Origin of the sequence: Pseudoalteromonas sp. HM-SA03 (assembly GCF_002289345.1) — a bacterium.
In the GTDB taxonomy this organism is placed as follows: domain Bacteria; phylum Pseudomonadota; class Gammaproteobacteria; order Enterobacterales; family Alteromonadaceae; genus Pseudoalteromonas.
The window spans coordinates 65,059-122,729 of sequence record NZ_NSDG01000004.1; the positions used below are offsets into that span (position 1 = coordinate 65,059).

At 46.3% G+C, this 57,671-nt stretch carries 32 protein-coding genes and 4 tRNA genes (2 of these 36 only partly in view); 30 read left to right on the forward strand and 6 right to left on the reverse strand.

All coding sequences use genetic code 11. From position 1 onward, the window contains the following. The 6 genes in view from thiC to CKO50_RS00970 are tightly spaced (at most 58 nt apart) and all read left to right on the forward strand, a layout consistent with a single transcriptional unit that may run on beyond the window. Nucleotides 1–558, forward strand: partial view of a phosphomethylpyrimidine synthase ThiC gene (gene thiC / locus CKO50_RS00945; protein ID WP_095726647.1) — the 3' end only. Its footprint begins 1,395 nt before the window's first position; the window shows 558 of its 1,953 coding nt (coding positions 1,396–1,953); the start codon falls outside the window, past its left edge; its stop codon occupies nt 556–558. Nucleotides 559–616: 58 nt separating this feature from the next. Next, the gene (locus CKO50_RS00950) at nt 617–1,630 is read left to right on the forward strand and encodes an FAD-dependent oxidoreductase (RefSeq protein ID WP_095726648.1); all 1,014 of its coding nucleotides are present in this window, start codon (nt 617–619) and stop codon (nt 1,628–1,630) included. Then, the gene (gene thiS, locus CKO50_RS00955; RefSeq protein WP_010368823.1) at nt 1,627–1,824 is read left to right on the forward strand and encodes a sulfur carrier protein ThiS; all 198 of its coding nucleotides are present in this window, start codon (nt 1,627–1,629) and stop codon (nt 1,822–1,824) included. The genes CKO50_RS00950 and thiS overlap by 4 nt, the downstream gene beginning before the upstream one ends. A gap of 2 nt (nt 1,825–1,826) precedes the next feature. Next, nucleotides 1,827–2,624, forward strand: a complete 798-nt coding sequence (locus tag CKO50_RS00960; RefSeq protein WP_095726649.1) for a thiazole synthase — start codon at nt 1,827–1,829, stop codon at nt 2,622–2,624. Between the two features lie 34 nt (nt 2,625–2,658). Further along, on the forward strand, nt 2,659–4,182 hold the full coding sequence (thiE, locus tag CKO50_RS00965) for a thiamine phosphate synthase (RefSeq protein WP_095726650.1): 1,524 nt from the start codon (nt 2,659–2,661) through the stop codon (nt 4,180–4,182). After that, nucleotides 4,175–4,924 (forward strand): HesA/MoeB/ThiF family protein, encoded by a 750-nt coding sequence (locus CKO50_RS00970; protein ID WP_095726651.1) that lies wholly within the window; start codon nt 4,175–4,177, stop codon nt 4,922–4,924. The genes thiE and CKO50_RS00970 overlap by 8 nt, the downstream gene beginning before the upstream one ends. 23 nt (nt 4,925–4,947) lie before the next feature. On the opposite strand, the gene asd is transcribed toward CKO50_RS00970, so the two are convergent. Further along, nucleotides 4,948–5,814: an archaetidylserine decarboxylase gene (gene asd, locus CKO50_RS00975; protein ID WP_095726652.1), complete on the reverse strand. Its 867-nt coding sequence runs from the start codon at nt 5,812–5,814 to the stop codon at nt 4,948–4,950. Nucleotides 5,815–5,912: 98 nt separating this feature from the next. Continuing rightward, complete coding sequence (gene rsgA / locus CKO50_RS00980; protein WP_095726653.1) at nt 5,913–6,962, reverse strand: small ribosomal subunit biogenesis GTPase RsgA; 1,050 nt, start codon at nt 6,960–6,962, stop codon at nt 5,913–5,915. A 161-nt stretch (nt 6,963–7,123) separates the two neighbouring features. Between rsgA and orn the strand changes: the two genes are divergently transcribed. The 19 genes from orn to alr all read left to right on the forward strand — a co-directional run bounded on the left by orn (nt 7,124) and on the right by alr (nt 19,213). Further along, nucleotides 7,124–7,669: an oligoribonuclease gene (gene orn / locus CKO50_RS00985; RefSeq protein WP_010607090.1), complete on the forward strand. Its 546-nt coding sequence runs from the start codon at nt 7,124–7,126 to the stop codon at nt 7,667–7,669. Between the two features lie 243 nt (nt 7,670–7,912). Next, nucleotides 7,913–7,988 (forward strand) — tRNA-Gly (locus tag CKO50_RS00990). Between the two features lie 128 nt (nt 7,989–8,116). Further along, a tRNA-Gly gene (locus tag CKO50_RS00995) sits at nt 8,117–8,192 on the forward strand. Nucleotides 8,193–8,319: 127 nt separating this feature from the next. After that, nucleotides 8,320–8,395: transfer RNA gene (locus tag CKO50_RS01000), tRNA-Gly, on the forward strand. Nucleotides 8,396–8,597: 202 nt separating this feature from the next. Further along, nucleotides 8,598–8,673 (forward strand) — tRNA-Gly (locus tag CKO50_RS01005). 207 nt (nt 8,674–8,880) lie between these two features. Beyond that, on the forward strand, nt 8,881–9,222 hold the full coding sequence (gene rpsF, locus CKO50_RS01010; protein ID WP_010368810.1) for a 30S ribosomal protein S6: 342 nt from the start codon (nt 8,881–8,883) through the stop codon (nt 9,220–9,222). 38 nt (nt 9,223–9,260) lie between these two features. Continuing rightward, complete coding sequence (priB, locus tag CKO50_RS01015) at nt 9,261–9,590, forward strand: primosomal replication protein N (RefSeq protein WP_010368809.1); 330 nt, start codon at nt 9,261–9,263, stop codon at nt 9,588–9,590. Nucleotides 9,591–9,601: 11 nt separating this feature from the next. Further along, nucleotides 9,602–9,829 carry a 30S ribosomal protein S18 gene (gene rpsR, locus CKO50_RS01020; protein WP_002962753.1) on the forward strand — a complete coding sequence of 76 codons (228 nt, stop codon included), beginning with the start codon at nt 9,602–9,604 and terminating at the stop codon, nt 9,827–9,829. A gap of 35 nt (nt 9,830–9,864) precedes the next feature. Beyond that, entirely contained in the window at nt 9,865–10,317 is a 453-nt protein-coding gene (gene rplI, locus CKO50_RS01025; protein WP_010368808.1) for a 50S ribosomal protein L9, read from the forward strand. A 415-nt stretch (nt 10,318–10,732) separates the two neighbouring features. Continuing rightward, the gene (locus CKO50_RS01030) at nt 10,733–11,143 is read left to right on the forward strand and encodes a type IV pilin protein (RefSeq protein WP_095726654.1); all 411 of its coding nucleotides are present in this window, start codon (nt 10,733–10,735) and stop codon (nt 11,141–11,143) included. Then, complete coding sequence (locus CKO50_RS01035; protein ID WP_010607092.1) at nt 11,127–11,585, forward strand: GspH/FimT family pseudopilin; 459 nt, start codon at nt 11,127–11,129, stop codon at nt 11,583–11,585. Before CKO50_RS01030 ends, CKO50_RS01035 begins: the two co-directional genes overlap by 17 nt. Beyond that, nucleotides 11,576–11,998: a prepilin-type N-terminal cleavage/methylation domain-containing protein gene (locus CKO50_RS01040; protein WP_095726655.1), complete on the forward strand. Its 423-nt coding sequence runs from the start codon at nt 11,576–11,578 to the stop codon at nt 11,996–11,998. The genes CKO50_RS01035 and CKO50_RS01040 overlap by 10 nt, the downstream gene beginning before the upstream one ends. Then, nucleotides 11,995–12,306 carry a PilW family protein gene (locus CKO50_RS24325; RefSeq protein ID WP_255228846.1) on the forward strand — a complete coding sequence of 104 codons (312 nt, stop codon included), beginning with the start codon at nt 11,995–11,997 and terminating at the stop codon, nt 12,304–12,306. Before CKO50_RS01040 ends, CKO50_RS24325 begins: the two co-directional genes overlap by 4 nt. Before the next feature lie 174 nt (nt 12,307–12,480). Next, nucleotides 12,481–14,220 (forward strand): polymer-forming cytoskeletal protein, encoded by a 1,740-nt coding sequence (locus tag CKO50_RS01050; RefSeq protein WP_095726656.1) that lies wholly within the window; start codon nt 12,481–12,483, stop codon nt 14,218–14,220. Nucleotides 14,221–14,643: 423 nt separating this feature from the next. After that, nucleotides 14,644–15,195: an RNA polymerase sigma factor gene (locus CKO50_RS01055; protein WP_095726657.1), complete on the forward strand. Its 552-nt coding sequence runs from the start codon at nt 14,644–14,646 to the stop codon at nt 15,193–15,195. Further along, entirely contained in the window at nt 15,188–15,667 is a 480-nt protein-coding gene (locus tag CKO50_RS01060) for a hypothetical protein (RefSeq protein ID WP_095726658.1), read from the forward strand. The genes CKO50_RS01055 and CKO50_RS01060 overlap by 8 nt, the downstream gene beginning before the upstream one ends. Before the next feature lie 10 nt (nt 15,668–15,677). After that, the gene (locus tag CKO50_RS01065) at nt 15,678–16,616 is read left to right on the forward strand and encodes a DUF4097 family beta strand repeat-containing protein (protein WP_095726659.1); all 939 of its coding nucleotides are present in this window, start codon (nt 15,678–15,680) and stop codon (nt 16,614–16,616) included. Nucleotides 16,617–16,740: 124 nt separating this feature from the next. Further along, entirely contained in the window at nt 16,741–18,120 is a 1,380-nt protein-coding gene (gene dnaB, locus CKO50_RS01070; RefSeq protein ID WP_010368799.1) for a replicative DNA helicase, read from the forward strand. 19 nt (nt 18,121–18,139) lie between these two features. Then, entirely contained in the window at nt 18,140–19,213 is a 1,074-nt protein-coding gene (gene alr, locus CKO50_RS01075) for an alanine racemase (RefSeq protein WP_095726660.1), read from the forward strand. A gap of 11 nt (nt 19,214–19,224) precedes the next feature. On the opposite strand, the gene CKO50_RS01080 is transcribed toward alr, so the two are convergent. The 4 genes from CKO50_RS01080 to CKO50_RS01095 form a co-directional block, all read right to left on the reverse strand. Continuing rightward, a complete protein-coding gene (locus tag CKO50_RS01080; protein ID WP_095726661.1) occupies nt 19,225–19,656 on the reverse strand; it encodes a secondary thiamine-phosphate synthase enzyme YjbQ in 432 nt (143 codons plus the stop codon). Between the two features lie 23 nt (nt 19,657–19,679). Then, entirely contained in the window at nt 19,680–20,150 is a 471-nt protein-coding gene (locus tag CKO50_RS01085) for a chemotaxis protein CheX (protein ID WP_095726662.1), read from the reverse strand. Between the two features lie 80 nt (nt 20,151–20,230). Next, nucleotides 20,231–20,665, reverse strand: a complete 435-nt coding sequence (zur, locus tag CKO50_RS01090; protein ID WP_010368795.1) for a zinc uptake transcriptional repressor Zur — start codon at nt 20,663–20,665, stop codon at nt 20,231–20,233. 127 nt (nt 20,666–20,792) lie between these two features. Beyond that, nucleotides 20,793–23,255 carry an EAL domain-containing protein gene (locus CKO50_RS01095; protein ID WP_255228854.1) on the reverse strand — a complete coding sequence of 821 codons (2,463 nt, stop codon included), beginning with the start codon at nt 23,253–23,255 and terminating at the stop codon, nt 20,793–20,795. A 321-nt stretch (nt 23,256–23,576) separates the two neighbouring features. Here CKO50_RS01095 and ggt point away from each other — a divergent pair, with 321 nt between their 5' ends. The 5 genes from ggt to CKO50_RS01125 form a co-directional block, all read left to right on the forward strand. Next, nucleotides 23,577–25,271, forward strand: a complete 1,695-nt coding sequence (ggt, locus tag CKO50_RS01105) for a gamma-glutamyltransferase (protein WP_095726664.1) — start codon at nt 23,577–23,579, stop codon at nt 25,269–25,271. A gap of 112 nt (nt 25,272–25,383) precedes the next feature. Continuing rightward, entirely contained in the window at nt 25,384–27,399 is a 2,016-nt protein-coding gene (locus CKO50_RS01110; RefSeq protein ID WP_095726665.1) for an amidohydrolase family protein, read from the forward strand. A gap of 697 nt (nt 27,400–28,096) precedes the next feature. Beyond that, nucleotides 28,097–38,023, forward strand: a complete 9,927-nt coding sequence (locus tag CKO50_RS01115; RefSeq protein ID WP_095726666.1) for a hybrid non-ribosomal peptide synthetase/type I polyketide synthase — start codon at nt 28,097–28,099, stop codon at nt 38,021–38,023. After that, a complete protein-coding gene (locus tag CKO50_RS01120) occupies nt 38,023–47,850 on the forward strand; it encodes a non-ribosomal peptide synthetase (RefSeq protein ID WP_095726667.1) in 9,828 nt (3,275 codons plus the stop codon). Before CKO50_RS01115 ends, CKO50_RS01120 begins: the two co-directional genes overlap by 1 nt. Then, nucleotides 47,850–57,671, forward strand: the 5' portion of a protein-coding gene (locus CKO50_RS01125) for a non-ribosomal peptide synthetase (RefSeq protein WP_095726668.1). 2,241 nt of this gene lie beyond the right edge of the window; only the first 9,822 of its 12,063 coding nucleotides appear in the window; the start codon lies at nt 47,850–47,852; its stop codon lies beyond the right edge, outside the window. Before CKO50_RS01120 ends, CKO50_RS01125 begins: the two co-directional genes overlap by 1 nt.

Below are 57,671 nucleotides of genomic sequence, written 5' to 3' on the forward strand. Positions count from 1 at the left end.
CCACTCACTACCGATATCGCTCCGGGTTATGATCACTTCACTTCAGGGATCGGTGCGGCGCAAATTGCGTGGTATGGGTGTGCGATGCTGTGCTACGTGACACCAAAAGAACATTTAGGCTTACCGAATAAAGAAGATGTAAAAGAAGGTTTGATCACCTACAAAATAGCGGCGCATGCAGCGGATCTGGCGAAAGGCCATCCGGGCGCTCAAGTTCGTGACAATGCGCTGTCTAAAGCACGTTTTGAGTTCCGCTGGCACGATCAGTTTAATCTCGGTCTAGATCCAGAGCGTGCTCGTGAATATCACGATGAGACCTTGCCGCAAGAATCGGGCAAAGTTGCTCACTTCTGCTCTATGTGTGGTCCTAAATTCTGCTCGATGAAGATCACCCAAGATGTACGCGACTATGCGAAAGCGTTAGAAGCGCGAGGCATCGACCCTAATAATGTAGGCGAAGAGATCAGCATTAAAATGGTGGATGTTGAAGCCGAGATGAAAGCAAAATCAGAAGAGTTTAAGCAATCAGGCTCTGAGCTTTACCACAAAGCGATATGACCTATCCCATCATAGCCACCTTGATCCCCGTCGGGTGGCTAATTTTAGGAGTGTAGCTATGTCTACTCAAGCACGTGTTGCTATCTTGGGTTTTGGCTTAACTGGGCGCATCGCTGCATTGATGCTCGCTGAGCGTTATCAAATCAGCGTGTTTGAACAAGCAAAGCAAGGTACGGAGAGCTCAGCAGGTAGTGTGGCGGCGGCCATGTTAGCGCCGTTGGCTGAGTCTGTGATATGTGATGAAGCGTTGGCGCTGCAAGGTCTGGAGTCCATGAAACTTTGGCCACAATTACTGGCGAAACTGGAAAGCCCGGTATTTTTCCAGCAGCAAGGCTCTCTTATTGTGGCACATGGTCAAGACCGTGGTGATTTAGTGAGTTTTCAGCAGCGCTTAAAACCGTTAAAAGATCATAGCGCGGAAGTGGTAAATGGTGCTCAGATCGCACAATTGGAACCTGAACTTAGTGGTGTGTTCCATCAAGGCTTGTATTTACCTTGCGAAGGCCAGCTTGATAATCAGGCGTTTTATCAAAGTAGTGCGGCAACATTGACGAAGCAAGGGGTAGAGATTAACTACGGTGTTCATTGTGATGCAGCGCAAAAGGCGCAGCTTAGTCAAGCGTATGACTGGGTGATTGATTGTCGCGGTCTTGGTGCGAAAGCCACATGTTATGGGCTTCGTGGCGTGCGCGGCGAAGTGGCGAGAATTTATGCCCCAGAAGTGACCTTGACTCGACCTGTGCGCTTGATGCACCCAAGATACCCCATTTACATTGCGCCAAAGCCAGATCATCAGTTTGTTATTGGTGCGACGGAAATTGAGTCGCAAGATAATGGTGAGATAACGGTACGTTCTACACTCGAATTACTCTCTGCTGCTTATTCAGTTCATCGTGGGTTTGCCGAAGCGCGAGTATTGTCTTTATTAGCAGGGCTTAGACCTGCGTTTAAAGATAATCACCCCAAAATTGAACAACAAGGTAATGTGATCAGTATCAATGGTCTATACAGACACGGTTATTTGCTGGCACCGCTTATCGTGAAACAAGCACTATCTAAGGAGTTATTATGAAAGTCGAATTTAATGGCGAAACGATTAATATCAACCGCGAGCAAAATATTCAGGAATTTATAGAAGCCAGAGGTGCCAAACCGCCTTTTGCCGTCGCGCTTAATGGTACTTTTGTTTCCCGTACGGAGCTGCCAAGCGTGACATTGAGCGACGGTGATAAGATTGAGCTTTTATCGCCAATTCAAGGGGGATAAACATGCAGTCTTTGACTGATACTAAGCTCACTATTTATGGTGAACAATTTACTAGCCGCATGTTAATTGGCTCGGCACTTTATCCCTCTCCAGAGGTAATGCAGGCAGCCATCGCCACCTCGGGTGCTGAGATTGTTACTGTGTCGCTGAGACGCCAGCAAACTAAGCAGGCGGGTGATGACTTTTGGTCGCTTATCAAAGAGATGGGACTACGAGTCTTACCAAACACGGCAGGCTGTCACAGCGTAAAAGAAGCGGTGACCTTGGCGCAGATGTGCCGGGAAGTGTTTGCCACGGATTGGATTAAACTTGAACTCATTGGTGATGAATATAACTTACAGCCAGATCCAATTGCATTGCTCGAAGCCACCGAAATTTTGCTAAAAGACGGTTTTAAGGTATTGCCCTATTGCACTGATGATTTGGTGCTGTGTCAGCGTTTGGATGCGCTGGGATGCGAGGTTTTAATGCCTTGGGGCGCGCCAATTGGTACGGGAAAAGGGCTGTTAAATCCATATAACCTACAAACCATCCGCACACGTTTGCCCCATCAAACCTTGATTGTGGACGCGGGACTCGGCTTGCCTTCTCATGCTTGCCAAGCACTCGAGCTAGGTTATGATGCCGTATTATTAAATTCGGCAGTGGCAGGGGCGGGCTGTCCTATCACCATGGCAAAAGCGTTTGAAGCCAGCATGGTTGCAGGGCGTCTGTCTTATTTGGCAAAAGCAATGCCACAAAAAGAGGTGGCATCACCTTCTACGCCAACCTTAGGCATGCCTTTTTGGCACACAAACTAACTTGAATTGCGGATAACTATATAAGGAGTTCTCTTTGTCACATATCGTTTGGAGTATTGCGGGTTCTGATTCTGGCGGCGGCGCTGGTATTCAAGCGGATATCAAAGCAACGCAGAGCTTTAATGTTCATTGTTGTACCGTAGTAACTGCGTTGACGGCGCAAAATAGTTTAGGGGTGGAGGCGTTAAACCCGGTTTCGACCACGGTTATCGACTCTCAGCTGACGGCGCTTTCGCAAGATATGCCTGCAACGGTGATAAAGATTGGCATGCTCGCCAATGTTCAGCAGATCCAACTGATTGCTGAACACCTTGAGCATTATAAAGCAACATGGGCAAAACCGCCGCTTGTGGTTTATGACCCTGTAGCTATCGCGACCAGCGGGGATTCATTAACCGAAGAAGACACGGTGGATGCGTTAAAAACCCATTTATTACCGCTGGTGGATATCATTACACCCAATACACACGAAACTCAGCTGCTGACAGGCGTGTATTTGATAGGCCCTGATGCGGTAAAAGAGGCTGCTGCCAAATTGCGTGAATTTGGTGCAAAGTCGGTGATCATTAAAGGCGGTCATTGGGATTACCCAAAAGGCTACTGCATTGATTATGGCTTAGCGGGAGATACCGAGTATTGGCTTGGCAATGAGAAAATTCAAACACCGCATAGCCACGGTACTGGGTGTAGTTTATCGTCAGTGATCGCGGCATGTATGGCCAAGGAGTACCCATTTAAAGATGCTTTTATTCTCGCTAAAGCATACATCAATGCAGGGCTAAAAGCGGCGATACGTTATGGCGAAGGTGTGGGCCCTGTTGCGCATACGAGTTTTCCAGTTGATCTTAATGATTACCCGCAAGTGATAGAAGCGGGGTCTTGGCTTGCTGATGAACTAGAGTTTGCATTACCTGAGGAGTTTAATTTTGCCGCAGGCTTTGCCAGTATTGACGACCCTATTGGGCTTTATGCCGTGGTGGACAGCGCCGATTGGGTGGAAAAGTGCCTTGCTTTAGGTGTCGATACGGTGCAGCTGAGAATTAAAGATCCAGAGCAAGCTAATCTTGAAGCTGAAATACAAACCGCCATTGCACTTGGACAAAAATATGATGCGAAGGTGTTTATTAACGACTACTGGCAGTTAGCGATTAAACACGGCGCTTATGGAATTCATTTGGGCCAAGAGGATATCGATAAAGCTAATCTTGTTGCCATCCAAGAGGCAGGGCTGCGCTTAGGTATTTCGACCCATGGTTTTTATGAAATGCTCCGGGCGCATAACTATCGCCCAAGTTATTTGGCTTTTGGTGCTATCTACCCAACCACGACTAAAGACATGACCGGCCAAATCCAAGGGCTGGAAAAGCTGACACATTTTGTACCTTTGATGCAAAGTAGCTATCCAACAGTCGCTATTGGAGGCATTGATCTTAGTCGCGTGCCAGAAGTGGCTGCAACTGGCGTATCTAGTATCGCGGTTGTAAGAGCTATCACTGAGGCCCAAGACCCACAGCAAGCTGTACTTGAATTAAAGCAAGCTATGGCGCGGCATGACTGAACTCAATGACAAAGAGCGGCTAAGGTATAGTCGCCATTTGCTGTTAAAAGAGGTCGGTGAGCAAGGCCAACTCGCATTGAAACAGGCGCATGTGGCTGTGGTGGGCTGCGGTGGGCTGGGAAGCCCCGCGTTGTTTTACTTAGCGGCGAGTGGCATTGGTAAACTTACTTTTGTTGATGATGACGACGTGGAATTGTCTAACTTACAAAGGCAAATTCTGTATAAGGTGAACCACCTTGGTCAGCAAAAAGCCAAAGCAGCTGGAAAGGTGCTGGCAAGTCTCAACAACGAGATCACACTAGTACCAATTAATGCGAGATTGACTGATAAGAACGTCGCCGAGTTGCTCCGTGATGCCGATATTGTCTTGGATTGCAGCGATAACTTTACTACCCGCTATTTGCTCAATAGGTATTGTCATCAAGCGAGCAAGGTGTTGATAGCAGGCGCCGCGATTGCCACGCAAGGCCAACTCATGTGCTTTGATTTTAGGACTGAGTCACCTTGTTATGCTTGCGTTTTCCCTGAGGGTTCGCAAACACTAGTGGAGAATTGTGACAACTTTGGCGTCATTAGTCCATTACTGGGGGTGATCGGTGCGCAGCAAGCTTTATTGACCATAAACGTGCTACTTGGACATCACCAAGGAAGCGTATTTTGTACGCTAGATGGTATGAGTTTGCAGCAAAAGCAGTATGGGCTCAGTAAAAACCCCGAGTGTGAATGTTGTGGCTTGAGATAGTTTCAAGCCACTAATACAGTAGTTTACTCTGCTATTTTTGCGAAAGGCGTACCCATGCGTGTGACGGTCTCTGGGTTTTGACTATCTAAGAACTCAGCCTTATTTGCCCCCCACGCTAAGATCACGGTAGAGCCAAGTTTAAAGCGACCCATCTCTTCGCCTTTTTTCAGCGTTATCGCGTTGTCACCTTCTGCTGGATATGTCCAAGTAAAGACGTCTCTTCCAGCGGGTGGTGTCACTGTACCTGCCCAAATCGTCTCAATGCTCGCGACGATAGTTGCACCAACCAATACCATAGAAAGCGGACCAATCTCAGTGTCAAAAATAGCAACAACTCGCTCGTTACGAGCAAATAAATTAGGCACATTTTGCGCGGTAAGTGGATTTACTGAGAACAAATCGCCCGGTACATAAATCATCTTACGAAGTGTGCCATCAACCGGCATGTGGATACGGTGATAATCCTTCGGCGCTAGATAAATCGTTGCAAACTTACCACCAACATAAGGCGCAACGTCTTCTTCTTTACCGCCTAGTAGCGTCTGTAAGCTGTAGTTGTGACCCTTAGCTTGGATAATCTGGCCATCGATAACATCACCAAGTTGGCTGATTGCACCATCAACTGGGTGGGCAAGGATATCGCTATCTTCTGCCAAAGGACGGATCCCCGGCTTCAGTGGACGGGTAAAAAACTCGTTAAAGGTTTTATAGTGAGCTGGATCTTCGTGCAATGCCTCGCTCATGTCGATTTTATATTGTTTGATAAACAGCTTAATTAGCTTTGTAGTTAAGGTGCCAGCTTCTGCTGCGGCAAGCTTACCAACCAAACGAGAAACCGCATGTTTAGGTAATGCATATTGCATGGCAATTTTTAGTTTATCCAAATTCACTTTTAACAGTTCCTAATTATTAGTCTTGTCACTTTCGCTTTTTTGTATTGCGAAGTGGCTATCGGGCTCAAGTCATTGAGCCAATTTAGCAAATATTATCAGACTCTCGGCGCGCGCGCACCTGCGCGGCCATCAGCCATAGATTCTAAAATACGATGGTAACTTTCAAAACGTAATTCGCTGATTTTACCTTCATCTACGGCTTCACGAAGTAAACATCCCGGATCGTTCAGGTGTTTACAGTCTCTAAAGCGGCAGCCACCAATAAATTCCCTNTCTTTAAAGCACCAAGTGACGCGTTCCACGTCTAAGTGCCATAGGCCGAACTCACGGATCCCAGGGCTGTCGATCAGGTTTCCACCGGACGGCAAGTGGTGTAAGCGCGATACTGTGGTTGTATGTTGTCCTAAGCCGCTATTTTCGGAGACTTCTTTGGTGAGAATATCTGCATTGGGCAGTACCGTATTGACCAATGTTGATTTGCCAACCCCTGATTGACCAACAAAAATATTATTTTTGTCCTCAAGCATGTGTTTTAACTCGTCAATGCCTTCGCCTGATTTTGTACTGACTAACAGTACGCGATAGCCAAGCTCACGATATATATCTAAGACTTCATCAATATATTCGAGGCTTTCTTGGTCAAGCAAATCAATTTTATTGAGTAATAAAATCGGCTCTATCCCCATATCCTCACAAGCGACTAAGTAGCGATCGATGATTTGAGGGGTAAATTCCGGCACAACGGCCGACACCATCAATATTTGGTCAATATTCGCAGCGACAACTTTCACACCGTCATAAAAATCTGGACGAGTGAGTTGTGTGCGCCTTTCATGCACAGCCTCAATTACGCCGGCTAAGTCACCATCACTGACCTTGGCACGACGAAAAATGACTTCATCACCGCAAACTAAGCTTGTTACGGTACGACGAATATTGCAACGCAAAACCTCTTGGTCTGTGGTTTCTATATCCGCATGTTGGCCGAAGCGGCTGATCACCACTGCGGCTTCTGTTGGCCCTAAGTTGTCGTTTTGCCATGAAACATCAGATACTTCTGTCTCTTTCGCTTTATCGATTCGCTTCTGATGATTGGCTCTAATCCGACGGGATTGGCCCTTACTGAGTTTCTTTTTCTTTGCCATGTTTATAATCTGTTTAAGCTTAGGCGTGCAGAGCGTTCAAATTTAGGCTATAAATCAATAAAACGCCGCGCATGGTAAAAAAAGCTTTAGGTCGAGTGTTTAAACTAATATGATATATCTAATTGCATTGGATCTAAAGGAAAGTACCGCTAAGGTAAAGTATGACTTTTCATGAATCAAACTTGATCTGGCTCGATCTAGAGATGACGGGGCTAGAACCGAAAACAGATAAAATCTTAGAAATCGCGACGGTGATCACAGATGGTGATCTCAATGTTTTAGCTGAAGGTCCAGTAGTGGCAATTCATCAAAGTGATGAGCTGTTGGACAATATGGATGAGTGGTGCACCAATCAACATGGTCGCTCAGGTCTGACTGCTCGCTGTAAGGCGAGTAAGTTCACGGAAGCAGATGCAGTTAAGCAAACACTTGATTTCCTTAAAGAGTGGGTGCCGCCAGGTGCTTCTCCAATGTGTGGTAATTCTATTGGTCAAGACCGTAGATTCCTCAACAAATACATGCCAGAGCTGGAAGCTTATTTCCACTATCGCAATTTGGACGTCAGTACGATAAAAGAACTTGCGAGACGCTGGAAACCTGAGCTATTGGGTGAGATAAAGAAAAAAAGCTCTCACTTAGCACTGGATGATATCAAAGACTCCATCATGGAGCTGAAAGTTTACCAAGAAAAATTCTTCAAAGTTTAAAAAAATACTTGCAAAGCAAATTTTATCTTGTAGAATCCTGCCCCGCTTGAGACGACAAGCCCTGCGGGGTTTTTAGCCCAAGCGCGGCACTAGCTCAGCTGCTAAAACGTTAGACGCGACCTCAAGGTTGCGCCCAGCGGAAAACTAAGAGCTATATCGGAATGCGGCACTAGCTCAGCTGCTAAAACGTTAGACGCGACCTCAAGGTTGCGCCCAGCGGAAAACTAAGAGCTATATCGGAATGCGGCACTAGCTCAGCTGGTAGAGCGCGACCTTGCCAAGGTCGAGGTCACGAGTTCGAACCTCGTGTGCCGCTCCAAACTTCTCAGTTTATATTCGACTGAAAAAATAAAGAATATGATGTGATGCGGCATTAGCTCAGCTGCTAAAACGTTAGACGCGACCTCAAGGACGCGCCCAGCGGAAAATTAAGAGCTATATCGGAATGCGGCACTAGCTCAGCTGGTAGAGCGCGACCTTGCCAAGGTCGAGGTCACGAGTTCGAACCTCGTGTGCCGCTCCAAACTTCTCAGTTTATATTCGACTGAAAAAATAAAGAATATGATGTGATGCGGCATTAGCTCAGCTGCAGTAGGTAATCAACGCGACCTTGCGTAATTACCGACAATATAATGAGCTAACTATGGAATGCGGCACTAGCTCAGCTGGTAGAGCGCGACCTTGCCAAGGTCGAGGTCACGAGTTCGAACCTCGTGTGCCGCTCCAAACTTCTCAGTTAATATTCAACTGAAAAAATAAAGAATGTGATGCGGCATTAGCTCAGCTGCTAAAACGTTAGACGCGACCTCAAGGTTGCGCCCAGCGGAAAACTAAGAGCTATATCGGAATGCGGCACTAGCTCAGCTGCTACAGGTAATCAACGCGACCTTGCGTAATTACCGACAATATAATGAGCTAACTATGGAATGCGGCACTAGCTCAGCTGGTAGAGCGCGACCTTGCCAAGGTCGAGGTCACGAGTTCGAACCTCGTGTGCCGCTCCAACTCCCCCTAAATATTCTTACTTTTCAGTCACTCTAAAAAATCCTTGCAGATATAGTCTTATTCCACCAATTTTTCATAACAAACTGATTGCTTAATTTTAATGCTACGCGTAAAATACGCGCTCTTTCGGCCTTACTATTATCGTTCCTTGCCTTACCCCGACTGGCCGAAACGGGACAAGGCTATACTAACCGTAAGGAATATCCATGCGTCATTACGAAATCGTATTCATGGTTCACCCAGACCAAAGTGAGCAAGTACCTGGTATGATCGAGCGTTATACTGGTGCTATCACTGAAGCTGGCGGTACTATTCACCGTCTAGAAGACTGGGGTCGTCGTCAACTGGCTTACCCAATCGAAAAGCTTCACAAAGCACACTATGTTCTATTGAACGTTGAAGCACCAACTGAAGTAATCAACGAGCTTGAAACTTCTTTCCGCTACAACGATGCAGTGCTTCGTAACCTAGTTATGCGTACTAAAAACGCGGTAACTGAAGCGTCTCCTCTTGCAAAAGAAGAGAAAAAAGAAGCAGCTTCTGCTTAATCGTTGTTGATTTCGGATTTGACTAACCTTTCGAGGTAATGGTGAGTAATCAGGTTGACCTGTATACCAATCAATATCTGCTTTCGGGCGTGATTTGTAAAACACCAAAATTTAGTCAAAGCCCTGCTGGGATCCCACATTGCATATTTGTACTTGAGCACAAATCAATGCAATTAGAGGCTGACCTTACTCGAAATGCCTACGTGCGTATTCAAGTGGTTGCCAGTGGAGAACAGTTCCGAAACCAAACTGAGCATTTATACGTTGGGCAAGCATTACAAGTTCGCGGTTTTATAAATCGCCACGAGAGCCGAAATGGCTTGAGTCAGCTGGTATTGCACGCACAACATATTGAAAGAATTAATTGAGGAAATTACTCATGGCACGTTATTTCAGACGTCGTAAGTTCTGCCGTTTTAAAGCGGAAGGCGTACAACAAATTGATTACAAAGATCTGGCTACTCTTAGAAACTACGTAACAGAAAGTGGCAAAATCGTACCTAGCCGTATCACAGGTACTAGCGCTAAATACCAGCGTCAGCTAGCAACTGCTATCAAGCGTGCTCGCTACCTAGCCCTTCTTCCATACACTGACTTACACAAGTAAGCAGCTGATTACTAGTTTTTAAAAGGTGTAGAGACATGCAAGTTATTCTACTAGACAAAATTGCAAACCTAGGTAGCCTAGGTGATCAGGTTAATGTTAAATCTGGCTTCGCACGTAACTTCTTATTCCCTAAGGGTAAAGCAGTTCCTGCAACTAAATCTAACATTGAAACTTTCGAAGCACGTCGCGCTGAGCTTGAAGCGAAAATCGCTGAAGAGCTAGTTGCTGCACAGGCACGCGCTGAAAAACTAGAAGCACTAGCTGAAGTAACTCTAGTTTCTAAAGCGGGTGACGAAGGTAAGCTATTCGGTTCTATCGGTACTCGCGATATTGCTGATGCTATCTCTGCAGTAGGTGTTGAGGTATCTAAGTCAGAAGTTCGTCTACCTCTTGGTACTATCCGTGAGACTGGCGAGTTCGATGTAGCTATCCAAGTACACTCTGACGTTACAGCTACGATCAAAGTAATCGTAATTGCTGAAGCTTAATTTTTAATTGAGCTTAAAAAAGCCGTGTATCTTTATGCACGGCTTTTTATTCACTTAATTTACCTAAATTAGCCCAAATTTCGGACAGTAAAAACCTAGTTAACAGATATACTTAATGCTATTGGTTTTGTTGGCATTCAAATCTTTGGTTGAATTAAGTAACCCTTCAAAGAAAAATCATAATAATAATCTTATTCATACCAATTTAAGGTGTGACATGGATGATCCTCTCGCTCAAAGTTTGCCTTATATCAAAAGGCAATACTATTGTAATGTGGTGTAATAAGTTTCCTTTTTAGAAACTTTCGCTCCATGTTATGTTTACATATTATAGGTTAACCCTTTTCTTTGTCTTTTGTCTGTCATAAGGTGGAATAAAATGACAGCGCTATCAATTTAGTGGTGGAATAATTAAATGTCGGTAAATAAAGGTTTTACGCTTACAGAGCTATTAATTGCGGTTGCAATAGTGGCGATCACAGCCAGCGTGGCATATCCGTCATATGTGGAATACGTTCAGGATGGACGTCGTTCGCAAGCACAACAGCAAATGTTGGAAATGGCAGGTGTGATTGAGCGCATATACAGCCGTAATAGTGGCTACCCTGATGCGAGTTTACTTACAGACCTGNAGTCTACATTCTACACGTTTAAATATATTCCCACTGATAAACCAAATGGCGCAGTTGGGCAATACCGTAACTTGGGGTATCAATTTACAGCCACGCCAATAGCGGGAAAAGCACAAGCGGCTGACAGGTGTGGTGTACTAAGTATCAACCATCTTGGTGAACAGGGACCGAAGAACAATGACTGCTGGCAATAGATACTTAGGGTTTACCTTGCTTGAGCTGCTTATTTCCATGGCAATACTTGCAATTTTAGCTTCGATAGCTGCGCCAAGTTTTATAAAGCAAATTCAGCAAGACAGACTCACAACGCATGCTAATCAACTGCAGGCGGTATATCGCTTAGCCCGAAGTGAAGCGGTTCGGCGTGAGCAACAGGTATCACTAGTTGTTGAAGACAGCGACTGGGTTGTGAAAACTAATGAGAATGGTCAATTGACCGAAGTGGGGCGGTTTTCTATTAAACATAGCTCGATAGAAGTGGCACTTGCCGACCAAGTTGTGCGTGAAAGTGGCGAAGTGCTGGCAACAAACAATATATTGATCACCGACAACATTGCCAATACTCAGGATTATCGTTTATGTGTGTTGGTCAGCGGTCAAAGTTGGTTAGCTGAGGCGGAACAAAATTGCAGTTAAGTAAGGGGTTTTCTCTCATTGAAGTCGTGGTGTCAATGCTGGTGGCTGGGCTAATGTTACTAGGTCTTGCTGCGACGCAGCTTAAGTCATTACAGTTTGCCTCCAATAGCTTTCAATACACGATGGCGTTAATTCATGGCCAAAATACAATTGAGAGAATATGGCCTTTGTTATGTGAGTTGCAACATAACAACAATGATATGACGCTCGCTAATCCAGTTATTCAACAGCTGCATCCAGTGGACAGTCGCTTTACGTTAGTGCTGCCTGCGACCTATAGCAATAACATGCAGCTTACGGTGAGCTGGGAAGATAAGCGGGTAAAAAACCCCGCTGAAAACCAAATTTCTTTGACTACCAGTTACCCAGAGGTTGCGGATACTTGTTCTCCACCGCCAGGAGGAGGCTCATGAAAGAGATAAAGGGATATACCTTACTGGAACTCATGGTTGCGATGGTTGTGGGGTTAGTATTGGTTATGGGGATTGCAACGTCATACACGTCAATAAAAGAAACGGTGACGACAAGCCAACAGCTCGCAACATCGCAAGAGATCGTTCGCTATACCAATCGAGTGATGATGCGCAGCATCAAGCAAACTCAGGAAATCCCTACTGTGACGGCGACCGATATTACGATCCGCCAATTGGCTGGGGTGCCCGCTTGTGATGGCAGCGTACCTANTACACTGAACGCTACTTTTTACAAGATGGGTATTTAGTGTGCGATCGTGGCACTGGTGATATCAATCTTTTGAAAGGGGTAACTGGACTCGCGTTTGCAACCGATGCCAGTGGTCAGTTAATTACAATCACAATACAAGGTAGTAGTTTTCCGACACAATACGGTGCAGGCATACAGATGAATTTTTACGCTGGATTAGGTAGCTAATACAATGAAACAACAACAAGGTTTTACACTGGTTAAAGTGATGCTGCTCGGCGGCATGGCTAGCGTTGTGGTATTCGCTTCTCTCAAGGAAGGTGTTGTACAAGAAAGATTAAGTGGTAACTTCCAAAAAGACATTAATGCAAGATTAGTGGCTGAACAAGGGATCAGAGAATATCGTCAAAAGTTGGATGCGGCGTTAAGTGGCAACCCGCAAGATGTTAATGCGCTGATAAATGGTATTAGTAAAACGGGTAGTGGAACGATCTCTGATTCACAATATCAGATCTCGGTTAATGCCAATGGCAATGAATTTGAAATCGAAAGCTTAGGTCAGCGTCATGGTGAGCACGCGAACCATCGACTAGTTGCGCGCTTCGAGTTACAGCCAGCAGCGAAAGAGTCCATATTCCAAAATGCGGTTACTGGCTGTAAAGGTGTGAATCTATCTGGTAGTGGCTCTGTCGATAGCTATGACTCATCGAAAGGCACTTACGAAGAAACAAAAAGCCATGATGGTGATGTACACACTGTGGTAGGCGATGCAGATGTAGTGCTATCAGGTCACTCTCCGATTAAAGGCGATGTTGAAGCATCTGGTGTGATTTACTTAAAAGGTTCTTCACCGATTTTGGGTGACGTTAGATCAAATACCGGGGTAGATATTTCGCCGTCATCGAGTGGTATTCGGGTGGAAGGTAATGTCTATAGCCGCGGCTTTTTTACACATCGAGGCGGCAAGATCCAAGGTTATGTACGTGCAATGGGTGACGCGAAAATGGAGTGGGGCGCTGAGATCCTCAACCAAAATGGTGATGCGTTCGATATTCAATATACTGGCAGTGGTCAATTTAAAGATACTGGCTTGCAAGTTCAAGATGGTGTGCATTACTCCGATGCTAAATTTAGAGTAGCAGATTTAGTGGTTGAACCGGTAAAAGTGTACGATCCTGACTCTCCTGACTATGACCCTGCAAAGCCTAATAAAGAGTGTGATCCTTTGGCGTTGCCTTTTAATATGGATAGCATTATCGATCCTCGTAATCGATTCACTCCTCTAAATGTAGGCGCGCAACAAATATTACACTTTAAACCAAAACAAGCAGTGTATGAGCGTAATGGCTCGAGCGTGTATGTTGCAAAAGAGCACACCATTTATTTATTTCAAGGGGTGGATCAAAACCTAGGCACTGCGACAGAAAAAACGCAGCTTGCGTTTCCATTTAAAGGGTTGAAGTTAGGATCTGACGGCAAGATCAAGATCTCTGGTGGTGATGTGATTTGGTTGATTGATGGTGACCTCACATTAACTGGCAACACCCATATCTGGATAGAAAAAGAAAGTTCTCTGACCGTGTTCACCACTGGCAAAGTTTCTATTGGCGCAAGTGCTAAGGTTATTGCTGAGCAAGAAGGCTTAACGAAGAAGAGCAAGCTGCCGGTTTTTAGTGTGTATTCATCATTTGATGGCCCTAATGGTTTTGTATTTAGCGGCGCCTCTTCTCTATATGCTGCTATTTATTCACCATTGACTTCTATTCTGTTGAACGGCAGTGGGCAGCTTTACGGCACGGTTCGTGGGGCATCGATTACTGGTACCGGTGGTACAGGGATCCACTTTGACCAAGCATTGAAAAATGCTGGTGTTGGTGTACAGCCGCCTGGACAAAAGCCGAAATTAGTCTTTAAGGGCTGGCACTATAAACCATACCAAGTAGCAGACGAGAGTGAAGCTAATACCAATTGAATTAATTCTCTAATCAATTTGAAGGGTGAAATAGCATATTAGCTTCGTTAAAAATTTCTCATTTAGAACAACTAAATAGCAAAATTTTTGCCTTGCCTATATGGATATAGGTACCTTAGCGGTAGCAGGACGCGAGAGCGGTGCTACTAAAGCTATTTCTCCGCTTCAAGATAGATCATTTACTTAATACAACTGGTATAAAAGCGCTGAGTAACTTTCCTGAGTGGAGCGCCAACGCTCCACTTTTTTGTTGCCAAATACAAAAAGTAAAATTTTTTCCAACCCTTTTAAACCATTTCTAATTTCGCCTGCGTCTAAATAAGTACTTTATAAAAAAGTAGAAATTGGCAATTGAGCGTTGGTGACTTTGTTTGTTTCATTCGATATGCGAAGATGAAGGAATCAACCCAAAGGAACAGACGCATGATAATTAATGCCAAAGAGGCATTTACACAAGAACAAACTGATGCGCTAGTGGCTAGATGCCAGCAAGGGGACCAAGGTGCATTTCGCGAACTATTTGAGCAACATCACCGTCGCGTATATGCATTATGTCTTAGACTGCTCGCTGACCCCGCTCATGCAGAAGATGCATGTCAGGAAGTTTTTGTGCAATTGTGGCAAAAAATAGACCAATTTAAAGGGCAATCACAGTTTACGACTTGGCTTCATAGTGTGACCAGTAATATTGCTATCAGCTATCTTAGAAAGCAAAAAAACTGGTTACAAAAGGTTGTAAGCTTTGAGCAGTCCGGACTGGATGAGCAAGGTGCTGAGCAGCTAGGTGAGCTAAATGGCTTAGATAAACTCATTGTTAGATTGCCGGAACGTGCCAGATTGGTTTTCGTATTACATGCTGTCGAAGGGTATCGCCACGAGGAAATTGCCAATATGTTAAACATGGCCGTCGGGTCGAGTAAGTCGCAATATCACCGAGCACGTAACTTATTACAGGAGTGGTACAACAATGACTAAACCATCTTTTGATGAATTTATGCATACCGCACTGAATGACGAACAGTCGCAGCCAAAGCCACAACGTGACTTATGGCAAGGCGTTGAGCGTGCAATCAATCAAGCACAACCGATGCAGTCGCCAAAGCAAAATAATTGGCAAAAGTTATCTGGTATTGCGGCATGTACTATTGCGGGCTTACTCGCTTGGCAAGTCATTATGAATCAGCCCAAGCAAGACTCACTGGCTAACATTAGCGCTTTTTTTGAGCAGCAAAAGCAGTCTTTACTGGTTCAATATGAAACGCAGCCAGCGCTGACTTCTGATTGGCAGACACAATTGCAAGAGCTCGAGCAGGCGGAACAAGCGATCAAGCTGTCTTTAAAGCAAGATCCTGAGAACGCTGCGCTGTTAAAAATGTTAGCTCAGGTTTATCAGCAGCAACTCGACTTAATCAATAAGGTTCACCAACCTCGTTGGCAACACATTTAGGAGAATTAGGATGAAAGCATTAATTATTGGCCTAGCGGCGCTACCTGCGATAGTGTTCGCCGGAGAATCTATCGATAAAGAACTGTCGGTCCCTGCAAATGGTAAAGTTGTCATTGAGAATCAGCGCGGTGATGTAACGATAAAAACATGGAATAAAAACGTTTTTAAAGTGACAGGTGAGTTAGACGATAAAGCCGAGGGTTATAAACTAGAAACCTCTGGTGAGGTAACCGAGTTTATCGTGAAGATGCCAAGACGCTATAAAAGTTGGGGCAGTGGTGATGGCTCTAAACTCACCATTTACATGCCGCGTAGCAGTGAATTAAATTTTGAAGGAGTGGTGGTTGACGTTGAAGCTGCGGATTTAACGGCAGGTGCCCGTATCAAAACGGTCAACGGTAATATTAAAGCGAGTAAAATCAGCGGTAAAATTGCATTAGAAACAGTAAATGGTGATATTGATAGTCGTGACTTAGATGGCAATATTCAGTTTGAAACCGTCAATGGGGACATTGAAGATATCGCTTCGAGCGGTAAGCTAAGATTTAACGCCGTTAATGGCGAAATTAAAACGCAAACTACCGCAACTGAGCTGCGCTTAGAAAACGTCAATGGTGAAGTCGAGTTGAAGATGGCAGAGTTAAAAGACTTACGCTTATCTACCGTTAACGGCGAAATAGCAGTATATGCAGCAAAGTTACTGGATAACGCCAATATAAATATGGACAGTGTTAGTGGCGATATTGAGCTTTATTTCCCAGCAGATGTATCAGCAAGGTTTGAAATCAACGCGCATTCAGGTGGCCATATCACCAATGAGCTAAGTTCAGAGCAAGTTAAAAAAGCCAAATATGGCCCAGCTCGTTCACTCGAGTTTGTGCTTAACGGTGGTAATGCAGATGTAGAAATCGATACCGTTAGCGGCAATATTGAGCTAAAGCGTAACTAGTGAAGCAATAGAGCAGTAAGAACAACAAAAGGCTAGGGTTTCCCCCAAACTCTGGCCTTTTGTTATTTGCACTTATGGGTAGACCAGATACAATAGAGGGCCTTCAATTTCTCAATGTTGTGATATGGCTAAACCAGATATACAAGTCGATACCTTAAAAGTTCCACCGCACTCAATTGAAGCTGAGCAATCTGTGCTCGGTGGCTTGATGCTAGATAATGAAGCCTTCGACCGTGTTGCGGAATTGGTGGTCTCTCATGACTTTTATACCAGAACCCATAAGCTGATCTTTGAAGCAATGGAGAAGCTGGTAGAGCTTAGTCAGCCTATCGACTTAATCACGATATCTGAGAATCTAGAAAAGAATAATCAGTTAGAAACCATAGGTGGTTTCTCCTATCTTGCTGAGATTGCTAAAAACACGCCAAGTGCTGCAAACATTGATGCATACGCGAGTATCGTCCGTGAGCGTGCGGTTGTTCGCGAAATGATTGGTGTGGCGAATGAAATAGCAGAGGCAGGCTTTAATCCTGAGGGACGAGATAGCCATGAGCTGTTAGATTTAGCTGAGAGCAAGGTATTTAAGATTGCTGAGCAGCGCACTAAAAGCACTGAAGGTCCGCAAAGTATTCACAGCATCCTAGAGAAAACGGTTGATAAAATTGAAGAACTTTACCAATCTCCACAAGATGGTGTTACCGGGGTAAGTACAGGCTACGGCGACTTAGATAAGATGACGGCAGGACTACAACCTTCTGACTTGATCATTGTCGCAGCGCGTCCGTCGATGGGTAAAACCACATTTGCGATGAACTTGGCTGAGCATGCCGCGATGACGCAAGATAAGCCGGTACTGATTTACTCGCTAGAGATGCCTTCAGAGCAGATCATGATGAGGATGCTCGCTTCACTCGGCCGTATCAACCAAACCAAGGTACGTACCGGTCAATTAGATGATGACGATTGGGCACGCCTGTCATCTACCATGGGCTTACTGATGGAAAAAGGCAAGATGTACATAGATGATGCATCTGGTCTTACGCCAACAGATGTGCGTTCACGCGCGAGACGAATTGCACGCGATCACGGTGGGATCAGCATGATCATGGTGGACTACTTGCAGCTCATGCGCGTACCGAGCCTTTCGGACAACCGTACGCTTGAGATTGCTGAAATTTCTCGTTCATTAAAGGCACTAGCCAAAGAGCTGCAGTGTCCAGTTATCGCGCTTTCTCAGCTTAACCGTACGCTAGAACAACGTGCAGATAAACGCCCAGTAAACTCTGACTTACGTGAATCAGGCTCTATCGAGCAGGATGCCGACTTAATCATGTTTATTTATCGTGATGAAGTTTACAACGACGATAGCCTAGACAAAGGCACGGCCGAAATCATCATAGGTAAGCAACGTAACGGTCCGATCGGTAAGGTTAGGTTAACCTTCCAAGGTCAATACTCTCGATTCGATAACTATGCGGGTCCAGCAATGGACGACGAATATTAACCGTCAATTGAGTAGTGAAATGCGACTAGCGAGTGCTGAAATAGATTTAACCGCGCTGAGAGAAAACCTACAGCTGACGCAAAAACTGGCGCCAAAAAGTAAGATTATGGCGGTGCTTAAGGCCAATGCTTATGGTCATGGTTTGGTTAAAATAGCTCAGCATTTGCAAGATGCGGATGCATTCGCTGTGGCGAGAGTTGATGAAGCGCTCGCGCTTAGAACAGGTGGCATTACTAAACCAATAGTCCTGTTGGAAGGTTTTTTTCATCCTTCTGATTTACCCATTCTACTTGCCAATAATTTGCAAACCATAGTGCATGACATTTCTCAGCTTGAAGCCATTGAGCGTGCTAATTTAGATGCGCCGCTCACGGTTTGGCTAAAAGTAGATACCGGTATGCATCGTCTCGGCGTTGAGCCTGAAGAGTTTGAAGCATTTTATGCCCGCCTTAAGCGCTCAAAAAATGTTGCTGATAAAATCCATTTAATGACACACTTTGCTTGTGCCGATGATATCAAAGACAATAAAACCGAAGTACAACAAGTGCTATTTAAGTCTTTAGTTGGTCAAAGTCATGCACCATTGTGTTTGGCAAACTCCGCGGGGATCATCGGTTGGCCTGAATCTCATGGCGACTGGATCCGTCCGGGCCTAATGCTTTATGGCGTTTCGCCTATGCTTACGCGTGTTGGCCAGCAACATGGTTTAAAGCCAGTCATGCGCTTGACCACTAAAGTTATTGCCATCAAGCGTGTGAGAGCGCGTCAGGCGGTGGGATATGGCGGACGTTGGCAATGTGAACAGGACACCTATCTCGCCGTTATTGGTGTTGGCTATGGAGNCAGACACGCTAAAATCGGCACTCCAGTGGTTATTGGTAACCAGCGTTACGGCATAGTTGGCACCGTGTCTATGGATATGATCAGTGTGAATATTGGTGATAATCCTAATGGCATTCAAGTTGGTGACGAAGTAGAAATGTGGGGACCAAACCTGCCCGTAGAAGAAATAGCGCAATGTGCAGATACTATTCCATATGAGCTGCTGTGTAACGTCACCCCAAGAGTAAGCTACGAATACATCGAGGGTTAAGTGGCGAGCGTCTAGCCTTTTCTTTCACCTTGAAGCGTTGCGATAACGCGTCTTGCGCTCCCATGGTCACGATGCTCACCGAGATAAATACCTTGCCAAGTACCTAAACCCAGGTGGCCCTCAGAAATGGGGATCGTTACTTCACATCCTAAGGTGCTGGATTTGATATGTGCAGGCATATCGTCATCGCCCTCGTAGTCATGGCGGTAGTAGCTTTGCCTCTCTGGTACAAAATGATTAAAGTGGCTTTCCATATCCATACGTACCGTTGGGTCGGCATTCTCATTAATTGTTAGGCTGGCGGAGGTGTGTTGTATAAACAGGTGCAGCAGCCCTATACGATAGTCATGGAGTTCTGGAAGCTGCGAGATAATCTCGTCGTCTACCAAGTGAAAGCCTCGTTTTCGAGGCTTCAAGGTAATTTGTTTTTGAGTCCAACTCATAAAGTAACGTGTGTTTTTAACTGTTAGGCGAGTTTGTCGAAGCTGACTTCGATATTGGCATCACCGTCAGGAGAGGTGAATGGCATAATAAGTTTAGGACCATCACATTTATGGGTGATGGTATGGCCTGGACCTGAAACGACAACCGGTGTTGCCATATCAAACTCGTAGCCTTTTTCGCCGAGCAGGTTTTTAGCACCGCCAGTGACCATGTTGGTGATTTCACCAACCATATCAGTGACGTCTTCATTAATGGAATCTGGGCGTTCACCAAGCATACGCTCCATAATGGTTAGCGCTAGGCTCTCTTCAAAGGTGATCGAAAATGACCCTTTTGTCTGTGGACCAACCATGCCAATCAGACCCGATACATCACCTTGTGCGACTTCGTCTTTCTTCACTTTTGGCTTACCCGGCGTCAATTCTGTTTGCGCCATTGTAGCCAATACATTGATTAGAGATGATAAAAAGGGGTTGATGAACTCTACATTCATATGGACTTTCCCTTACGCATTTTTAATAAATTAGTGTCGCTCTTAGTGATAAGTGTAGTGGGCTTTTTTACTCACTGCACTTAATCTTTACATTTTTCGCAACGACCATGAGCCTCGATGGTTTGCTCTGTAACCACAAATCCGGTTTCTGCAGCTAGGCTGTTCAGTTCATGCGAAATCGTGTTTGAGTGTAACTCTTGAACGTTACCGCAACTATCACAGATCAGTAATTGCACTGGATGTGTGTGGTCGAAGTGGTGGCAAAGCATAAACGCATTAGTACTTTCTATTTTATGGATAAAACCCAACTCAGAAAGAAAGTCTAAGGCACGATATACGGTAGCTGGTTTTGCAGCCGCTTCTGTCAACTTGAGCTCTTCAAGTAAGTCGTATGCGCCAACGCCACCTTGTTTAGAGGCGAGTAGTCTAAATACTTTTTCTCTAATAGGAGTAAATCGTGCACCACGGTTGTCACATACTTGCTTGGCTTTGCTAACTAGTAACTCTATATTCATGATTCAAAATCCTTACACTGCCTTGCAATACTAACATATTATTTTTATTAGTCTTGTGTTTACCCTGATTTATTATCTCAAGTGGATATTCGGGGGACGATGTTGCTTTTAAAGTTTGTTTTTCTTGCTAAGAAGAGCGCTTAACTGGTTCGATCTTAGTGTGGTAAAAGGTTTCAAATTGTGCAGCAGAAAGCGGCTTGCTAATCAAATATCCTTGACCAAAATCACACTCCAGCTGCTGCAATAAACGCAATTGCTCCAGCGTCTCCACGCCTTCAGCGACTACTTTCATCGATAAATTATGCGCCATAGCAATAATGGTTTTAACTAACGCTTTAGACTCGTGAGTGGTGAGCATATCGCTGATAAAACTGCGGTCTATTTTGAGTAAATCGAAGGGGTAGTGACGGAGATAGTTCAGTGATGAATAGCCCGTACCAAAATCATCCAAAGATAATTTAAATCCTAGCTGATGTAATTGAGTTAGGGTCTGTTTTACCTGTGCCTGTCCAGAGATCAATACGCCTTCAGTGATCTCTAACTCGATAAAGCGATTGGCAATCGGGATGTCTTTTACTAATAGCTCTATCTGTTTCAGTAGGTTAGGATCTTTAAACTGTCTGGGCGATAAATTGATTGCGATGCGGATGTCGGAGTCTAAGTGTTGCTGCCATTGGTGTGCTTGGCTAATAGCCGTTGAGAGTACAAACAATCCGATGTCGATGATCAAACCGCTTTGTTCCGCAACGGGAATAAACTCCGCAGGAGAGACATTGCCCAGTGTTTTACTGTGCCAGCGGAGTAAAGCTTCCGCGCCAAATACATCACTGTCTTCAATATAAAATTGAGGTTGGTAAAACACTTCTAACTCGTTTTCATTCAGTGCTACGCGTAGTGCTTCCTCAATTTCAATGCGCCGAGATAACCGTTGACTCATCTTTTGATTAAATAAACAGTAGCTGTTGCGACCATTACTTTTGGCATTGTACATTGCGGTATCAGCGCAGCTAAGTAACTCTTGGGGGGAGTTCGCGTCTAAAGGATAGATAGCAACGCCGATACTGACTGAAATATTAAAATCTTTATCGTCGACAATAATGGGGTGGTGAAAAAGTTTGATGAGCATATCGGCAACAGAAGTAATTTCTGCAGTGTGCTTAAATCCTCCCATCAATACAATAAATTCATCGCCACTCAGACGTGACACTGTATCTTGCTCACGTAGCGATTGCTTGAGCCTTCCCCCCGAAGCGATGAGAATTTGATCGCCTGTTTCGTGTCCGAGTGAATCATTGATCCTTTTAAAATCATCTAAATCAATAAAAAACACTACCGCAAGCTCATCGTTGCGTTCGGCATCAAACAGTTGCTGTGCTAGTCGCTCCATCGCTAAAAAGCGATTTGGTAAATCGGTCAATGAGTCATAAAAAGCGTGATGTAAAATGACTTCTTCTTGACGCTTTTTCTCGGTGATATCTCGCACTGCAATAACCAGTTGATCTGTTCCTGGAATAGGAGATAACCGAGCTTCGAATAGTTTCGCTTGTTCAGCAATTGTCAGCGGATATTCTATTTGGGTTAATTGGTGGCGCTGATTGGCAGACTTGATGGCTTGGCTAAATTGTTTTGCTGCGTGGGATGGCAGTACCTCCGCCATTTTCTTGTTGATAAACTGTTCAGGCAACATATACAAGTCGTCTGATTTTCCGGTATGGCATTCTAAGATGATACCGTCCGTATTGATTATAAAGAAAATATCCGGTAAGGCCTTAAAAACACTATTGATAAGTGCATGGCGGTGCTGTAATTCTTGGGTATTTTGTAATTGTTGTTGCCAGTTTTTCTCTAACGTTTGCGCCATGACATTGAACTGCTTGGCAAGGACTCCAAGCTCACCATGTCCCACGATATCAGCTCTAGTGCTCAAAGACTTAGTGGATAATGCATCGCCTACTTGGATCAGCCTTTTGATTGGTTTATGAATGAAGTAATGAGTAAAGCTTAGTTGCGCGATAATGATGAGTATTAAAAATGCTGCCAAAATACTCGCCTTCGTTATCAATTGTTGTCTTAATGAGAGAAAAACGACGCTTACGTCGTAGATAGCAACCAGCCTAACTAAATCAGCGGACTCAACGACGGGTACTTTAGATGAAATGGGAATAGCTGCGAGAAAGTGCTGCTGATCAGGGTCAAATGTCACAGTGAGATCAAGTGTGCGTAGCGTAGCAGTCGTTTGTGCCTGACTGATAATTTGATTAAATACTTGTAGTCCAATTGCTGAGTGTTGAGTTTCGTTGATGAGCGTTTCTCCTTGAATAAGGAAGAGTGCTTTATATTTACTGTCCGAATAATTATCCTCGAGGGTCAGGTTGATCTGATTATCGTTGCCCTCCATAAACTCAGTGAAAAGATGCTTACCTAAATGGGTTAAATTTTGTCTCAGTTTTGTCTCGTAGCTTTCGAGCAGCATGTCTCTCTGGCTCACATATGAAATGGAGATAATAAGAGACGAGAGCGCCAAGCCGCAGAGTACTGTGCCCCAAGTCAGTGTTTGTTTTAAATTTATAGAAATAACCCGATTACTCATAAATAACCAATTCAATTACCCTGATTCTGATTAGATTTTTCATTTCAATGCCATTACCTAGGCTGTAGATCTTGTTTTTGCGCTAATGAGCGTGTTTACTTTTTGCTGCAGAGTGATTCAACACTAGTGTAGTCCAGCTGTAAAAACCTGTAGCAAATTTGAGCGAATATTATTGTGGCAGATCAAGCACTATGGTGACGGAGTGTTGAGTTTTCGCATTAGGTCCAATCTCGTTTTCTTTCGCTTTGACCGCAAATGAATTGCTGTAAGTGAGTTGGCTTTTTATATTGATTAAAAAGAAAACAATAAAAGAGAAAAATAATGAATAGGGTAGTTAAGTGCACACTGGTTAGTATGCTTTGTGCTTCCGTAAGCTCAGCGACTCTCGCATATGACAGGATCACCGGAAAAGCTTTTGCTAGCCGCTCTGAGGTTATTGCAACTCAGGGCATGGTGGCAACTTCTCAACCACTGGCAACACAAGTCGCAATCGAGGTTTTGAAGCAAGGTGGAAGTGCCATAGATGCTGCAATTGCAGCCAATGCCATGCTTGGCTTAGTGGAGCCTACAGGTTGTGGTATCGGCGGTGACTTATTTGCTATTGTGTGGGATGCGAAGCAACAAAAACTATTTGGTCTCAACGCTTCAGGGCGTTCACCAAAAAGCCTTTCGCTTGCAAAGTTACAGCAGCAAGGCGATACAATTCCAAGTTATGGGCCGCTTCCCGTTTCTGTGCCCGGTGCGGTCGATGGCTGGTTTGAACTGCACAGCAAATTTGGCAAACTGCCAATGAAACAGTTACTTCAACCCAGTATCGACTACGCTAGAAGCGGCTTTCCAGTTTCTGAGTTGATTGCTTATTACATGCAGCGCTCGGTGTCAGCTCGTGAGCAATATTCCGGATTTAAAGAAGTATTTATGCCTGAGGGTGAAATGCCTAAAAAGGGAGAGATATTTAAGAATCCGGCACTCGCTAATACTTATGAGTTACTTGCAGAAAAAGGCCGCGATGCCTTTTATAAAGGCAAAATTGCTAAAGAAATCGACCGTTACATGAAGGCCAATGGTGGATACTTAAGTTACCAAGACTTGGCTGAACACCGCAGTGAGTGGGTTGACCCCGTAAGTGCTGATTATCGCGGCTATACGTTATGGGAACTACCTCCCAATGGTCAGGGCATTGCCGCCCAGCAAATTCTCAATATTTTAGAGGGGTATGATATCAAGACAATGGGATTCGACAGCTCAGAGTATATTCACACCTTTGTTGAAGCAAAAAAACTTGCATTTGCGGATAGAGCAAAATACTACGCCGATCCAAACTTTAATGAGATACCAGTCGCAACGCTAATTTCGCAAGAGTATGCAGATAAAAGGCGTGCATTGATTGATCCAAATAAAGCAGCTAAACGCGATCATGCAGGCCCTACAGAAGGGGATACCATTTATCTCACAACTGCCGATAAAGAAGGGAATATGGTGTCGCTGATCCAAAGTAATTTCCGTGGAATGGGCTCGGGTATGACTCCAGCTAAGCTTGGTTTTGTCTTGCAAAATAGAGGCGAGCTATTTGCGTTAGATAAAAACCACTACAACGGTTATGCGCCGAGAAAAAGACCATTTCACACCATTATTCCTGCCTTTGTCACAAAAGATGGTAAACCATGGATGAGTTATGGCGTGATGGGAGGCGCGACTCAACCGCAAATGCATGCGCAGATCCTCATTAACATGATTGATTTTGGTATGAATCTACAAGAAGCGGGCGATGCACCTCGAATTTTGCATAGTGGTTCATCGCAGCCAACCGGTGAAATCATGACTGATGGAGGGTATGTGAGTCTCGAGTCTGGTTTTTCCATGGAAACCCGTAGAGAGCTGATAAAAAAGGGTCACAAATTACAAGAAGCAGTTGGTCCTTATGGCGGTTATCAAGCGATTATGCTAGATGGTAAAACTGGAGTTTACTATGGTGCATCCGAAACAAGGAAAGATGGCCAAGCAGCTGGTTACTAAAAGCCTGACTTGGTGGTGAAATCAACACGAATTGTAACAGTTAAAGCACTTCGCTTTTTGTTATCTTAATGTAATATTATTGTCGTTAAACGGAAATTTAAGGAACAATAACATGACAAAAATAATAACAAAGCGAAGTACCTTGACGACACTCATTGCGGCGCTTTTAACTACGCAGAGTTGGGTAGTATTTGCTGACACCATTATCAATAATGTTTACTCAGAAAAGGGCTTAGCTGGCACGCTAACTCAAGAAAAAATCGATGAGCAAAACTATAAAGCCAAAATTGAGTTTGGCTGGAACAACCGTCGGATCTTAATTGATGAAACCTTAAAGTTGAATGAAAAAGGATTGCCCATCAATTTTAGTCTTAAAGGGCGTTCTGCTTTTGGCTCCACAATTGACGAAACGTTTAGCTATAACAGGGGTATTGCACAGTGGAAAAGCGTCAATGAATCAGGCATTAAGGCTGACGCTACACTCGATTTCTACGTACCGTCTAATAACCACCTTGCACTAGATAACGCGACGATGCGTTACGTTTTACAAAATAATAAATACGAGTTAGATGTCTACCCTCAAGGTAAAATGCTTATCGAAAAAATGAAGACGATGAAGTTGGGGGAACAAACCGTTCATCTATTGGTAACGAGCGGCCTTAGCCTTACTCCTAATTTTGCATGGTATGACGACGATGGTAACTATTTCGCGCAAAGTTGGGGACCAATGTATGTCTTGCGCGACGGCTACACCAAAGCACAGTTCGAAGAACTTGAGGCTATCCAAAAACAAGCTGAACAGCAACATCTAGAAAACCTCGCCAACAAGCTGACACATGATGTCCCTGCATTACTTATTGAAAATGTTGCAGTCTTTGATGGTGAGCAGAAAAAACTGCTGAAAAATCATGATGTGTTGATTAAAAATGGCAAGATTGTAGAAATAGCTAAATATATTAAAAAACAAAATGGCATAGCTAGCCTTGATGCAAAAGGGAAAACCTTGATCCCAGGGCTTTGGGATATGCACGGTCATTTATCAAAAGAGAACGGTATTCTTAATATTGCGAATGGTGTTACCAGCGTTAGAGACATGGGTAACGAGCACGACAATATTATGGAAATTGAAGCGCTCTTTAATACCAATCAGGTGTTGGGTTCTCGTGTATATCGTGCTGGCTTTATGGATAAATTCAGCGAAAACTCAGCAGGCTTAAGTGTGAAATCATTGGAAGAAGCGCTCGAGACGGTCGATTTCTTTGCCGATAATGGCTATGTTCAAGTGAAGCTATATTCTTCAATCGATCCTAACTGGGTAAAGCCTATTTCTGATCGGGCACATCGCCGTGGATTGAGACTTAGCGGTCACGTGCCTGCGTTTATGACGGCAGAGCAAGCCATTGCAAATGGCTATGATGAGATTCAGCACATTAATATGCTGTTCCTTAATTTCCTTGCTGGTGAAGAAGTGGATACCAGAACACAAAAACGGTTCTCACTGATGGGAGAGCAAGCCTCTGGTTTATCACTCGATAGTCCAGAGATGAATGCATTCATCAAGCTACTAAGCGATAAGCGCATTGTTGTGGATCCTACCGTATCTACATTTAGAAGCTTATTGATGGCAGAAGATCAAAAGATCAACCCAGAATTTGCTGCTATTTCAGAGCATATGCCAATTGCATTCGCTCGTGGTTTAAAAGGGGCTGAGATGCATGTGGATGAACAGTTCAAACTGAGCTACCAAGAGTCGGGTGAAGCGATGCAAAAAATGCTGAAAAAGCTCTATGATGCCGGTGTTCCAATGGTACCTGGAACGGATAACATTGCAGGTTTTACCTTGATACGTGAGTTAGCACTTTACGTTGATGCTGGCATTCCTGCGGCTGATGTGCTGAATATGGCAACGCTAGAAAGCGCCAAATTGATGGGGGTTGCACATCAAACTGGTTCAATTACCAAGGGTAAAATGGCAGATCTAGTATTGATCGATGGTGATCCACTTAAGGACATAACGACACTGCAAAAAGCGACATTGGTGATCAAAGGTGAGCAAGCGTTTAAGCCTGCTGAAATTTACCAAGCGATAGGAGTGAAGCCGTTTACTACTTCACCTTCGCTGAAGTAATCGTTTGATGCTATAAGACCAGTGCAAAAATATAAGACTTGCACTGGTTTTATTTTCGTTACCTCGATATCAGACCAAATTGTATTTCTGAGTTTTGTCAAAAGTGTTTCTAAAACAGATGTTTGTTTGAAAAACAAACAAATCGTTCTAACCTTCCTGTTACTACCTAATAAAAAATTCCTAAAAATAGTTCGATGTAATCTTGTGTAATGGGTAAATTTACTTTTTTGTTAATAAGAGGTTTATTTATCAGTTTCTTGTGCTAGCCTTTTTTAGTACAGATCACGAGTTGTTGATGTGAAGCCATACAAATTGTGTGTGTTTTACCAGCTTCAATATGGTCTTTTTTATAACTCTATTTGAGACTTTGATGTCGTCACCCCCGCGTACAAGGATGGTAAAAAAGTTGCCATATTCAAGCGTTAAAGTGACAGTGAGTGATTACAGCAATGTTGTATATATGCTGCAAGCAAATAGCAGAAGGTGCTGTTGATTAACTTGGCTCGCGGTTTTAGCGGTTAGTTAACCTTTATAGATATACCCTACAAACGTTTACCTACTTAAATGGGTATTGTGTTTGTTGCGGTTAAGTAATTGATTGGTTTTTTACAACGTTACTGATGGTTAACTGTCGCAAGCCAAATTGATACTGCTCGCGCTGTTGCCAAAGGAGTCCCAACCAAGCTATGGGGATGGCATGAATACAAATATTGTTACTATACTCGCGGGTTTAGCGTGTACTCGATCTCAAGATATTGCCTATCAGTATTTTTACGATGAGGCATTACCAAGTAAAACCATTTCCTACCAGGAACTGCATGAGCGTGCAGCATCTATTGCTGAGACATTGAGTGAATATTTTGAGCCGGGTGACAGGGCATTATTATTGTACAACTCTGGATTTGAATTTATAGAAGCCTTTTTTGCTTGTTTATACGCAGAAATAATTGCCGTACCGGTTTATCCACCTAAAAAGAATCAAAACGTTGATCGTCTGCGCGCCATCATCGAAGACGCAGGTGCGAAAGGTGCGCTTACCAGTGAAAAGATCAATGAAATCGCCAAGCCATTGCTTGATTCTGAGCCAAGCCTAGCGCAGTTAGCACTATTTACTACCGATAACATTACACTTAAATCGACCACTCAACAGTGGCCTCGTGCACAACTCCTTGGTGAGCAACTGGCATTTTTGCAATATACCTCAGGCTCGACGGGCACACCTAAAGGCGTGATGGTAACCCACGACAATATTCTTGATAATCAGGCGCTAATGAAAGAAGCGTTTGGTCACGATAGCAACTCTTCGATTGTAAGTTGGTTGCCTCACTTCCATGATATGGGACTGATTTTTGGCATTATGCACCCAATCTACATCGGGGCGACAGCGGCGCTGATGAATCCGGCTTATTTCCTGCAAAAACCACTACGTTGGCTAAAACTGCTTTCCCAAACCAAAGCATTAACGTCAAGTGCGCCAAACTTTGCCTATGACCTGTGTGTGGACACCGTCAAAGATGAAGATCTTAAAGACTTAGATTTGTCCCATTGGCGCTCGGCATTAAATGGCGCAGAACCCGTGCGTGCCAGCACGTTAGAGCGCTTTTATCAAAAGTTTAAAGTGTGTGGCTTACAAAGAGAAAGTATCGCACCTTGTTACGGCATGGCAGAAACCACCTTATTTGCAACCGGTGGGCGTCTTCTAGAAAAGCCAAGAATATTACGTATTGATGCGACCAAGCTACAGCAGGGTAAAGCCGAACTAGTCGCAGATGAAGATGTAGTAGATGTATTTTATGCATTAGATGTAGCTGATGATCAGCAGCCTTATTACGCCGTATCTTCTGGCGTGAGTTGGGGCGAGCATAGCATTGCGGTTGTTAACCCTGAATCTTTTGAAGCCTGCAATGATGGTGAAACCGGAGAAGTTTGGGTAACTGGCCCAAGTGTAGCAAAGGGGTATTGGAATAACCCAGCGGCAACTGAGGCTACATTTCATGCCAGAATTAAAGGCGCTGACCAGCGGGATTATCTGCGTACTGGTGATTTAGGCTTTATCCAGCGTGGGGAATTGTTCGTTACCGGACGCGCCAAAGACGTGCTTATCTTCCGCGGTAAAAACTACTACCCGCAAGATATAGAGCTTACGGTTACAGAAGCAAGCGATAGTTTAGAACAAAATGGCGGCGCGGCGTTTTCGGTCGCCGCTAATGGCGATGAAGAACGTTTGGTGATAGTACAACAAGTTAAGCGTACCGCGCTTAGAAAGTTAAATGCTGAGCAGGTATTGCAGCAGATCACCGCTGCGATCGTTGAGCACCACGGCATTACGCCTTATGACATCGTATTGATAAAGCCCGGTCGCATTCATAAAACATCGAGCGGTAAAATTCAGCGCCAAGAGAATAAACGCAGTTATTTAGCCGATAACTTTGAAGTAATTGCGCGTGCCCGAGAGGCGGCTGTGCCGCAACAATTTGAAGTGCCATCATCTTCATCGTCACTGCAACAAATTCAGCGGTTATTACAAGATTTAGTCGCACAAGAAATAGATAAGCCCGCGCGTAGTTTGGATATCGACGCGCCATTCTTGGCATTAGGTGTGGATTCGATGAAAGCGGTACGGATCTCAGGGGAGCTAATGGAAGTACACGAGCTAGATATTGAGCCAACGGTACTTTACGAATATCCCTCTATTCGCGAACTAGCCCAGTATCTAAGTCAGTTTAGTACGCTTACTCAAGCTCTAGGGCAGATAGCGCTTAACGAGTCGAAAGGTGCCACTGAGCAAGCGAATAAGATGCAGCCAACTCGCCGAGCTGAAGATATTACGGATACAGATATTGCCGTGATTGGCATGGCCTGTCGTTATCCTTTGGCAAATGGACTCGATGCATTTTGGCAGCTGTTATGCCAGCAGGGCGATGGGATCACCACGCCAGATCCTAAGCGCCAGCAGCTTTGTCCTAACCTTGAAGCCGACCGTCTCGGTGGCTATTTAGAGAATGTCGATGAGTTTGACGCCGCATTATTCGGCATCTCGCCACTCGAAGCTAAGCATATTGACCCACAACATAGATTACTGCTTCAAACGACTTATCACGCCATACAGCATGCTGGTTACCAACCCGCCACGCTCGCTGGTAGCGATATTGGCGTGTATGTTGGTATATCGCAAAATGATTACTTTTTATTGTCGCAACAACAGCAAAAAAGTACTGCGTATTTAGGCACGGGCACGGCGCTGAGCATTGCTGCAAACCGCATTTCTTATAGCTTTAATTTTACCGGCCCGAGTGTGGCGATTGATACGGCGTGCTCGTCATCGCTGGTGGCACTTCATCATGCAATTCAAGCACTAAGAAATGGAGAAACGAACGCGGCGTTGGTGGCGGGCGTTAACCTTATTCTGAGCGATGATGTGACTAAGGCCTGTGAAAACGCACAAATGTTGGCAGCAGACGGCCATTGCAAAACCTTTTCACAGGCAGCGGATGGCTATGTGCGAAGTGAAGGAGTTGGGGTGGTGATGCTAAAGCCGCTACAACAAGCCATGGCAGACAACGACCCAATTGTTGGTGTACTCAAAGGCAGTGCAATTAATCAAGACGGCCGCAGCAATGGCATTACCGCGCCAAATAGTGCCGCGCAACAGGCTGTGATCAATGCCGCCCTTGATAATGCCAAGATGCAGGCGGGAGATATCCACTATGTGGAAACCCATGGCACGGGTACGGAGCTTGGCGATCCTATCGAGATCACTGGATTAAATCGTACGTATGGAGAACACCACAGTCGCCATGATCCAGTTATTCTCGGTGCGGTAAAAGCCAATATTGGTCACCTTGAGTCCGGCGCGGGTATTGCTGGGCTTATCAAAACGCTACTGTGTTTACAGCATGAGCAAATTCCTGCGCAGCGTTATAGTGAGGCGCTAAACCCACATATTCCATGGCAAAAGCTCCCGTTTACGGTGCCGCAAAGCATGCAGACATGGCCTGTACAACAAGGGGGAATAAGAGCCGCTGGATTAAGCTCTTTTGGTTTTGGTGGTACAAATGCACATGTGATCTGCGCACAAGCGCCTGTACTTAAACCCAGCACACAAGCTGAAGTAACACCGCCTTCGTTTTACCTATTGCCTCTGGCTGCTAAGTCGAAAACTGCATTGCAACAACTTGCTGGTCACTATAGTGAGCGATTGTTGAGTTTGGCTCCCCAAGCATATGATGACTTCTGCGCACAAAATGCCGAGCAAGTACCGCTTAAAGGTGTGCACAAAACGTTTAGTGGTGTGAGTAGAGAAGCACTTATTTCGCAGCTTAATATTCCAGTTATTGCCGAACAGTCCTCGGCAAATGCTGCTCCAGAAGTCGCATTTTTGTTCACCGGGCAAGGTTCACAATACCCCTTGATGGCCTTCTCTTTATATCAACACCATGCAGTGTTTCGCAGTCACTTAGATGAAATTGACAGCCTAGTTGGCGAGCGCTTTGGAGCACGCCTGTTGGATGTGTTATTCGATGAAAAGCATAGTGAACTACTGGCACAAACGCGTTGGACGCAAGTGAGCTTGTTTGCCGTTGAATACAGTGTGGCAAACTTATTGATGCATTATGGAGTGAAGCCATCCCAGCTGCTCAGTCATAGTGTTGGTGAGTATGCAGCGGCTTGTATTGCTGGCGTGTTCTCGCTTCGTGATGGCGTTGAGTTGATTGCAGCGCGTGGTCAACTAATGCATGAATTACCGATAAAAGGCAGCATGATCGCCGCAAGATGTGATGAAGTAACCGCACAGAATTGCTTGAGCGAGTATCAAGGGCAAGTGGTGATCTCAGCCTTCCATGGTGGGGCTGGGGTGGTATTCTCCGGTGCTGATGAAGCAATCACAGCCCTCAGTGACGTACTTGCAGCACAGCAAATTAAGGTAAAAGCGCTGCATACGGCAAACGCTTTCCACTCTCCATTGATGACTCCCATGTTAGACGCCTTTAGGGAAGTCGCTGAACAGATTAGATTCCAACAGCCTCGGCTACCTTTTGTTTCGTCCATGACGGGGAAAGTAGAGACCGCACGCATTGCAGCAGCTGAGTATTGGGTTGAGCAAATTATGGCACCGGTTCGCTTTGTTGACTGTGTAACTACTCTGGAGTCACTAGAGCATAGCTTAGCGATTGAGCTTGGTCCCAAACCTATTTTGAGTGGCTTACTACAAGAAAACAGCAATAACAAAGCGCTCAATTATGCCCATGTATTGCACCCCAAAGGCGATGACAGCAAGAGGTTCGCCGAGTGTTTGGGCGCATACCTCGACTTAGGCGGGCCGCTCGAATGGCAACAGGTGTATGGCAATCGCCCGAGCGCTAGAGTAGGCTTGCCGCAATATCCGTTTGATTGCAGCTCATACTGGATTTTTGGTACTGAACAATCACAGCCCGAAGCACTGACAGTGGTAGAAGCGAGTGACCGTGATGCACAAATTCGCAGCTTTGTGCTCAATACCCTAGCGGGACTCTTATCGATGCCCGCTGATGCTATCCAAACCAACCTCCCTTTGCTAGAAATGGGGGTTGATTCTTTGATGATCATGCAGGCCGTTAGAGTATACGAGCGGGAATTCGGTTTAGAGTTTAGTGTTCGTCAATTTTATCAAGAGCTCAGCGATGTCGATAAGTTAGTGGCCTATATTCAAAGCCATAGTGACTATCTCAAAGCGCCGCAAGGTTCACAACAAGCTGGCAGTTTGCCATCACCTGCATCGGTGACGACTGATACGCCAAAAGGTAGTGTAGTAGAGGCTGACAACCACACGCTTGTCGCTATCTATCAGGCGCAATTGCAGGCGGCAAGCACAGTGACCAACGCTGAAGCGAGAGCTGCGTTAGAAGCTGTGGTGGGACAGCAGTTACGCCATATTCAGGGCGCGAAAGTTGAAAACAGTGCAGTCACCTCGACAGCAACCTTGGTATCAAAGCCCCAGCCAAGCAGAGCCCAATCTGTATTACCAGGCGCGCAACAAAAACAAGTGCAGCGTGCCAATAGCAGCCCGGCCATACGCCAACACCTTGCTGCATTGAGTGATGCTTACATTGCGAAAACGCACAGTTCAAAAGCGCTAGTGAGCGAATATCGCGGACGCCTTGCGGATTGCCGAGCTTCGGCGGGTTTTAGACTATCGAGCAAAGAGCTACTTTATCCGGTGTTCTCTAAGCGCTGTGAGGGCGCATATATCTGGGATATTGATGATAATCGCTATATTGATATCACCATGGACTTTGGTACTAACTTATTTGGTCATAATCCTGATTTTATCAAAGCAGCGCTGGCGCAACAGCTTGAATCCGGGATGCAACTGGGACTTGCAAGTCCTGATGCGCCCGAGGTCGCCGCACTTATCTGTGAGCTGACGGGGCTTGAGCGGGCATCGTTTTGTAACTCTGGTACAGAGGCGGTCATGACGGCGCTACGCTTGGCAAGAACGGTGACCAAGCGCGATAAAATTGTTCAGTTCTCAGGTGCGTACCATGGTCACTATGATGGTACTTTAGCAACTGAGTCGCCAGAGCAAGGCGTAGAGACAATGTGTGCTGGAGTGCGTTATGGCGCAATCGCCGATAATCTTGTTTTACCTTATGGTGATGATGAGGCGCTAGAGGTTATTACCCGAGAGGCACAACATATTGCCGCGGTGATTGTTGAGCCGGTACAAAGCCGTCATCCTGAAAATCAGCCTTGGGCGTTTTTACGTAAACTACGTACGCTTACCGAAGCGCATGGTATTGCCCTCATTTTTGACGAAATGATCACTGGCTTTAGAGCACACCCCGGTGGTGTTCAAGGCTTGATAGGGGTTAAGGCCGATATGGCAACCTATGGCAAAATCGTCGGTGGTGGTATGCCTATCGGTGTGGTCGCGGGGGCCGCTACCTATCTCGATGCCATTGACGGAGGAAATTGGCAATACGGAGATGATTCCTACCCTTTGACCGATACTACCTTCTTTGCCGGGACTTTCTGCAAACATCCAATGACCATGGCGAGCGCCAAAGCGGTGTTGCAAGCTATTAAGTCGCAAGGTCCAACGTTACAACAAGGGATCAACGACAAAACCGCGGCATTTAAAGCACATCTCAATGCGTTTTTTGAAACCCATGACGTACCCATTCGAATAGAAGCGTTTGCCTCATTATTCCGTTTTCGCTTTTCGCAAAATCTTGATGTGTTCTTTTATGAAATGCTAGAGCGCGGTGTGTTTATCTGGGAAGGGCGAAACTGCTTTTTCAGTGCCGCGCATACAGATGAAGACATTGCAGCGGTGATAAACGCAGTTGAAGCCAGTGTACTTAGCTTAAAACGTGCGGGCTACTTTGGTGAAACGAGTCAAAGTGATGACGATGCTGCATTTCCACTTAGCCATAGCCAGCAGCAGCTATTAGCGATGGCGTTGACCTCAAGCGATGGATCGAGTGCATATCAACTACAAGCGATATTAAAGCTCTCCGGCAAGCTCGATTTACCGCGGCTGCAACAAGCCGTTACCGCGGTCTGCCGCGACTTCCCAATCTTGCGTTTTGGTGTCGATAGTGACCGCTTAATGCAATATTGCCGAGTGGAAAAAGCCGAGTTGCATGTTGAGCCATGGAACGAAGAAGACCAAGCAGTATTGCAAACGCGGTTATCCGCGCTGCGTTATCAACCGTTTGACTTTGCAAAAGACCCACTTTGTAGAGTGACGCTGTTGAGTGATGGCAAAGCACAGCACTATCTAAGTGTTGTGGCCCATCATGTGATCTGCGATGGGCTTTCACTACAGATGGTGCTGGCAGCAATCGCTGAGCGCTACAATCAAGATGCAAAACAAAATGAGGTGGCAAGCCGAGCTGTCTCCTTTAATCACTACGTTGATAGCCTGCAGGCATATTCGCATTCACCAGAAGCTGCAAAAAATCAAGCTTTTTGGCACCAGTGCTTAGCGAGTTCAACACTACTTGAGCTGCCAAAATCAACGACGGTGAGCGTGGCTTCATACCAAGTTAATCAAATCACATTACCCATTTCATCGAGTGCAATCCGAAACACTGAGACCCTTGCTCAATCTTTGCGTTGTGGGCAATTTGCAACCATGCTTGCACTTTATTGCTTGTGGCTACACAAGTTAAGCGGTCAGGCGGTAATAAGTGTAGGTGTGCCGGTATCAGATAGGCAACGACTGGCGTCGCAGTTTGAGCCTGAGTTGCTCGACCAAGCGTTACTGGGTTATTGCACCAATATCTTGCCCATTGTGGTTGACATGACTAGCATTGGCACTATCGGTGAGCTGGTACAGCGGGTGCAAAATACTTTACTTGATGCCTTTGATCACCAAACCCACCCGTATGCAAGCCTTGCCGATGACCAGCTAATTCTACCTAGCACTTTGTTTAATCTAGATAAAGTCACCACTTTGCCGAACTTTAATGACCTAGAAGTTGAAGTACAGCCAAGTGTCGCTAAATTTGGCCAATTTGAACTGACGACAAATATGACCTGTGTTGCGGGGCAGTGGTCCCTGTTAGTGGAATATCACACAGCAAAATTTGATACTGAATTAATGACCCAGTACGTGGCTAAGTTTGTCCATTTGCTGTCGCAGGTTCAAGGCAACACACCGATAGGGGCTCAAAATGAGCTGATACAAAGTAGTGATGATGTGTATCGATTGGTTGAGTTACCGCTACAGCAAGAGAAATCGGTTAAGGTCGCGACGAGTTTCGTTGAAACTTGGCAGCACAATGTGTCGCGTTGCAGCGCACGTACGGCACTGGTAACGGATGATGTGAGTCTCAGTTATGAGGCACTAGATTCGCGTGTTAACCAACTCGCTCACTACTTGATGAAGCAGCAGGTAACGCCCAATAGTATCGTGGCGGTGGCATTACCACGCAGGGTGGAGCTGTTGATAGCACTCATGGCGGTGATGAAAGCTGGAGCGGCATTTTTACCACTCGATCTCACCTTTCCTGACGAGCGCATCGCGCATATCTTAGAGGATGCCAAAGCGAGTGTTGTGCTGTGTGATGCCAGCAGTGCAGAGTCTGCGTTATTCAATCTCGGTCGTTTCAAACGAGTCTGTATGGATAGCGATGCCGAAGTCATTGCCAAAAGTTCGACTCGCAGCCCAAGCTTGCTAATTCAAGCTCAGCAGCGTGCTTACGTGATTTATACCTCTGGTTCCACGGGGTTACCCAAGGGCGTTGAAGTCAATCACGGGGCATTTGCTAATCTGCTTGCGTCTATGTGTCGTGAGCCGGGGCTGGTGGCAAATGACCGTTTATTGGCTATCACCACAGTAGCGTTTGATATTGCCTTGCTAGAGTTGTTTGGGCCATTACTCGTTGGTGCGTCGGTGGTGCTGGCAAGTGATGAAAGTATTAGCGATCCTGCTGTGCTTGGCGCGCTTATTGAACAGCAGCAGATCACGGTGATGCAGGCAACGCCAACGCTATGGCAATTAGTGTTAAATGCGGCACCAGCATGCACTTCTGGCATAAAAGTATGGAGTGGCGGTGAGCCTTTACCTCAGGCACTGGCCGCGCAGTTACTTAGTCACAGTAAAGCGGTTTATAACTTATACGGGCCAACCGAAACCACGATTTGGTCGGCGGTGGCACATATCGACAATGCCGCAGAGATAACCATTGGTAAAGCGATACAAAATACTAGCTTATTTGTGCTCCCAACAGAGTGCCATGGTGAAGGGCTGCCTTTACCCGACGGCGTATGGGGCGAGTTATACATTGGTGGCAGTGGTGTTGCTATGGGTTATTTACATCAAGCGGAGCTGGCCGAGCAGCGTTTTATCAATCATCAATTTACAACTTCCATTAGCTGCCGCTTATACAAGACGGGAGACAAAGCGAGGCGTTTAGCTGATGGCCATTTTGAATTAAAAGGACGCTTAGATAATCAAATTAAACTCCATGGTCATCGTATAGAGCTTGGCGATATTAGCCATCACCTAGGGCGGATACTCAATACTAGTGAAGTCGATGTTTGCGTACAAACGCTAGAAACTGGCCCATGTCTGTGTGGTTATATGATTGATGATGGTGAGCTATCAACCGAGTGGTCTTCGCCTCGGCTGCGCCAAGCGCTCGGTGAATGGTTACCAAGTTACATGGTGCCTGAGCATTTTGTTTGGTTAAGTCAATGGCCGATGACACCAAATGGTAAGCGCGACCGAAAAGCACTACCAAAGCCTGCTGCTGAGCAAGTATCAGAAATATGCACGTTGGCTCCCCGCACTGAAACAGAAAAGCAGCTGCATCAACATTATATAGCACTTCTCCCTGTTGAGCAGTTGGGCGTCACAGCACGTTTTGTGGATAGCGGCGGCAATTCGGTGATTGGTATGCAGTTGGTATCGAGACTCAACCGAGCTTTCAATATTAAATTGACCATTGGCGACATCTTTGAGCACGCCTGTATTGCAGAGCTTGCCGAGTGTATCGAAGCGCTAAAACAAGCTCATGATGCTATTTCGGTGGAGACGCAGACTCCAAGCGTAGAGAAAGTCAGTGATATTGTGAGCGATCGAGATTTGAGTGCTGCGCTAAGTGATAAATCTATGACGGAGATGGACTTGTAATGATGGAAAACTTTGCAATAAAACAGTGGTTAGATGAGCTTGACCGTCAACAGATTTATGTTTATTTACAGCAAGATAAATTAAAACTTAGAACACCGCTTGGGCAGGTGCCTGAGGGTATTCTGGATAAGATAAAGGCGAACAAAGCTGCGCTTATCACCTATCTTCAAGGACAGCAAAAGCAATCTGCTTCGCTCTCGGCAGCGCAGCAAAGAATGTGGTTTATTGATAAGTATGAAGGGGGCACTGCGGCATACAATATGGCTGGGCTAGTTAAATTATCGCAGCCATTTTCAGTCACGGACATTGAACAAGCGTTGAGCCGCTTGATAGCTAAGTACGATATTTTGAGAGCACGATTTATCACGGTTCAAGGAAAGGCCGTGCAGCAAATTGAACCTGCTGAGGCGATGAAAATTGCTGTGATGACCGTGGATGAAGAAGCGCTACCCAATCAGCTACCAGAGTCGATTAAACAGGCTGTGGGGTATCAGTTTGATCTTGCCAACGAGCCGCTGCTGCAAGTGACGGCTTTAGTGGGTAACTCCCATACTGCTTGCCGTTGGTTACTCGTTAACATGCATCATATTATTAGTGACGGCTGGAGCGTGACTGTATTTATCAACGCACTGCTGCATGAGCTATCGGAGGCGTGTGTTGAGCTTCCCGATTTACAGTATGTTGACTATGTGCACTGGGAGCAGCAATTAAGGCAATCCCCAGACTATCAACAACAATTGGCTTATTGGACTGAGCAGTTAGAGGCATTTACACCGTTTGAATTGTCCACCAGCTATCCAAGAAAAAAAGAAAAGCAGTACCAAGGTGACACGGTTCGTTGTTCGTTTAACGCAGAACAAATACAACGATTAGATAAAGCTTGCCACAGCGATGGCGTAACACATTTTACCGTCTTGCTGGGCGTGTTTTACATCTTGCTTTATCGCTACAGTGAGCAAGCCGATATTACCTTAGGGGTGCCGGTTGCAAATCGTCAGCAAAGCGAGTTTGAAGCTATGCTTGGCTGCTTTATTAATACCTTGCCACTGCGTATGCAGATAAACGGACATCACTCCATGAGTGAGGCGATTAAGGCGCTGCAATACAAAGTATTGCAAGGGCTTAGTAATCAAAACGCTGCCGTGGAAGACATCATTGAAGCGCTAGAGCTACCCAAATCCGCCGCGCATTCCGCCTTGTTTCAAGTGTTATTTAACTACAATGGTGTAGCAAGTAGTAAGGTGTCGGCAAATAACCAATTAGAAGCCGAGTTAATTGCCCTAGATAATGGCACTGCGAAATTTGACTTAACCCTATCTGTTGATGATACAGATGATGCCCTTGTGTGTGACTTTGTTTATGCAACAGGGCTTTATGACCATGCGCTTATTCAGCAATTTGCCGATGATTATTTGGCACTCGTCCAGTGCTATTGTGCTAAAGAGGCGCTGCCGATTGACGACTTAGTGCTCAAATCAACGAACGTACCGACAAAGGCGGCGGATATCAATCACAACATCAGCCAGCCGATGCTTGTGCCGCAAGCAATCAGAAGTATAGCGCAAACTCAAGGTGAGGCGATTGCAGTGGTTGTGCCAAGCACCAATGGCGAAGCATCGCGGGCCCTAACGTATCAGCAGCTACAATCTCAAAGCCTACAAATTGCCAACAACTTAGATGTTCCAGCGTCAATCATTGCGCTGATAACAACGGGTGATATGAGTGATATTGTCACTATGCTTGGCGTAATGCAAAGTGGTCGCGCGTATCTACCTATTGATGGCAATATGCCCACTGCCAGAGCGCTACAAATGCTAGCGCAAGCTGAATGTAATACGGTGGTGGTAAGTGTCGAAACGCCACTTTGCCAAGCGTTACGAGAAGCGGGCATTCAGGTGCTTGACTATACTGAGCTGAGCCAAAACAAAGGAGCGCCGCAGCAAACTTATTCACCAAGTTTTGATGATAGCGCGTATGTGTTGTTTACTTCTGGTTCTACTGGTGTGCCCAAAGGGGTTGAGATCAGCCATGGCGCGCTGAGTCACTATTGCAGCAGCATCGCGGCGAGATTGAGTTACAACCAAGATACGCGAGCGGGCGTGGTCACAGGACTTGCCACGGATTTATGCTTAACGGCTGTGTATCCGGTGCTTACTCATGGCGGCACTGTGGTACTCACCCTTGCAAACCAAGCGCCAGAACCGACTGAAATTGCAGCCAAGTTAGTGGCTGAGCAAGTTAACTTGATAAAATTAACCCCTTCTTTTGCCGCGGTGCTGTTGCCTCAATTTGCTGAGCAAAAGCCCGCTATTTCGCAGTGGGTGTTAGGTGGAGAAGCATTAGGTGAGCAGCTTGTTGATAGCATTCGCGCGCTGACGCCAGCAGCGCGTATTTTCAACCATTATGGTCCGACGGAGGCTTGTGTTGGAGTAGTTTGTCATGAAGTGACAGACAGCAGGCTAACCGGCCACAGTTATCCGATCGGTGCGCCTTTGGCACATGTCACCACCTGCGTACTCAACAAACAGGGGAAGCCAACACCCGCTGGCATGCCTGGAGAGCTCTATATTGGCGGGCCGAGCCTCGCCAAAGGATATATAAATGCGCCTTCAGAGACCGCAGCTCAGTTTACAAGTAGCTTGCAACATAGTGCCCAATGCGCCCGTTTTTACCGCAGTGGTGATAGCGTTAGGCTGAATACGAGCGGCGAGCTTGAATTTCTCGGTCGAATTGACAAACAAGCGAAAATTCGCGGTTACCGCGTTGATCTCAATGAAATAGAAGCTGCTCTGTTAGCGCTTGATGAGGTATCGCAGGCAGCAGTCGTGGTGCGCAAGCTCGGCAAGCAAGATGCTTTGGTTGCTTTTGTGGTAAGTGGTGGTGGCAGCCAGTGCGCCGCAACCAATCTGCGCGAGGTGATCCGCCAAGGCTTGAAGCGTCGCTTGCCCGAGCCGATGATCCCAAGCTGGATAGAGCTTTGCCAGCACTTACCCACCCTGAGTAATGGCAAGATAGACCGCCAACAATTACAGTCTTTGGCATTAACCTCTCAAAGCCAAAGTAGTGAGGTGACAAGTGCGTTGCAGCGACAGTTAATCACACTCTATCAAACCTTAACTGGCGCACCAGAAGTGGGGCTGCACGATAGCTTTTTCAGCATCGGTGGTCACTCTTTATTGGCAATGCAATTACTCAATGAACTAAGAGCCCAGCTCTCGGTGGAGGTGAGCTTAAAGCAACTGTTTGCCAATCCTAGCGTATTTGAACTAAGCGAGATACTGGCTAACTCTCAGTCTCAATCTTCATTACCAAGTCTACAACCTGCGCCACCACAGCCCAATTATCCTTTGTCATTTGCACAGCGGCGCTTGTGGTTTGTAGACCAACTGCAAGGGCACAGCAACCAGTATAACCTACAGGGCATATTTCAATTGCAAGGCAAACTGAATACCAAGGCCTTAGAGCACGCCTTTATTGCTGTGATTAAGCAACATCCAGTCTTGGCGTTTAATTATCATCAAAATGAGCAAGGAGAACCGCACCAAAGCATTAACCTTGATGCTCGATTTACCTTGATTAAGCACGACTGGACAGATAAATCCGCTGAGCAACAAGCACATGCGTTAGAGCAAGCTATCGCAGAAGATTACGCAACCAGCTTCGATTTAAGCCGTGATTTAATGCTGCGCGCCAGTCTTTATCAACAAGAGGCGATGCAGGCTACCCTTGTGATCACCTTACATCATATCGCTGCCGATGGTTGGTCTATTGCGTGTTTGAGTGACGCTTTAAGACAGGCATACAAAGCTGCTCTCAGCGGCGAAACCTTATCGCTACAAGAGGTGCATTACGTTGATTATGTAATGTGGCAACAGCAGCTGGAACAGGGGGAATTATGGCAACAGGAGCTCGACTATTGGCGTATGCAATTACAAGGTCTGCCCAAGGTTCATGAATTACCGCTAGATTGTAGCAGAGAAGCAAAAACCTCTTTGCGCGGCGCCTTAGTGATTGAGCCTATACCTGCGGCGCTGGTCAGTGCACTTCGAGCGTATCAAACTCGTTCAGGGCAAACCTTATTTGTGTTACTGCAAACGCTATTTTCATTGTGGTTAAGCCGCTTTTCTCAACAGCGCGACGTGGTTGTTGGTACGCCGGTATCAGGACGTCACCTCAAAGCATTTGAAAATATGATTGGTAACTTTATCAATACTTTAGTGCTTAGGAGCGAATGGAGTGAAGACACCAGTTTTACCCAAGCGTTACAGCAAACCCAAGGCTTACTCAACGACGCATTGCAACATCAACATATTCCCTTCGATGTGTTAGTGGATGAGCTAGACATTGAACGCTCAAGCGCCCAGCATCCGCTGCATCAAATCGTGTTTCGGGTAAATAATCAGGTAAATGAAAACCTTACGCTAGAACAATTGGAAGTGACGCCTTGCCAAAGTAAAGTACGCGGTGCCAAATTAGATTTGGAAGTCGCAGTGATAGACGAGGGGGATGTACTCACCGTTGAATGGCTTTATGACAGCAATTTGTGGCACGAAGCGAGTGTAGTTAGTTTCCATCAGCAGTTTTGTTATGTGTTATCGCAGTGTCTTGCAGAGCCAAATACTCCGTTGTCAGCATTGTCATTGTGGCCCGCTGAGCAGCAGTTAGCGCTATTAAAACAGCTGCAAAGTGTTGCGGTAGAAGTGACAGAGCAACAGCGATGGGTAACTAAGTTTAGTCAGGCGGCTCTTCAGACTCCACTACAGACTGCGGTGCGCATGGGGGAGTTCACTTGTAGTTATCTCACCTTAGAAAAATGCGCGAACCAACTTGCTAATAGCTTATTGGAAATGGCATTTGCCGAGCAAAGTCGCATTGCTATTTTACTGCCGTCTTCAAGCTACATGGTGGCCGCGGTGCTGGCAGTATTAAAAGCGCGCCATACCTATGTGCCCATTCATCATGACACGCCAACGGATACCTTAGCCTACATCATGAATGATGCAGACATCGTATTGACGCTGGCGCTAAGTGAAGATACCGAGCGCTTGATTGAAGCCGGTAGTGACTTTTTGTTGCTTGATGATCTGTTCGAAGCCGAGGGGAACTTTGCGTTTTACGATACCTGTTTGCTGGTAGATGAAGACGCATCTGCATTTAACCAAGCCGAGCTTGCCTATGTTATTTATACCTCAGGTTCAACCGGGCAGCCAAAAGGGGTGCCCATTAGTCATGGCAACCTCAATAATTATCTGCGCTTTGCGTCTCAGCGCTACCTGCCACAATCGGGAGGCATAACCAAGGCTGTACTCAGTACACCGCTGGCGTTTGATGCGACGGTGACCGCCTTAGTGCCTATCTTAGTGCGAGGTGGTGAGCTTGAGTTGCTTCCCACGGGCGCAGAATTGTTGCCCGCCTTACAAACACAGATTTTTGCAGCTAACGAAGCCAAGTTATTCAAGTTAACACCGGCTCACCTACGCGCGGTATTTGCATTAAGTGACGCACAAACTCGCAGTAATATCGCCCACCGATTTGTGGTTGGCGGTGAAGGGCTAAGCGCAGCTTTGGTTGATAAGCTGATGGATAAGCTCCCGAATGCTCAGTGGATAAACGAATACGGCCCAACTGAGGCAACAGTCGGCTGTAGTATCTATGCTGTAAGCCGTGAGTCGCGCCACTTGTTAGCGGGCCACGAAGAAGTGCCTATTGGTCATGCTATCGATAATATGACACTTGCGGTAGTCGATGAGTTTGGCGAACTGGCTTTACCTAATATGCCTGGAGAGCTTTGGCTAGCGGGAGATGGGGTGTGTGAAGGCTATATTAATCTCGCGAGTGTGACGCAAACACGCTTTGTTGAGCAAGCAGTGCCTGCGTCTGGTACTTCAAGCATGCGTTGGTATCGCAGTGGCGACAAGGCAAAGTGGCAGGCGAATGCGCGCGGAGAGGTTGACTACCTTTGCTATTTGGGGCGGTTAGATGAGCAAGTAAAACTGCGAGGCTACCGTATTTCTCTTGTGGCAATCGCCCATCAAATCGACGCGTTGGCGCAAGTAAAAAGCTGCGCTGTGAGTGTTGATGAAGCACAAGAAAGCTTAGTGGCTCATGTGGTTTTAAATGGTGAGGCTAAGCTCACACTTGTGCAGTTGCGCCACGCTTTATCGCAGTCGCTGCCCAGTTACATGTTACCTGCCGCGCTGGATATCGTTGCTGATATTCCACTGACTGCAAACGGAAAAGTAGACAAGCAAGCATTACAGCTTGCCTATCAGGCACAGGCGAAAAGCCAAGAGGTCGCTGAGGTAATTGATGGATCTAAGCTCACGGACATACAGCGTTATTTACTTGAGTTATATCGTGAGCTACTGCCGAGCCAAGTACAGAGTATTAACGATAGTTTCTTTGACTTAGGCGGGCATTCGCTGCTTGCCATAAAAGTGATCAGCCGAGTGCGCAGTGAGCAACGGCGAAATATCACCTTGCCACAACTTTTTGATGCGCCAAGTATTGCAGCGTTTGCTGAAGTGATAACCGCAAGTTCGATGATTGCGCACAGCAATACCATTGAGCCAGTATCAAGAGCTCAAGCGTTACCTCTGTCTTTTGCTCAGCAGCGTTTGTGGTTAATCGATCAGTTACATGAGCAAAGTCTGCAATACCATATGCCAGCGAGCTATTGGTGTGAAGGAGCCTTAAATATTGACGCTTTAACACAAGCGTTAAGCGCGATTGTTGCACGTCATGAAGTGCTCCGTACGGTCATCGTTCCTGCAAGTGGTGAGCACGGCGCTGTGCAGCAAATTCGTGCCCAAGTAGCTTGTCCTGTGGAATTAGTAGATTTGTCTGGGCTAAACAACGCAGAGCAACAGCAGCGTTGGCGAACATTACAGCAGCAATCGCTTAATAAGCCTTTTGATTTATGCCAAGACACTATGCTGCGCGTTATCTGTGTACAGTTTAGCCACAACCAATTTGGACTCTTGTTTAACATGCACCACATTGCCAGCGATGGTTGGTCGATGGCGCTGCTGGCCAAAGAGTTCGTGGCGTTTTATCGGCACTTTAGCGAAGCGCCAGTGTATCCCCTGCCAGAGCAATACGCTAAACCGCTAGCGGTGCAGTATGCAGACTTTGCCTACTGGCAGCAGCAACAGCAAGATAGCTATCAGGCGGATCTTGCCTATTGGCAAACTCAGTTGCAGCAGTGTCCAGTTGTTCATGAATTACCGCTGGACTTTGAGCGACCACAAGTTCAGTCCCTTGATGGTGAGTGTATTCGTCATACCCTTACGAGGTCGCAAGTTGAGGCGATAAAAGCGCATTGCCAAGCACAAGGGGTGACTTTGTATATGTGGTTGCAAAGTGCCTTTTCGCTGTTGATGCTTCGTCTTAGTCAAACGCAGGATATTGTCGTTGGTTCGCCCATTGCAGGACGTGAGGTGAAAGAGTTAGAGGGGTTACTGGGGTGCTTTGTGAATACCTTGGCTATTCGCGCTCGCAAAGTGGGGTCGCCTTCATTTAACGACTGGCTAAGTGAACAAAAACAGGTGATCTTGTCGGCTTTTTCCCATCAGAATCTACCCTTTGAGCAGCTTGTTGATGCCATTAATCCACCGCGCAGCTTAGCGCATTCGCCCGTATTACAAATACTCTTTGCACTACAAAATAACGAACAAAGTAACTTCAAGCTACCTCACCTAAAAATCGAGCAACAGCTTGATCTTAAGCCTGCAATGAAGTTCGACTTAGAAGTCAATGCACAAGAATCGGGCAGTGAGATCACGGTGCAGTGGAATTATGCCAAAGCCTTGTTTAAACACACTAGCGTACAGGCGATGGTTGATGCTTTTGTGACGTTAATTGACGCGGCGCTGACAAGCCCTGAGCAAAGTGTGAATACCTTACCATTAGTTGATAGCAAAGTACTCAGCGAGTTAGGGTTTGCCACGCAAGCGCAGCCGCAATCTCCTTGGTTTATCAGCGATAAAATACGGGACTTTGCTCAGCATAGTGCACAGCAAAATGCTGTACGAGATATGACTGGCAAGCGGTTAAGTTTTGGCGAATTGGAGTCACAAAGTAATCAACTTGCGCGTTACTTGATTGAACAAGGCGTAACGGCAAGGTCGCAGGTCGCAATAAGCTTAGCGCCAAGCTGTGAGCAAGTTGTGGCACTTTTGGCAACCTTAAAAGTTGGGGCCGTGTATGTGCCGCTTGACCCAAATGTACCGAGTCAGCGTCAGCACTATATATTGCGTGACAGTAAAGCGACTTGCCTTATCACCACCTTAGCACTACTTCCTAACAGCGCAGAGCTTAGCTGCTGTTTGGTGTTAATGGACACCGCACAGCTTTGGCAGAACATGCCTGTAGAAGCACTTGCGCCGTTAAGTGATATTGATGCTCCGGCTTATATAATCTATACCTCAGGCACCACAGGGCAACCCAAAGGCGTGGTGGTTAGTCACCGTAATCTACACCTTTACCTTGAGCATGTTAGCCACAGTTATCTCCAAGGCGATATACACGAGAGCGTTGTCAGCACGCCTTTAGCGTTTGATGCGACTGTAACGAGCTTATGGGGAGCGCTGGTTAATGGTCTTAGTGTAGTACTGCTAAGCGATGGTGAGCAATTAATCACAGAGCTTAGTACGTGTTTAGCGCGTGATGAGGCGCTGCTGTTTAAGTTGACTCCAGCCCACTTACAAGGCGTGCTGGCACGATTACAACCGAGCAATGCTGCGCACCACATTGTGGTGGGGGGAGAAGCCCTATCTAGCAGCGTGGTTGCTCAAGTTGGGGCACTGATGCCACAGGCTCATTTTTATAACGAATATGGCCCAACAGAAGCAACAGTCGGGTGCTGTGTGTATCGCTGTAATGGCCAATATGCGGTTTCGCTTGCACAGCAATCGCAGCGCTTTGTACCAATCGGCAGCGCTATTCAAGGCACTCATTTGGTGGTACTGGATCAGCATCAACAGCTTGTTCCTATCGGCATGCCCGGAGAGTTATACATCGCGGGCAATAATGTGGCTCAGGCATATTTTGGGTTGCCAGAGCTCAGCGCCAGTAGATTTGTGTCATTGTCTTTGAACAATGACTCACAGCGTTATTATCAGACGGGCGACCAAGTGCGTTGGCTGCTAGATGAACAGGGCAATCCTAGTGCGCTGCAGTTTATTGGTCGTCGAGACAACCAAGTTAAACTGCGTGGCTATCGCATCGAGCTTGAAGAAATTGCGGCTCAGCTTGAGCACCTAGATGCAGTGCAACAAGCACATGTGTTACTTAACGAAAGTAAAGATAACTTACTGGGCTGTGTGGTACTAACTACACCATCGCACAGTGATGCCATTTATGAGCTTGAACAGACGCTACACACTCAGATATTAGCCTCGTTAGCAGAGGTCCTACCAAGTTACATGTTGCCTTACAAGCTGTATGCACTGGCTGCTATGCCGCTTACCAATAACGGCAAAGTAGACGCAGGAGCGCTTGCACAACTGGTGCAATCGCAACAGGCGCAAGTGCTTACAGCACCTTTAGCTCCTATGACTGAACTACAAACGCTACTGGCAGAAGTTTTTGCTCAAGTGCTCAATACTCAAGTTCGAGATATTAACAGTAACTTCTTTGAGTTAGGGGGGCACTCTTTATCAGCAAGCCAAGCGGTTGCCTTAATTGAACAGGCGCTTGAGGTGCCCATCACCTTAAAAATATTGTTCGAGCGGCCAAGCGTAAGCGCACTTGCAACTTGGTGTGAGATCCATCGTGCAGCCAAAGCGGCGGACGAAAACGGTCAGTCTGAGGAGATGTTTTTGTGATGAATGAACAACAAAGACTGATAGAGGCATTGATCGCAGAAGCATTAGCAGCTGGCGTGACCTTGTATGAAAAAAACGGTGGCTTAGCATTTAAGCAAACCGCTGGGTTTCCTCCACAGTTAAAACAGCAGGTGGTTGAATATAAATCAGAGATCATTGCCTATTTTCAGCAGCAAAGTCGTGATATGGCGAACTCATCGCCGAAAATAGTCGCGCAGCCAAATGCGGGGAAGGACTTACCGCTGAGTTTTGCACAGGAAGGGCTGTGGTTTATTGAGCAGTTGCAAGGCAGCAAGCAGTATTATATGCCTGCTGAGTTTTTGTTACGCGGAAAGCTTAATATTCAAGCAATGCGCAGCGCCGTACAAGATGTGGTGCAGCGCCACGAAATACTGCGCGCTAGGTTTGTAAAAAATGAACAAGATGGCAACCCCCAGCTGCAAGTAACGGATGACGTGAATACACCGTTTGAGTGGCTTGATGCCAGTGTAACACCTGAGGAAACAAGGCAAGCCTACATTGCTTCGCGCATCGCAGCACATCAAAACAAGCCTTTTGACTTGGCTCATGATTGTTTGCTTCGCGTGCTGGTGGTGAGTGATGGCGATGAACATCACCTTGCATTTAATATGCATCATATTGTCTCTGATGGGGCGTCAATGGCGCTACTTGCACAAGAGATAGAGGCTGGCTATTGCAAACACCTAGGCACACCTTATACGCCGCTTGTAACTATGCAGGTGCAATATAGTGATTTTAGCCAGTGGCAGCGAGCACAGCTAACGCCAGAGCGCATCGAGGCGCCACTGGCGCAACTAAAACAGCAATTTAGCGAATTAGCGCCGTTGCAGTCATTGCCTTGTGACTTTGTCCGTCCTGCGGTGCAGTCGTTAACGGGGAAAGTATATCGCCAAGCGCTTGATGCGTCGTTATTTGCGGCGATCTCGACACAGGCGAAGTCGCTCCAGCTCACACCCTTTATGTGGCTGCTCAATACCTTTATGTTGTTTATCGCAAGGCTTACGCAATCGCTGCAGGTAGTTGTAGGCACGCCAGAACTTGGCCGTCGTCACCCCGAATTAACGCCGTTAATTGGCTTGTTTGTTAATACCTTAGTGATGCAAGCAAAGCTTGAAAGTGATATGCCATTTAGCCAATGGTTGCAGCAGCAAAAAGACCTTAACCTAGCGGCGTTTGAATATCGCGATATTCCTTTTGATAAAGTGGTTGAAGCGGTTGGCGCTCCAAGAGATTTAAGTCACCATCCGCTAGTGCAAATATTATTTACACTGGAAACCCGTGATGAGCGTGCTTTTACGCTTCCGGGATTATCGGTTCAAGAAGTGCAAAAACAACAGGCGGATAGCATAGCGGTAAAATGCGACTTAGAACTCAATGCCGTAGTTGATGAGCAGGCACTTTATTTACATTGGAAGTTTGATAGCCATCTTTACACAGAAGAGACCATCAAACATTGGGCGGATTGCTTTCACACGCTGCTTCAAGCTTGTGTTACAGCCCCTCATACCGCAATTGGTGAACTTGCGTTACTGAACCAAAAACAGCAGCAAGCTTTAATAACGGGCGCTCGATGCCAAGCGGCAACTTGGCCTAAGCAAGACACCATCACCAGTTTATTCATGCGCTACGCCGAGCACTTTGCCACACGCACTGCCGTGCAAGATAGCACGACTATGCTGAATTATCGTGAGCTTAACGATCGAGTCGATGCGCTGGCGATAATGCTGTTACAACAAGGGGTCACGCCACGAACCATGTTGGTGGTGAGTGTATCACGCAGCGTTGAGATGATAGTGACCTTGCTGGCAGTGCTTAGAGTGGGTGCTGCCTACGTACCAGTAGATCCCGACTACCCACAAGAACGCATTGAGTATATTTTGGGAGACGTGCAAAGCCCATGGCTGCTTTGTGATAACGCCACTCAGGCACTGTTTAGTCAGCTTTCATACCAGCTAATTAATGTGTCACAGACAGAGCCTCAGACCAGCCGCGAAGCCCTCAAGCAGCTTGATGCTATTCAGATTGAGCCGCAAGACTTGGCTTATATGATCTATACCTCGGGCACCACAGGACGACCAAAAGGCGTACAAATTGAGCATCGTCATGTGGTGCGCTTACTTCATGTAGAGCCCAACTTATTCGATTTTAATGAGCAGGATGTTTGGACCTTATTTCATTCCTTCTGCTTTGATTTCTCAGTGTGGGAAATGTATGGCGCGTTACTCTGTGGTGGTCGTCTTGTGGTTGTGGATAAAGCGGCTGCGCAAGACACTCAAGCTTTTGCTCAGTTGTTGGTTGATGCCCAGGTTACGGTCTTAAATCAAACACCAAGTGCGTTTTACGCGCTACAAGCCACGCTACTCAATGACAGTCAGTTGGTGAGCCAATGTGCAGTGCGGTACGTGATTTTTGGTGGTGAAGCGTTGCAGCCAAGTAAGCTACAGCCTTGGGCACAGCACTTACCAAATTGTCAGTTAATCAATATGTATGGCATTACCGAAACCACAGTACATGTTACCTTTAAGGCGCTGAAGCCTGCGGATCTGACGCTTGGCACCAGTAATATAGGTCGTGCTATTCCGACCACCAGCTGCTATGTACTTGATGACAAGCAAAGGCTCTTGCCGCAAGGTGCCGTGGGCGAGTTGTACGTAGGGGGCGAGGGGGTTTGTCGGGGGTATTGGCAACGTGACGAGTTAAACGCCACTCGCTTTATTCAAAACCCGTTTAGTGAAGCGTCTGAGCAGCGATTATATCGCTCAGGCGATCTCGTGCGCTTAATGGCCAGCGGAGAGCTGAGCTATGTTGGCCGAATTGACGACCAGGTAAAAGTTCGGGGTTATCGCATTGAATTAGGCGAAATTGAAAACCAGTTGCGCCATCATCCCGAAGTGGCTGAGGTCACTGTGCTGTTAAATCGGCAAGACCCAGAAAATGTCTGGATCTGCTCCTTTGTGGTGTTACACAAACAGGTCGAGTTCGACGACATCACTTTGGTCATGCAGCAGTTTTTAAAACAAAATTTACCTGACCATATGTTGCCGGCCAAAGTGCAAACGGTGACAGCTATGCCACTGACCAGCAATGGTAAAGTAGATAAAAAAGCACTACTGCAGCAACTTGATACAAGCTTTAACGAAAACACTTATGAAGCACCGATTGGCGAGCTTGAAACCCAACTTGCAAGCTATTTTGCCGAGACTTTGCAGCGCGAATCAGTTGGTCGCTATGACGACTTTTTTAGACTCGGCGGGCACTCGCTACTTGCTGCAAAACTGGCAAATAATATTCGCAAGACGCTGCACATTGAGTTACCGCTGCAAGCGATTTTTACGCACCCTACAGTACAAGGTTTAGCGGCTGTACTTGAAAAGCAAGACGCGCAGCTAAGTGCTATTGCTGTGGTGGATAAAACCAATGGCGTAGTGTTGTCTTTTGCTCAGCAGCGTTTATGGACACTAGATCAAATGCAGCAGGGCAGCCAGCAATATCAAATTCAAGCGTTATTGGCGTTTTCAGGGGAGCTTGATCTGAGCGCATTCGAGCAAAGTTGGCAAAAAGTGCTGTCACGGCATCAGGTGTTGCATTCGGCTATCACAAACACTAATGATGGGCCTAAACAGCACCTTGTCGCTTTGCCTGAGCATTTTGTTACGCTTATTGATGTCTCTACGCAATCGCGGCTTTGGCAAACTGTGGTTTGGCAGCGCGCGGTACGGGACGACCAAGCGCAGGGTTTTGATCTTAGTATAGATCTAATGATCCGTGCAACTCTGGTTCGATTCTCATCAGGCTATCATCGCCTTATCGTCAATATGCACCATATTGCTAGTGATGCTCAGTCTATTGAAGTATTAATGCGAGAGCTCACACAGTTTTATGCCCATTACACCCAAGGCTGTGAGCTTGCCCGTGACTTGATTGCGCCACCTGAGGTGCAATACGCGGATTATGCCCATTGGCATCGAGCACAGAGCCAAGGCGCGCAGCAAAGTGCAGACATGGCATTTTGGTCTGCGCACCTTGACGATGCGCCGCCACTGCATCAATTATCGCTCGACACGCCTCGTGGGCAGGCCGTGAACAATAGCGCGCAAGCATTTAATGAGCAGCTAAGCGCTGAAACATGGCAACGGCTGCAACAGTATTGTCAGCGTTTAGGAATAACCCCGTTTATTTGGTTGCATAGCGCATATGCGGTGGTGCTCGCTAAGTTTAGCCAAGTGGATGATATTGTGATTGGTGCGCCATTTTCAGGGCGGCATCACCCACAGGTGGAGCAATTGATTGGCTTTTTCGTCAATGCCTTGCCAATTCGCGTGAAGCTCGATTGGCAGCAGAGTTTCAGCCAACTACTCGATATACAAAAAGAGCAAATTGAACAAGTACATCAACACCAATCTTTGCCCTTTGAGCAGCTCATTGATCATCTTGGTGTTAGCCGAGAGTTGAGTCACCAGAGTGTTTTCCAGTTGAGTTTTGCGTTTAATCCCGAGCCACAGCACACGCCAGAGTTTGTAGGCCTTAGTACGGAAGTTTTAACGTCGGAAAATGCGCGTGCCAAGTTTGATCTAGAGCTCAGCGCAACAGAAAGTGGGCAAGGGTTGAGACTGCACTGGCTATACAACAGTGGATTATTTGAAAGAGAAACCGTAGCTAGCATTGCAGAGTGTTTTAATGTTGTGATCGCGCAGTTACTCACGCAGCCTGATTGCGCACTTGCGGATATAAAACTTTGCAAGGAGCAGAAGCTAGAGAGTCATGCGATTTCAGGCAAATCAGCGCCGGAACACTTTGAGCAGTCAGTGCTTGAGCAAATTGAGCGACATATGGCAGAGCCTACACAAGCTGAGCGAGTTGCGGTAATTGACACAAACTCAAATCAAACCCTGAGTTATGGTGAGCTTACTGAAAGAGCCAAGGCATTGGCGGCGCTGTTATTGAGCGAAGGGCTGCAACCAGAGCAGCCTGTGCTTGTCGCGATGACGGGCAGCGCAGATCTCATTGTGGCGATGTTGGCTGTGTTAAAAGCGGGTGGGTGTTATGTACCTGTGGACCCTCATTACCCTCAAGCGCGAGTCAATTACATCGCTAAAGACAGCGGCACAGCGCTGGTTTTAACCAAGTGTGAGTTTGCCGCTCGCTTTGAGGCAGCAGAGTTAGATGATAACCACATTGAGGCTGAATATCGCTCCCCACATGTCATTTGTGTTGATGACGCTGACGTGCAAGCGCGCCTTGCGGCAATACCACTACCTCAGCAGTTTCCAAAAGTTAAAGCGGAGCAGTTGGCCTATGTGATTTATACCTCAGGCACGACAGGTAACCCCAAAGGCGTGATGATAGCCCACCAAGGGTTGGCGAACTTATGTGGTTGGCACCGACGAGCTTTTGCGGTGGATAATCATAGTGTTGCAAGTCAAACCGCAAACCCCGCCTTTGACGCGGCAACGTGGGAGATTTGGCCTTATTTGTGTGCTGGTGCGAGCCTAGTGTGTGTGACAAAAGCGGTGCTACAGTCACCGGCCGAATTAACAGCCTGTTTCAATACACACCAAGTCACGCATAGTTTTATTGCAACGCCAATCGCTCAAGCGTTACTCACTGAACCTTTGTTCAATCCACAAAGTTTGCGCTATTTATTGGTTGGCGGCGATAAACTTGGTGCGCTACAAGCAAAAGAATACGGATTTACCCTAGTCAATAACTATGGACCTACCGAAGCCTCGGTGGTCGCGACTTCAGGTGTGGTTGAGTTTGACGGAAAGGTGCCTGATATCGGCTTGCCCGTCGACAATAGCCAGCTATTTATTTTAGACCCACAACTGCGTGCTGTGCCACCGGGGATGATTGGGGAGTTATACGTAACAGGGGCAGGACTTGCCAGAGGATATTTACACCAACCACAGCTTAGTGCTGAGCGTTTTATTGAGCTACAAGTCTCTCCCTCACACATGGTGCGAGCCTATAAAACGGGAGATTTGGTTCGCCTGCTTAGCAGCGGCCGTATCGCCTATATGGGTCGTAACGATGGACAAGTAAAACTGCGAGGGTATCGTATTGAGTTGGCCGAAATTGAACAGCAAATTGGGCTGCTATCGAGCGTACAAGAATGCGCAGTTCAGATAACCACAAGTGCGTCAGGGCAGCCACAGTTGCAGGCATGTGTGGTAACAACAACTGAGCCTCAAGTGCTTCAAGCCCAGCTAAAGGAAAGACTACCAAGTTATATGGTGCCAGAGCATTTTGTCATGCTCGCAAGGCTACCTTTGACACCGCATGGCAAGGTTGACCATCGTGCCTTGGCAACGCTTGGTAAAACTCAACAGACTATCACAGTAACCGAGCAGAGCGCGGTCACACCACAGGCTAACAGCATCGTAGCCCAGTTACTGGCGATTTATCGGCAGGTATTAAATACGCCATCGATGACCGCTGAAGATGACTATTTTGCGTTGGGCGGCGACTCTATTTTGAGTATTCAAATCGCAAGTAAAGCCAAAGCACTCAAGTTACCTGTGAGTGCGACTGATGTGTTCACCTATCCCAGTGTTTCGGCGCTTGCAGCAAGAATTGCCCAGCAAGATATTCACCTGCCGATGGGTAAAGAAAGGCTGCCATTGGTTGGTAAACTCGATAAATTACCAATTCAGCATTGGTTTTTTGCTCAACAATTTGCCAAACCCAGTCATTGGGATCAGAGCGTGCTGGTGAGTGTAGATAAGTCCGTCACACCAGCGCAGCTCATGCAAGTGATAGAGTACTTGATAGCTCAGCACGATGCGCTACGTTTGGTGGTTGCGGATAAAAATACCCTATTTGTACGTGATGGCATTGATATTCAAAAGGTATTTACGGCGCATACGCTTGAACGTGAAGCATGGCAAGCTGAGCTGAGCGAGTTCAGTGAGCAAGTGCAGCAAGGCTTTGCGTTTACTGGCACGCCACTGTTTAAAGCGGTGTTATATGTTACGCCTGACTGTGAGGTTAATAATCGCTTGCTGTTTAGCGCACATCACTTGCTAGTGGATGGCGTCTCTTGGCGTGTGTTACTTGAAGATGTAAGTCAGCTGCTACAGCAGCAAATAAACAATGTGCCGTTGGAGCTTCCTGCCGCAAGCGCGAATTTGGCTGAACTTGCCGATTTTTATCGTGAACTTGCAACCGATGAGCGTGGTTTGCGCAAATGGCAGAAGGTGGCTGCACTGGCTGAAACTTCACACTTATTGAGTCTTAAAAATACAAGCGCGACCCCAACCCCAACCATAGCCAAAGTTCGCCACACATTGTCAGCAGCGCACACCCGTGCGCTATTGGGATCCGCCAACACCAGTTATGGTACGACGGCGCAAGCATTGCTGCTTAGTGCGCTTGCCTGGTGTGCGCAAAAGCGTGGTGCAGGCAGTGAAGTGATCATGCTAGAAGGGCATGGTCGCGAGTTACTGACGGAGGCACTGGATAGCAGCCGAACCATTGGCTGGTTAACGGCGCTCTATCCAATACAGTTATTTAGTAATGGCAGCTGCTTGCATGATGTGATTTGCAGTATCAAGGCAGAGCTTGAAAGGAGTGCTAAAGTTGGCAGTAGTTATGGTGCAGCGCGGTATTTACACCCAGAACCAAACGTTCGCTCGTCGCTTGAGATTGATACCCGAGGCTTACTGTTTTTCAACTATTTAGGCCAGCTAGATACAGTCATTGAGCAACAAGGTTTGCTGGGAGATGCTCGTGAGTCGACTGGCACTTTGGTTGCAGAGTCAAACCTCAGTTACTTTGGAGCACAACTAACGGCGGCGGTCGTGGATGGTAAACTGGCGTTAACGTTAGAGTTTGACAGCCAGCGCTTAGCATCTGAAGCAGCAGAGCGATTAAGTAAAGAGATACTCGAAAGTCTAATTCAGGTCATCGAGCATTGCCAATCCCAGCCTCAACGTCATTACACAGTCAGTGACTTTGCACTTCTCAGCGGTATTTCTGAACGGCAGTTACAGCGCATACTTGGGCAGGTTGAAGGGGAAGTTGAAGATATTTACCCTCTAACTGGTTTGCAGCAAGGCATGTGGTTCCACAGTCAAACGGCACGTGAGGCGCACACTCAAAGCACGCTACCTTACATCGAGCAAACCAGCTTATTGCTACAAGGTTGTGTGGATATTGAGGCGTTGAGTTACGCTTGGCAGCAATTGATTAAACAGCACAGCATATTACGCTCGGCCTTTATAGATGTTGCTGGCGAGCCGCTGCAAGTGGTCTGTAAACATGCCGATGTACCACTGATGCTACTGCAGAGTGTCGCTATTGCAGAAGAACAATCGTACATGGTGAATTCACAGGCCGCGGTGGAGCTTGCCGAGCCGCTTAGGCTTTCACTAGCGCCTTGTATGCGGTTGTGTTTAATCGCTTTTGAAGATGGCAATGTTGGGGTGGTGTGGACCTATCATCATCTCATTATGGATGGCTGGTCGCTGCCGGTTTTATTTGCTGAATTATTGGCATTTTATCAAGCCCGTTGCCAAGGTGAGTTACGACCCATTGTGGTAGATAATTTCCGCGATCATATCGAATATTTGCATACGCATGTTGACCGCGACGAAGCGTTTTGGCAGGAGTATTTGGGTGGAGTTACCACGCCCACATTACTCAGCGAAAAGGTACTTCACACTGAAAATAAAGCGGCTGGTGTTAAAGAACTTAGTGTGACTTTATCGCAATCGCTGCAAGATGCCGTGACTCGCTTTACAGGCGAGCAAGGACTTACCGTCAATCAGTTTATCCAAGGGCTCTGGGCGTATTGGGTGGCAAATTGCTGCAACGAACCGTATGCCTTATTTGGTCAAACCATCGCGGGTAGACCCACAGCGCTTAGTAGAATGGCGCAGCGCGTTGGCTTGTATATCAATACGCAAGCGGTCCATGTCGCGATAGATCAAGCTGCGCGTGTGAAAGATTACCTGCAAGCAGTGAAGTCGCAGCTTATGGCATTAACGCAGCACCCGCATACACCACTGACACAAGTTCATCAATGGTCGGGTATTGAAAACGACAGTCCATTGTTTGATTGCTTGTATGTTTTTGAAAATTATCCGCAAGATCCGTTACAAAATAGCGCTGCGCTGCCATTTATCGCAACAACCTTAAGTGAAGTTGACGAAACACACTACCCATTGACCTTTGTGGTCGGCGTAGGGGCGAGTTTATCGCTCACGCTGAGCTATCAGCAGCAATGCTTTGATGAAGTGTTTATCGAGCAAAGCCTTGCGGCGATGCAGCAGCTGATGTTAGCTGCGACACAACAGCCTGAGCAAACACTCGGAAAATTGCCTTGGCAGCCTCAACACGCGCAGTACAGCAAGGCATTGCCTCTACCTACTTTTTCACTGACGCAAGCGGTGCAATATCAAACGCCAAATTTACCAATTCAGCAATTATTTGCTCAAGTTGCTGCTGAATTTCCTGAGCATATTGCTATTCGTGAATATAGTACCGCCTCTGGGGAGGCTCGCTGTTATCGCTATTCACAGCTGGATAAAGACGCCAATCAGCTCGCCCATTACCTTGCTTCACGACTAGAGCCGAGTACGGCCCCCGTTATTATTGGCCTGTGTCTAGAGGCGAATTACCAGCTTATTGTGGCTATGCTTGCGGTGCTCAAATTGGGCGCAGCTTATCTACCAATTGCACCAACACTACCCGAGTCTCGACGTCGTTTGCTGTTGCAAAATGCCAATGCAGCCATGCTGATTACTAAAACAGAATATTGGCAGGGTAGCTCGGAGCTGGTGGTGCCTCAAGTCGATTTA

Bases quoted from the DNA above. Each gene is read 5' to 3' on its own strand.
- dnaB (WP_010368799.1), top strand. From the start codon at position 16,741: ATGGCTAAACCAGATATACAAGTCGATACCTTAAAAGTTCCACCGCAC.
- zur (WP_010368795.1), bottom strand. From the start codon at position 20,665: ATGAATATAGAGTTACTAGTTAGCAAAGCCAAGCAAGTATGTGACAAC.
- rpsR (WP_002962753.1), top strand. From the start codon at position 9,602: ATGGCACGTTATTTCAGACGTCGTAAGTTCTGCCGTTTTAAAGCGGAA.
- CKO50_RS01110 (WP_095726665.1), top strand. From the start codon at position 25,384: ATGACAAAAATAATAACAAAGCGAAGTACCTTGACGACACTCATTGCG.
- CKO50_RS01120 (WP_095726667.1), top strand. From the start codon at position 38,023: ATGATGGAAAACTTTGCAATAAAACAGTGGTTAGATGAGCTTGACCGT.
- CKO50_RS01095 (WP_255228854.1), bottom strand. From the start codon at position 23,255: ATGAGTAATCGGGTTATTTCTATAAATTTAAAACAAACACTGACTTGG.
- CKO50_RS01035 (WP_010607092.1), top strand. From the start codon at position 11,127: ATGACTGCTGGCAATAGATACTTAGGGTTTACCTTGCTTGAGCTGCTT.
- CKO50_RS01115 (WP_095726666.1), top strand. From the start codon at position 28,097: ATGAATACAAATATTGTTACTATACTCGCGGGTTTAGCGTGTACTCGA.
- ggt (WP_095726664.1), top strand. From the start codon at position 23,577: ATGAATAGGGTAGTTAAGTGCACACTGGTTAGTATGCTTTGTGCTTCC.
- CKO50_RS00960 (WP_095726649.1), top strand. From the start codon at position 1,827: ATGCAGTCTTTGACTGATACTAAGCTCACTATTTATGGTGAACAATTT.
- CKO50_RS00950 (WP_095726648.1), top strand. From the start codon at position 617: ATGTCTACTCAAGCACGTGTTGCTATCTTGGGTTTTGGCTTAACTGGG.
- CKO50_RS01080 (WP_095726661.1), bottom strand. From the start codon at position 19,656: ATGAGTTGGACTCAAAAACAAATTACCTTGAAGCCTCGAAAACGAGGC.
- rpsF (WP_010368810.1), top strand. From the start codon at position 8,881: ATGCGTCATTACGAAATCGTATTCATGGTTCACCCAGACCAAAGTGAG.
- thiS (WP_010368823.1), top strand. From the start codon at position 1,627: ATGAAAGTCGAATTTAATGGCGAAACGATTAATATCAACCGCGAGCAA.
- CKO50_RS01060 (WP_095726658.1), top strand. From the start codon at position 15,188: ATGACTAAACCATCTTTTGATGAATTTATGCATACCGCACTGAATGAC.
- CKO50_RS01085 (WP_095726662.1), bottom strand. From the start codon at position 20,150: ATGAATGTAGAGTTCATCAACCCCTTTTTATCATCTCTAATCAATGTA.
- CKO50_RS01065 (WP_095726659.1), top strand. From the start codon at position 15,678: ATGAAAGCATTAATTATTGGCCTAGCGGCGCTACCTGCGATAGTGTTC.
- CKO50_RS01050 (WP_095726656.1), top strand. From the start codon at position 12,481: ATGAAACAACAACAAGGTTTTACACTGGTTAAAGTGATGCTGCTCGGC.
- rplI (WP_010368808.1), top strand. From the start codon at position 9,865: ATGCAAGTTATTCTACTAGACAAAATTGCAAACCTAGGTAGCCTAGGT.
- orn (WP_010607090.1), top strand. From the start codon at position 7,124: ATGACTTTTCATGAATCAAACTTGATCTGGCTCGATCTAGAGATGACG.
- CKO50_RS01055 (WP_095726657.1), top strand. From the start codon at position 14,644: ATGATAATTAATGCCAAAGAGGCATTTACACAAGAACAAACTGATGCG.
- priB (WP_010368809.1), top strand. From the start codon at position 9,261: ATGGTGAGTAATCAGGTTGACCTGTATACCAATCAATATCTGCTTTCG.
- CKO50_RS00970 (WP_095726651.1), top strand. From the start codon at position 4,175: ATGACTGAACTCAATGACAAAGAGCGGCTAAGGTATAGTCGCCATTTG.